Annotated in this window: 36 protein-coding genes and 1 pseudogene; 27 read left to right on the top strand and 10 right to left on the bottom strand. The window is 66.8% G+C overall.

Annotated elements, in window-relative coordinates; translation table 11 throughout:
• The 13 genes and pseudogenes from AC1HIY_RS04340 to AC1HIY_RS04400 form a co-directional block, all read left to right on the top strand.
• Positions 1–637 (top strand): annotated as a pseudogene (locus AC1HIY_RS04340) (hypothetical protein); the annotation flags it as partial.
• Positions 637–1,392, top strand: coding sequence for an SIR2 family NAD-dependent protein deacylase (locus AC1HIY_RS04345; RefSeq protein WP_479575484.1), 756 nt, complete (start codon positions 637–639; stop codon positions 1,390–1,392). The pseudogene AC1HIY_RS04340 and the gene AC1HIY_RS04345, both read left to right, overlap by 1 nt.
• Before the next feature lie 160 nt (positions 1,393–1,552).
• Positions 1,553–2,536 carry a vWA domain-containing protein gene (locus tag AC1HIY_RS04350; RefSeq protein ID WP_479575485.1) on the top strand — a complete coding sequence of 328 codons (984 nt, stop codon included), beginning with the start codon at positions 1,553–1,555 and terminating at the stop codon, positions 2,534–2,536.
• A gap of 36 nt (positions 2,537–2,572) precedes the next feature.
• Positions 2,573–3,601: a VWA domain-containing protein gene (locus AC1HIY_RS04355; RefSeq protein WP_479575486.1), complete on the top strand. Its 1,029-nt coding sequence runs from the start codon at positions 2,573–2,575 to the stop codon at positions 3,599–3,601.
• A gap of 41 nt (positions 3,602–3,642) precedes the next feature.
• Complete coding sequence (locus AC1HIY_RS04360; RefSeq protein ID WP_479575487.1) at positions 3,643–4,377, top strand: tetratricopeptide repeat protein; 735 nt, start codon at positions 3,643–3,645, stop codon at positions 4,375–4,377.
• A 31-nt stretch (positions 4,378–4,408) separates the two neighbouring features.
• The gene (locus AC1HIY_RS04365) at positions 4,409–6,295 is read left to right on the top strand and encodes a BatD family protein (protein WP_479575488.1); all 1,887 of its coding nucleotides are present in this window, start codon (positions 4,409–4,411) and stop codon (positions 6,293–6,295) included.
• 2 nt (positions 6,296–6,297) lie between these two features.
• On the top strand, positions 6,298–7,053 hold the full coding sequence (locus AC1HIY_RS04370) for an SH3 domain-containing protein (RefSeq protein WP_479575489.1): 756 nt from the start codon (positions 6,298–6,300) through the stop codon (positions 7,051–7,053).
• 240 nt (positions 7,054–7,293) lie between these two features.
• The gene (locus AC1HIY_RS04375) at positions 7,294–7,938 is read left to right on the top strand and encodes a thymidine kinase (protein WP_479575490.1); all 645 of its coding nucleotides are present in this window, start codon (positions 7,294–7,296) and stop codon (positions 7,936–7,938) included.
• Positions 7,939–8,148: 210 nt separating this feature from the next.
• A complete protein-coding gene (locus AC1HIY_RS04380; protein ID WP_479575491.1) occupies positions 8,149–8,862 on the top strand; it encodes a succinate dehydrogenase cytochrome b subunit in 714 nt (237 codons plus the stop codon).
• Positions 8,862–10,796 (top strand): fumarate reductase/succinate dehydrogenase flavoprotein subunit, encoded by a 1,935-nt coding sequence (locus AC1HIY_RS04385; RefSeq protein ID WP_479575518.1) that lies wholly within the window; start codon positions 8,862–8,864, stop codon positions 10,794–10,796. The genes AC1HIY_RS04380 and AC1HIY_RS04385 overlap by 1 nt, the downstream gene beginning before the upstream one ends.
• 149 nt (positions 10,797–10,945) lie before the next feature.
• On the top strand, positions 10,946–11,689 hold the full coding sequence (locus AC1HIY_RS04390; RefSeq protein WP_479575519.1) for a succinate dehydrogenase/fumarate reductase iron-sulfur subunit: 744 nt from the start codon (positions 10,946–10,948) through the stop codon (positions 11,687–11,689).
• 70 nt (positions 11,690–11,759) lie between these two features.
• Positions 11,760–11,957, top strand: coding sequence for a hypothetical protein (locus tag AC1HIY_RS04395; protein ID WP_479575492.1), 198 nt, complete (start codon positions 11,760–11,762; stop codon positions 11,955–11,957).
• Positions 11,958–12,011: 54 nt separating this feature from the next.
• The gene (locus tag AC1HIY_RS04400; RefSeq protein ID WP_479575493.1) at positions 12,012–12,473 is read left to right on the top strand and encodes a thermonuclease family protein; all 462 of its coding nucleotides are present in this window, start codon (positions 12,012–12,014) and stop codon (positions 12,471–12,473) included.
• Between the two features lie 6 nt (positions 12,474–12,479).
• Here AC1HIY_RS04400 and AC1HIY_RS04405 read toward each other — a convergent pair whose 3' ends face one another.
• Entirely contained in the window at positions 12,480–13,451 is a 972-nt protein-coding gene (locus AC1HIY_RS04405; RefSeq protein ID WP_479575494.1) for an RsmB/NOP family class I SAM-dependent RNA methyltransferase, read from the bottom strand.
• 358 nt (positions 13,452–13,809) lie between these two features.
• Between AC1HIY_RS04405 and clpX the strand changes: the two genes are divergently transcribed.
• The 3 genes from clpX (at position 13,810) to AC1HIY_RS04420 (ending at position 18,463) form a co-directional block, all read left to right on the top strand.
• Entirely contained in the window at positions 13,810–15,087 is a 1,278-nt protein-coding gene (gene clpX, locus AC1HIY_RS04410) for an ATP-dependent Clp protease ATP-binding subunit ClpX (protein ID WP_479575495.1), read from the top strand.
• Positions 15,088–15,287: 200 nt separating this feature from the next.
• Positions 15,288–16,292 carry a YihY/virulence factor BrkB family protein gene (locus tag AC1HIY_RS04415; RefSeq protein WP_479575496.1) on the top strand — a complete coding sequence of 335 codons (1,005 nt, stop codon included), beginning with the start codon at positions 15,288–15,290 and terminating at the stop codon, positions 16,290–16,292.
• The gene (locus tag AC1HIY_RS04420; protein ID WP_479575497.1) at positions 16,289–18,463 is read left to right on the top strand and encodes a BamA/OMP85 family outer membrane protein; all 2,175 of its coding nucleotides are present in this window, start codon (positions 16,289–16,291) and stop codon (positions 18,461–18,463) included. The genes AC1HIY_RS04415 and AC1HIY_RS04420 overlap by 4 nt, the downstream gene beginning before the upstream one ends.
• 51 nt (positions 18,464–18,514) lie before the next feature.
• Here the strand turns inward: AC1HIY_RS04420 and AC1HIY_RS04425 are convergent, their stop codons facing one another.
• Positions 18,515–21,883, bottom strand: coding sequence for a hypothetical protein (locus AC1HIY_RS04425; protein ID WP_479575498.1), 3,369 nt, complete (start codon positions 21,881–21,883; stop codon positions 18,515–18,517).
• Entirely contained in the window at positions 21,880–23,085 is a 1,206-nt protein-coding gene (locus AC1HIY_RS04430) for a mechanosensitive ion channel family protein (protein ID WP_479575499.1), read from the bottom strand. The genes AC1HIY_RS04425 and AC1HIY_RS04430 overlap by 4 nt, the downstream gene beginning before the upstream one ends.
• 202 nt (positions 23,086–23,287) lie before the next feature.
• Between AC1HIY_RS04430 and AC1HIY_RS04435 the strand changes: the two genes are divergently transcribed.
• From AC1HIY_RS04435 to AC1HIY_RS04460, 6 genes are all read left to right on the top strand, one after another.
• Positions 23,288–28,489 carry a translocation/assembly module TamB domain-containing protein gene (locus AC1HIY_RS04435; RefSeq protein WP_479575500.1) on the top strand — a complete coding sequence of 1,734 codons (5,202 nt, stop codon included), beginning with the start codon at positions 23,288–23,290 and terminating at the stop codon, positions 28,487–28,489.
• 153 nt (positions 28,490–28,642) lie between these two features.
• A complete protein-coding gene (locus AC1HIY_RS04440) occupies positions 28,643–29,428 on the top strand; it encodes an MlaE family ABC transporter permease (protein WP_479575501.1) in 786 nt (261 codons plus the stop codon).
• 95 nt (positions 29,429–29,523) lie between these two features.
• Complete coding sequence (locus tag AC1HIY_RS04445) at positions 29,524–30,306, top strand: ABC transporter ATP-binding protein (RefSeq protein WP_479575502.1); 783 nt, start codon at positions 29,524–29,526, stop codon at positions 30,304–30,306.
• A 182-nt stretch (positions 30,307–30,488) separates the two neighbouring features.
• On the top strand, positions 30,489–31,568 hold the full coding sequence (locus AC1HIY_RS04450; protein ID WP_479575503.1) for an MlaD family protein: 1,080 nt from the start codon (positions 30,489–30,491) through the stop codon (positions 31,566–31,568).
• Positions 31,569–31,571: 3 nt separating this feature from the next.
• Complete coding sequence (locus tag AC1HIY_RS04455; RefSeq protein ID WP_479575504.1) at positions 31,572–32,945, top strand: AI-2E family transporter; 1,374 nt, start codon at positions 31,572–31,574, stop codon at positions 32,943–32,945.
• A gap of 116 nt (positions 32,946–33,061) precedes the next feature.
• A complete protein-coding gene (locus AC1HIY_RS04460) occupies positions 33,062–33,634 on the top strand; it encodes a hypothetical protein (protein WP_479575505.1) in 573 nt (190 codons plus the stop codon).
• A 15-nt stretch (positions 33,635–33,649) separates the two neighbouring features.
• On the opposite strand, the gene AC1HIY_RS04465 is transcribed toward AC1HIY_RS04460, so the two are convergent.
• Positions 33,650–35,263 (bottom strand): M1 family metallopeptidase, encoded by a 1,614-nt coding sequence (locus tag AC1HIY_RS04465; protein WP_479575506.1) that lies wholly within the window; start codon positions 35,261–35,263, stop codon positions 33,650–33,652.
• Positions 35,264–35,758: 495 nt separating this feature from the next.
• Between AC1HIY_RS04465 and AC1HIY_RS04470 the strand changes: the two genes are divergently transcribed.
• Together AC1HIY_RS04470 and AC1HIY_RS04475 are read left to right on the top strand one after the other, a co-directional pair.
• Complete coding sequence (locus AC1HIY_RS04470) at positions 35,759–36,319, top strand: N-acetyltransferase family protein (RefSeq protein ID WP_479575507.1); 561 nt, start codon at positions 35,759–35,761, stop codon at positions 36,317–36,319.
• 234 nt (positions 36,320–36,553) lie between these two features.
• Positions 36,554–37,804: a cation:proton antiporter gene (locus tag AC1HIY_RS04475; protein ID WP_479575508.1), complete on the top strand. Its 1,251-nt coding sequence runs from the start codon at positions 36,554–36,556 to the stop codon at positions 37,802–37,804.
• A 4-nt stretch (positions 37,805–37,808) separates the two neighbouring features.
• Here AC1HIY_RS04475 and AC1HIY_RS04480 read toward each other — a convergent pair whose 3' ends face one another.
• From AC1HIY_RS04480 to AC1HIY_RS04505, 6 genes are all read right to left on the bottom strand, one after another.
• The gene (locus AC1HIY_RS04480; protein WP_479575509.1) at positions 37,809–39,731 is read right to left on the bottom strand and encodes a S8 family serine peptidase; all 1,923 of its coding nucleotides are present in this window, start codon (positions 39,729–39,731) and stop codon (positions 37,809–37,811) included.
• The gene (locus AC1HIY_RS04485) at positions 39,728–40,030 is read right to left on the bottom strand and encodes a hypothetical protein (protein ID WP_479575510.1); all 303 of its coding nucleotides are present in this window, start codon (positions 40,028–40,030) and stop codon (positions 39,728–39,730) included. The genes AC1HIY_RS04480 and AC1HIY_RS04485 overlap by 4 nt, the downstream gene beginning before the upstream one ends.
• A 91-nt stretch (positions 40,031–40,121) precedes the next feature.
• Positions 40,122–42,932, bottom strand: a complete 2,811-nt coding sequence (locus AC1HIY_RS04490) for a protein kinase domain-containing protein (RefSeq protein ID WP_479575511.1) — start codon at positions 42,930–42,932, stop codon at positions 40,122–40,124.
• Between the two features lie 149 nt (positions 42,933–43,081).
• Positions 43,082–43,669 carry a sigma-70 family RNA polymerase sigma factor gene (locus tag AC1HIY_RS04495; RefSeq protein WP_479575512.1) on the bottom strand — a complete coding sequence of 196 codons (588 nt, stop codon included), beginning with the start codon at positions 43,667–43,669 and terminating at the stop codon, positions 43,082–43,084.
• 177 nt (positions 43,670–43,846) lie between these two features.
• On the bottom strand, positions 43,847–44,215 hold the full coding sequence (locus AC1HIY_RS04500) for an STAS domain-containing protein (protein ID WP_479575513.1): 369 nt from the start codon (positions 44,213–44,215) through the stop codon (positions 43,847–43,849).
• A gap of 109 nt (positions 44,216–44,324) precedes the next feature.
• Complete coding sequence (locus AC1HIY_RS04505; RefSeq protein ID WP_479575514.1) at positions 44,325–45,626, bottom strand: PP2C family protein-serine/threonine phosphatase; 1,302 nt, start codon at positions 45,624–45,626, stop codon at positions 44,325–44,327.
• A gap of 261 nt (positions 45,627–45,887) precedes the next feature.
• Between AC1HIY_RS04505 and AC1HIY_RS04510 the strand changes: the two genes are divergently transcribed.
• The 3 genes from AC1HIY_RS04510 to AC1HIY_RS04520 all read left to right on the top strand — a co-directional run bounded on the left by AC1HIY_RS04510 (position 45,888) and on the right by AC1HIY_RS04520 (position 47,092).
• A complete protein-coding gene (locus tag AC1HIY_RS04510; protein ID WP_479575515.1) occupies positions 45,888–46,343 on the top strand; it encodes an NUDIX domain-containing protein in 456 nt (151 codons plus the stop codon).
• 101 nt (positions 46,344–46,444) lie between these two features.
• Positions 46,445–46,795 carry a type II toxin-antitoxin system RelE/ParE family toxin gene (locus AC1HIY_RS04515; protein ID WP_479575516.1) on the top strand — a complete coding sequence of 117 codons (351 nt, stop codon included), beginning with the start codon at positions 46,445–46,447 and terminating at the stop codon, positions 46,793–46,795.
• Between the two features lie 18 nt (positions 46,796–46,813).
• Positions 46,814–47,092: a helix-turn-helix domain-containing protein gene (locus AC1HIY_RS04520; RefSeq protein ID WP_479575517.1), complete on the top strand. Its 279-nt coding sequence runs from the start codon at positions 46,814–46,816 to the stop codon at positions 47,090–47,092.
• Positions 47,093–47,141 lie beyond the last annotated feature (49 nt).

Genomic DNA, 47,141 nt, shown 5'->3' on the forward strand with positions numbered 1-47,141 from the left:
GACGCCGCCCGAGCGGATGACCGGAGCGAGCGAGCCGCCGGGCGCGATGCCGCCTGCGGGCGGGGATGCGATGCCGTCGCGCCCGACTCCGGCGCCTGTGCCTGAGCCGATGAAGCGCCGCCTGCGTCCGGTCGATCTCGTGCCGGCGCTCGTCGGCGCGGTGACGGCGGTTTACGGCGGCCTGGCCAACCTGCCGCCGCTGGCGCTGGCGCTCTTCTACGCGCTTCCGGCCCGTCGGCTCACCCCTCGCTCGCGCCGTCCGCTGGCGGACACGCTGGCGATACAGGCGGGGCTGTACACGTGGCTGCTCGCGGGCTACGTGCTCGCGCCCGAACGGGTGGCCGAGCCGTGGGTGGCGAGCGCCTTCGTGCTGGCCGTCGTGGCGGGGTTGGGCTGGCTGATGATTCGCCCGGGGTGGCTGCCGGCGCTCGCGCTCGGCCTCGTCCATGTGCTCGCGCTGGCGCTGGACGTCCCCGGCCTGTTCGAGGGGCCGTGGGGCAGCCCGGCGCACCGCGCCCTCACCGTCGAGGCCGTGCTTCGTCTCGCCGCGCTCGTGACGATGGCGCTCGGCGTACGGGCCGTACGTGCGAAAGACGACGCCTCCGTCCCTCCCGGTCCCCGAACCGCTCGAACATGATGCCGCACGCTCCATTCACCGACACCCTCGTCGAACGCCTGGCGCGCGCCCGCAGCGTCGCGGTGCTCACCGGCGCGGGCATCAGCGCCGAGAGCGGCATCGCCACGTTCCGCGAGCCCGGCGGGATCTGGGAGCGGTTCAGGCCGGAGGAGCTGGCAAACGTACGCGCGTTCCTCCGCAATCCTGAACTCGTGCAGGCATGGTACGCGCACCGCCGCGCCCTCGTCGAGGAGGCGGAGCCGAACGCCGGCCACCTGGCCCTCGCCGAACTCGAAACGATGATCCCGGATTTTACGCTCATCACGCAGAACGTGGACGACCTTCACCGCCGAGCCGGGAGCCGCAACGTCGTCGAACTGCACGGCAACCTGACCCGGAGCTTTTGCATCGACTGCCGCCGCCCCGCCGCGGAAGCCGACCTGAGGATGCTCGCTTCGGGCGAGCCCGCGCGGTGCCCGGACTGTGGCGGCTATCTCCGCCCGGACGTGGTGTGGTTCGGGGAAATGCTCCCGGTGGAGGCGCTCGAGACGGCGCATGAGGCCGCGCGAAGGGCCGACGTTTTTCTGAGCATCGGGACGAGCGCGGTCGTCTATCCGGCGGCGGAGATCCCGCTCCTCGCCCGTGAGCACGGCGCGTACGTGGCGGAGGTCAACGTTGCGCCGAGCGCCATCGCCGGAGACGTGGACGAGGTGGCGCTCGGACCGGCGGGGACGGTCTTGCCCCGGCTTGCGGCGGCCGTCCGGGCGCGGAGATAAAGAGTTGAACGATAAAAAGTTAGGGGTCGTATGGGACGAAGAACGTTCGGGAGACTCCGGCGTTTATGCGTGAGCGAACGGCGGGCGGAGGCCCGGAGGGATCGCGCCGAGGGCGCGCCTCGGAGCACCGGGAAGAACCTGAGATAAACGGTTGAGCGACATGGCGTTTGCAGAACCCGGATGGTTGTGGTTGATGATCCTCGTCCCCGTGGTGGGGGTTTGGACGTGGCGGCGTGCGCGCCGGGAGGACGGGCTCCGTTTCAGCAACGTGGCCTCGGCGCAGGCGGCTCCGAAGACGCTGTGGGCACGCATGGGCCTGCTCCCGCCGCTGCTGAGGATGGGCGTGCTCGCGCTCGGCATCCTCGCGCTGGCGCGCCCGCAGGAACGCAACGTCACGCGCGAGCGCTTCGCCGAGGGCGTCGACATCATGATGGTGCTCGACACCTCCACCTCGATGCGCGCGCAGGACTTCCGCCCGAACCGCTTCGAAGCCGCCCGGCAGGTGGGCGAGGAGTTCATACGGGGGCGCGTCTCGGACCGCGTCGGGCTCGTCGTCTTCGCCGCGAAAGCGTACACGCAGGCCCCGCTCACACTCGATTACGACTTCCTCCTCTCGATGCTTCGTGAAGTCGAGGTCGGCGTGATCGAGGACGGCACGGCCATCGGCACGGCCCTCGCGATGGCCGTCAACCGGCTGAAGGACACCGAGGCAAAGAGCAAGGTGGTCATCCTCCTCACCGACGGGCAGAACAACCGGGGCGAACTCAGCCCCGAGACCGCCGCCGAGGTGGCCGCCACCATGGGCGTGCGGGTCTATGCCATCGGCGTCGGCGCGGAGGGCGAGGCGCCCTTCGTCGTCGATCACCCCTTCGCCGGACGGCAGCGCCGCATGGTGCCCGTCGAGATCGACGAACAGATGCTTCAGGCCATAGCCGACAAAACCGGCGGGAAATATTTCCGCGCCACCAATAACGAAGCCCTGCGGGAGATTTACCGCGAGATCGGCGAGCTGGAGACGACGAAGATCGAAGAGCGGACGTACACCGACTATGACGAGCGTTATGCGTCCTTCCTCTGGCCCGCCTTCGGATTGCTCCTGCTCGAATTGCTCTTGACGAACACCCGGCTCCGGCGGCTTCCGTAAGCTTTTCCGCCGACCTCAAACTTTTGCGACGACCTCATGGACTGGCTTCATCCGACGTATTTATGGGCCCTTGCGGCGGCGCCGTTGGCGGCGGCGCTTTTCCTGTGGGCGGCGTGGCGGCGGCGCGAGGCGTTCCGGCGGCTCGGCGACTTCGACCTCGTGACGCGGCTGACCTCGGTGAGCGCGCGCCGGCGGCGCTGGAAGGGCGCCGTGGTCGTGCTCGGCGTGCTCTTCATGGCCGTGGCGCTGGCCGGACCCCGCTTCGGATCCCGGCTCCGCGAGGTCAAGCGAGAAGGCGTGGACCTCGTCATCGCCCTCGACGTGTCCCTCTCGATGCAGGCGCAAGACGTGGCCCCGAACCGGCTCGAGCGCGCCAGGAACGAGATCAAGAAAATGCTCGACGAGCTCCGGGGCGACCGTGTGGGGCTGGTCGTTTTCGCGGGCGATGCCTTCATCCAATGCCCGCTCACCACCGACTACGGTGCGGTCCGGCTTTTCCTCGACGTGGCCGACCCCTCGCTCATCCCCACCCCCGGCACCGACTTCGGCGCGGCGCTCCGCATGGCGCTCAAGGCGTTCAAGGCGCCGGCCGAGGACGCCGAAGAGAAGCGCACGCGCGCCCTCCTCTTCGTCTCCGACGGTGAGAACCACACGGCCGGGATCGAAGAGATCCTCGAGGAGGCTCGGAAGGAGAACGTCGTGATCTTCGCGGCGGGGGTGGGCGAGACCGAGGGCACGCTCATTCCCGTCTACCGGAACGGTCGCAGGGTCGATTACAAGAAAGACCGCGAGGGGCGCGTTGTGACGACGAAACTGGAGGAGGACGCCCTGCAAAAACTGGCCGAAGGCGGGGCGTACTTCCGCATTGCGCGTACGTCGAGTTCGCTCTCGAAACTATCCACTGCGCTCGAACGGATGGACAAGACGACGTTCGGAGAAGAGAAATTCGAGGAGTATGAGGAAGAGTATCAGTGGCCGCTGACGCTGGCGCTCCTGCTCCTTGCCGCCGAGCTCTTCGTCAGCGACCGGCGCAAACGCGCGCCACGATCCCCGGCGACGGCCTGACCGGTTTCGGACCCCTTTGAACCCTTTTTCCCTCGACCGAGATGATGCGATCCCTGGTGATCTTCTTCGTGCTTCAGATGGTGGCGACCCCTGCGGGCGGAGACGGCTCGAAGCAGGGCCGCGTGGGCAACGACCTGTACCGGCAGGAACGGTATGCCGAGGCCGCCGACGCCTATCGTGCGGGACTGGCGGCGGCGGAAGGCCGACCGACGGGCGCCGTGCGGACGGGCCTGTTCAACAACCTCGGCGCCGCCCTCTACCGGCAAGGCGACTTCGAGCACGCCGCGCAGGCGTTCACAGCCGCGACGGGGACCGCCTCCGACGATGCCGACTTCGCGCGAGCCGCCTATAACGCGGGCAACAACGCCGTTCGGCAAGAGGACCTGGAGGCGGCCGTCGAATGGTACAGGAAAGCCTTGCTGGCTCGCCCCGATGACGAGGACGCCAAGTTCAATTACGAGTTCGCCCGGCGCCGGCTGGACCAGCAACAGCAGCAGAATCAGGAGCAACAGCAGCAGAACCAGGACCAGCAACAACAGCAGAATCAGGAGCAACAGCAGCAGAACCAGGACCAGCAACAGGATCAGCAGAGCGAGGATCAGCAACAACAGCAACAGCAACAGCAGCAACAGCAACAACAGCCGACGAATCCCGACGAACTGAGTCCGGAGGAAGCCGAACGCATTTTGCAGGCCCTGGAGAACGAGGAGGAACAACTGCTCCGGCAGGTGCAAAAAATGAAGGCGCGCCCGCGTCGGGTGGAGAAGGACTGGTAGGGGGCGAAAGCGAACGGAAGAAGGGGGAACGATGAACAGAAGCGTCTATATCACCTCGGCGGTCTTTGCGCTTGCGGCGATGGTCCTTGCGGCCAGGCCCGTCGAGGCGCAGCCGAAAGTGACGGCGTCGGTGCGCGAGACCACCGTCGGTGTGGAGGAGCGGGTGGTATACACCATCGAGGTGCAGGGCAGCCGGCTCTCGCAGATCGAGACGCCGCAGGCGCCGGAGGCGGAGGGCCTCACGCTCGTGCAACGCTTCCCGAGCACCTCGCGCAACATCTCCATCGTCAACGGCAACATGCAGCAGAGCGTCGGCTATCAGTGGACGTACCAGCCCACCGGTGAGGGGACGGCGCGCATCGGCCCGGCGCGCGTGACGGTGGCCGGAGAGGTGTATACGACCGAGGCCATCACGCTCACCGTCGTGCCGCAGGCGCAGCGGCCCACGCGCGGTCGCCGCCGCGACCCCTTCGCCGGCTTGCTCGACCCCTTCGCGGACCGTGACCCCGAACCGCCGAAAGAGGAGACCCCCGCGCCCGAGGATCTGTTCATCCGCGTCGTCCCGGCCAAGCGCACCGCTTATCAGAACGAACAGCTCACGGTCGAATACCAGCTTTTCTTCCGCGACGGCATTCAGTTGCGCCAGAGTCGGCTGACCGACTCGTGGGACGCCGAGGGCTTCTGGCGCGAAGAGCTCGACGTCGACACGCGCCCCATCCCACGCGACGTGGTCGAGGGGGGGCTGCGGTACCATACCATCGTGCTCAAGCGGGCCGCCGTCTTTCCCACGCATGCCGGAGCGTTGCGCATCGACCCGCTCCGCATCGAGACCGAGGCGATCATCCCGCAGCGCACCCGCGATCCCTTCGAGAGCTTCTTTCTGCGCTCGCGCCGGTACCGGCCCATCGACGTAGCCTCGGCCCCGTTGACGATCCGCGTGAAACCCCTGCCGCCGAATCCGCCGCCGGGCTTCCGCGGGGCCGTAGGGCAGTTTAGCATGGTCACCCGGGTGGACCGCACCGCTCTGGAAGCGGGCGAGTCGCTCCAGCTCAAGGTCGTCCTCTCCGGTGACGGCAACTTCGCCACGCTGGAGGCGCCGCCCTTCACCGCGCCGAACGTGTTCGAGCAGTACGAGCCGGAGGTCGCCTCCTCCATCGATCGGAGCGGCCGGCGCATCCGGGGCACGAAGACCTTCACGTACGTGCTCGTCCCCCGCTCGCACGGGACGTATGAGTTGCCCCCGGTCACGTTCTCCTATTTCGACCCGCAGGCGGAGCGCTATCGCACGCTCACCTCGGAGCCGCGCGTGATCCACGTCACCGGCGCGGCGGAGACGACGCCCCCCGTCGGGGCCACCGCCGCCGGACTCCCGGTGGACGACATCGCCGGGCTGCTCATCGACGGCGCATCGTGGACGCGCACGGACCGCCGGCCCCTCCACCGCAACCCGTGGACGTACGCACTCTTGCTGCTGCCCGCCCTTGCGCTCGGCGGACTGGCGCTCTATCAGCGCCACACCCGGCGCCTCGCCACCGACGTCTCGTACGCCCGTAACCGTCGCGCGCATCCGATGGCCCGCAAGCACCTCCGGGAGGCCGAGACGCTCCTCCGGAAAAACGAACCGCGGGCGTTCTATGCCGAGCTGGAACGCGCCGTTCTCGGCTTCATCGGCAATCGGCTCAACATTGCCGAGACGGGTCTGACACGGCCTCAGCTCGACGAGCGCCTTGCCCGCGCCGGCATCCCCGACGACCTCCGGCAGGACCTCCGGCAATTGCTCGAAGAATGCGATCGGATCCGCTTCGCTCCCATCCTCCCGGACCGCGCCGCCATGGAAGCCGCCCGCGACCGCGCCGGACGACTCATCGCGGCTTTCGACGAGCGGTTCAAACAGGAATCAATGCCGGTGAACGTATAGTCATGCGCACGTTGCTTCTCATAGTGCTCTTCTCGACGACGCTCCTCTCGCCCGCGCACGCACAGGTGGAGCAGGCAGTGCAACAGTTCGACGAAGGCAACCGACAGTATCTCGAGGGAAACTACGCCGCCGCCGTGGACGCCTATCAAAAAGCCCTCGCGACCGGGTATGCGAGCGATCTGCTCTACTACAATCTGGGGAACGCCTACTATCGCCTCGACGCATTCGGGCAGGCGATCCGGTACTATGAGAAGGCGCGGCGGATGATGCCCGAGAATCGGCAACTGGCGCACAACCTGAGCATCGTCCGTGCTCGCCTCGTCGATCACTTTTCGGAGGCGCCTGCGCCGTTCTGGCGGGAATGGTGGCGAAAGGTGGTGGCCCGGACGGGCGCGTGGGGGCTTTTCCTCGGCGGGCTCTTCTGCTATCTGATCGCCGCCGGGCTGTGGGGCTATCGGATCCGGCGGGGCGTTCCGAATCCGTGGCGTCGTCGCGCCCTCGCGGTCTCGTCGACGCTCGCGATGCTCTTGCTGGCGGCGGCTTTCGCGGCGTCCTCCGGCGGAGAGGCCCGGCGGGGCGTGGTCGTGGCCGAGCGGGCGGATCTCCGTGCGGGGCCGAACGAGACGGCGGAGACCGAGCGCGTCATCCACGAGGGCGTCGTCGTCGACGTGACGGCGACGGAGGGCGCATGGGTGAAGGTGCGCCTGCCGAACGGCGTCGACGGCTGGCTCCGCGCCCGCGCGCTCGCCGACATCTGAGCCGGGGCGCCGCCGCCCTTCCGAGGCGCGCCGCCTGCATCAAAGGTCCGGAGCACGTATCTTGCCCCATCCGGGCCCGCCGTGCTCACACACTCCGGTTGCTCTCGTTCGGTAGACGGAGTCGAGAGGGGCACGGCGCAAGCTTGCTTCTCGTGCTCCGTGCGCCCTGCGAACGACGCCCGGAGCCATGTTCGAGCATGCCGGCGCTTTTGGCATCCCTCCCACCGTAGTATTCGTCTTATGGAACCCCACGTCTTTCACCGGGACAAGAAGCCGGGATGGATCGAGGTCATCTGCGGATCCATGTTCAGCGGGAAAACGGAGGAGTTGATCCGCCGGTTGAAACGGGCGCGCATCGCCCGTCAGCAGGTGGAGATCTTCAAGCCGGCGCTCGACAACCGGTTCGCCGAGTCGGAGGTCGTCTCCCACGATGAGAATGCCATTCCTTCCACGCCCGTCGACGCGGCGGCGCAGATCCTTCTGCTCGCCGGCGGGGCCGACGTCGTCGGCATCGACGAGGCGCAGTTCTTCGACGCGGCCCTCGTCGAGGTTTGCGAACAGCTCGCCCGCGACGGCAGGCGCGTCATCGTCACCGGGCTCGATCAAGACTACCTCGGCGCGCCGTTCGAGCCGATCCCGCAGCTCATGGCCGTGGCCGAGTACGTGACGAAGCTCCACGCCATCTGCGTGGTCTGCGGCGCGCCCGCCAACCACTCGCAACGCCTCGTCCGCGACGGGCATCGCCTGCTGCTCGGCGCGAAGGAGTCCTACGAGCCCCGGTGCCGCCGTTGCTTCGATCCGCACGGCGGCGTCTCGACCGAGGCGCAGAAGTCCGAGACGCCGGCGGCATCGGAGCCCGCTCCGCCCCCGAGCCGCCTCGTCTGAACGCGCGTGCGCGGGGCGGCATGGGGCCGCGCATGGGCGTAACTCCCGGTCCCGATGGCGCACCCACGGCTATCTTCTCGCCTTGCGAGAGGCCATTTTTTAGGAAGGGATGAAAGCCGAAAATCTTTGGGGGGAACAGGGGGAGGCGGTGTCATTCTTTGCCCGTTTGGTTTACCTTAGGGGCGGTTTGCAAACCTGAACCGGGATGCTATGAACACGACCAAACGCCAATCCTTTATTAAATCGCCGGTTGGGAAAAAAATCCTGACCGGCATAACCGGGCTGGGGCTCGTGATCTTCGTGATCGAGCACATGTCGGGGAACCTGATCCTGATGCTGGAGGGCTCCGATGCGTACAACGCGTACGCTCATTTTCTGGAGCGTCTCGGCCCGATTCTGTATCTGCTCGAACTGGGGCTGCTGGCTTTCTTCGTCTTTCACATCGTGCTCGGGATCAACATCTGGCTGGGCAAACGCCGGGCGCGCACGCATCGATACGTGAAGTACCGGAGCGCGGGCAAACCGAGCATGCAATCGCCGAGTTCGCGGAGCATGATCATCACGGGAGGGATCCTGCTGGTGTTTCTGGTCATCCATCTGGTCTCGTTCAAGTTCGGGCCGGGCGGACCGTTGCATGCCGATCCGGCCTACGTGACCACAGTCAAGGGGGAAGTGATGCGGGACCTCTCGAAGCTGGTGCTCGAGAAGTTTCACCACCCGGCGTATGCATTCGGCTATCCGATCGTGATGCTCTTGCTGGGGGTGCACCTGAGGCACGGCATCTGGAGCGCTTTTCAGTCGCTCGGCGCGACGAACCCGCGCCTGACGCCCATCCTCTACGCCCTCGGTGGATTGCTTGCTCTGCTGATCGCCCTCGGCTTTCTGGTTCTTCCCTTATGGATCTACTTCGGAGGCGCCGCGTGATGAATACCGAAACGACCACCAAGAAGCTTGACGCTAAAATCCCGGACGGGCCGTTGCGGGAGAAGTGGGAGCATTACAAGGAGATCTGCAAACTCGTCAGTCCGGCCAACAAGCGCAAGCACACGATCCTCGTGGTGGGCACCGGGCTCGCCGGCGGCTCGGCGGCGGCTTCGCTGGCCGAACTCGGCTATAACGTCGAGAGCTTCTGCATTCAGGATTCTCCGCGCCGGGCGCACTCGATCGCGGCGCAGGGCGGCATCAACGCGGCGAAAAACTACCCCAACGACGGCGACAACGTCTGGCGGCTGTTCTACGATACGATCAAGGGCGGCGACTACCGCTCGCGTGAGGGCAACGTCTATCGCCTGGCGCAGGTCTCGAACAACATCATCGACCAGTGCGTGGCGCAGGGGGTCCCGTTCGCCCGGGAGTACGGCGGTCTGCTGGCGAACCGCTCCTTCGGCGGCGCGCAGGTCTCCCGCACGTTCTATGCGCGGGGGCAGACGGGACAGCAACTCCTCCTCGGCGCGTATCAGGCCCTGAGCCGACAGATCGAACAGGGGCAGGTCCGGATGCACGAACGCCGGGAGATGCTCGACCTCGTCGTCATCGACGGGCGCGCGCGCGGCATCATCACACGCGACCTCGTCACCGGCCGGATCGAGCGCCACGTGGGCGATGCCGTGCTCCTGGCCACCGGCGGCTACGGCAACGTCTATTACCTCTCGACGAACGCCAAGAACTCGAACGTCACGGCTGCCTGGCGGTGCTACAAACGCGGCGCGTTTTTCGCCAACCCGTGCTTTACCCAGATCCACCCGACGTGCATCCCCGTCTCGGGCGACTATCAGTCGAAGCTCACGCTGATGAGCGAAAGCCTCCGCAACGACGGTCGCGTGTGGGTGCCGAAGAAAAAAGGCGACAAACGCCCGCCGAACGAAATCCCCGAAGACGAGCGCGACTATTACCTCGAACGCAAATACCCGAGCTTCGGCAACCTCGTCCCCCGAGACGTCGCCTCCCGCAACGCCAAACAGGTGTGCGACGAGGGCCGGGGCGTGGGCGAAACGGGACAGGCCGTCTACCTCGACTTCCGAGACGCCATCGAACGGCTGGGCCGGAAAACCATCGAGGAACGCTACGGGAACCTCTTCGAGATGTACGAGCGCATCACGGGCGAGAACCCGTACGAGGTGCCCATGCGCATCTATCCCGCCGTGCACTACACGATGGGGGGGCTCTGGGTCGATTATGAACTCATGAGCACCATCCCCGGCCTGTACGTGCTCGGCGAGGCCAACTTCTCCGACCACGGCGCGAACCGCCTCGGCGCCAGCGCCCTCATGCAGGGCCTGGCCGACGGCTACTTCGTCGTGCCCGCGACGCTCGGCAACTACATCGCACAGGGGGGCCTCGACGGCGTCGGGACCGACCACGAAGCCTTTGCCGAAGCGGAAGACAAAGCCCGCGCGCGCCTCGAAAAGCTCCTGAGCATCAACGGCGACAAGACCGTGATCGAGTTTCACCGCGAACTCGGCAAGATCATGTGGGATTACGTCGGGATGTCGCGGAACCGGGAAGGGCTCGAGTACGCCATCGGGGCCATCGCGAAGCTGCGAGAAGAATACTGGCAACGCGTGAAGGTGCCGGGCGAGGAGGCGATGTACAACAAATACCTCGAATTCGCCGGACGCGTGGCCGATTTCCTCGAACTCGGTCAGCTCATAGCGCAGGACGCCCTCCACCGCGAAGAGTCGTGCGGGGGGCACTTCCGCGAGGAATACCAGACGCCCGACGGCGAAGCGCTTCGTCGGGACGACAAGTTCGCCTACGTCGCGGCGTGGGAGTACACCGGAGACCCGGCGCATCCCCGGCTGCACAAAGAGGAACTCAAGTTCGAGAACGTGAAGCTGACGACGCGAAGCTATAAATAGTCGCTTCCGAACGAACAGGGAAAGTCTCATGTGTGAAACGGGACGGAGCATCGGATCGCGCGAGGGCGCATCGGATCACGGCAGCCGACGCGCGCTTCACGGCTCTTCCGTTTGACCAAAGAACGAATCTCGGTATGGCAAAGAAGACGATGACCATTCACCTGAAGATCTGGCGGCAGCCCGGTCCCGATGCGTCGGGGCGGCTGGTCGACTATACGGTCGAAGCGAATCCCCACATGTCGTTCCTCGAAATGCTCGACGTGCTCAACGAGGACCTCATCAAGAAGGGGGAGGAGCCGGTGGAGTTCGACTACGACTGTCGGGAGGGCATCTGCGGCTCGTGCGGGGTGGTCGTCGACGGCATTGCGCACGGCCCCCAGCAGCGCACGGCGGTGTGCCAGCTTCACATGCGCCACTACCGTGACGGCGACACCATCGTCGTCGAGCCCTGGCGCGCCGAGGCCTTCCCCGTCATCCGCGACCTCGTCGTCGATCGCGGCGCCTTCGACCGGATCATCTCCGCGGGCGGATATGTCTCCGTCAATACGGGCAGCGCCCAGGACGCGAACAACCTGCCGGTCCCGAAGCCGAATGCGGACCAGGCGTTCGACTATGCCGCCTGCATCGGGTGCGGCGCGTGTGTGGCGGCGTGTCCGAACGCTTCGGCGTCGCTCTTCACGGCGGCGAAGATCGCGCACCTGGCCCTTTTGCCGCAGGGTTCGCCCGAACGTCATCTCCGGGTGGAACGCATGGTCTCGCAGATGCAGGCCGAGGGCTTCGGGGACTGCTCGAACCACGCCGAGTGCGAAGCCGTCTGCCCCAAAGGGATCTCGATCTCGGCCATCGCCCGCATGCGGCGCGAGTACGTGAAAGCCTGCCTCGCGGGCGGATGAACCGCTCCCGAAACGTTTGCGTCGCGGCGGATTATCACCGGAGTGGTCTCATCGGTCCGATCTTTCCGGCATGTATTTCACTCCTGAACGTCTCTTGCTCATCGCCGTGGTGATCTCGCTCATCAGTGCCGACGGCGTGTACCGGGCCTGGCGTCAGCGCCGGGATGGGCGCATCAGCCCCCGGCTGTTCACCGGATATGTCGCCACACTCGCGCTCGGAAGCACCCTGGCGTGGGTGGGCTTCCTCGTCGAATGGCTTGACGCTTGATGCGTCCGGGCGTTTGAACGATTAACGGATGACCGAATCAAAGAGGCAACGCCCATGTCCCGCACCCCCCCTGAATTCGATGAGCACCCGGCCGGCTATGCAGACGCCAACGACCGGGGACTCAACCGCGCCGTGTGCCGCTACGTGGTCGATGGCGACACGGCGGATTTCTTCGTCGACCTCGGATGGATGCAATACGGATACGTGACCGTGCGTTTTTACGACGTGGACACGCCCGAACTGCGCGGCACGAGGGGCGCCGAACGGGAAGCGGCCTTCGCCGCCAAAGCCCGCGTCCAGGAGCTGTTGCTCGATAAGCCCGTGCTGCTCAAGACGTACAAAGACGCCACCACGTTCGGCCGCTTCGTGGCGACGATCTGGTTCGCCGCGCCGGACGACGGAACGTTCCCCGTATTCGATGCCACGTTCAAGCTCGACCCGGGCGACGACCATGCGTGGGTTTCCATCGCGGACGTGCTCAAGCACGAGGGACGCATCAAGGCCGCCTTTCACTGACGTCGGCTATCGGAGCGTGCTTTCGAGCTTCCGAATTTTGCACACGAAGAAGCCTTCCATGATCGGCGAGGGGAGCAGGCGTCGGGCGTGGGCGAGGCGGGCATCGAAGCGTCGGCCGCGCCAGGCTTCGAGGGGCGGCTGCGCGTCGTCGAGCGCGAGGCCGAGCGGCTCGGCGCGAAGGGCGTCGCCGAAGGTTCTGAAGAGGCGGTGGATCGCGGCTTCGTTCTCCTCCGGCGCCAGGGAGCACGTCGCGTAGACGAGCACGCCGCCGGGGCGGAGGCATTGCACGGCGGAGAAGAGCAGGCGGCGCTGCTTGCGCGCCATCTCCTTGATCTTGCGCGGGCTCCAGTAGGCGTACGATTCCGGGGCGCTCGTGTGGAAACGTCCTTCGCTCGAACACGGGGCGTCGAGCAGGACGCGGTCGAAGTGCTCGGGGCGATGCCGCCAGACCGTCGCGCCGTCGCGGAGGAAGGTGCGCACACGCGTGGCGCCCTGTGCCTCGAGGTTGGCGCGGAGGCGGAAGAAGCGGCTCTTGACGGCCTCCACCGCCGCCACCTCGCCCGTATTCCGCATCCGGCAGGCGATCTGCAGCGTCTTGCTTCCCGGCGCGGCAGCGAGGTCGAGTACGCGCTCGCCCGGTTCCGGCGCGAGGGCTTCCACCGGGATCATGCTCGCCAGGTTTTGCGGATAGATCCACCCGCGTGCGTAGGCGTCCGAGGCCAGAAGAGCCGCCCGTTCGTGCGCCGGAACGCGGAAGGCATCGGCTTTCCAGGGGACCTCGTGAAGCGTCAGCCCCGCCGCCGTCAGGTGTTCGACGACGACCTCCGGCTCGGCCCGGAGCGTATTGATGCGGAACCCGGCGTCGCGCGGCGTGAGGAACGCGTCGAGCACGGCGTCGAGTCGCTCCGGAGGAACGATGGCCGCGAGACGCTCGAGAAAAGGCTCGGGGAAGGGGAGGAGGCGCTCCGGAAGAGCCATGGAGGGATGCGGGCGTTTAGCTGCGTGCGAAGGGCGCCGGGTAGACGGAACCGAAAAATTTGCCCGGCCGAGACCGTATGAATCCCCCGGTCGGTGTCGGGTTTCCGGGAGAAAGGGAACCCGGCGCAGGGATCGGAGGCTGGCAAGGCGCGGCGGCGCGCGGGGTAGGCCCCGAAGGATCAGTAGTTTGCTCGAAGTATCGGGGAGAGCGGGCGGCTGCGCCGGGATTTCACATGGGTCAATCGCTCCTTCGGGTTTAAGTGGTTGCGGAAAACGAGCGATATATGTACCATGACCCCGCGCGAGGTGCATGAGGGTTGGGGCATTATCAGATTCCACTCAGGGCGATCAAGAGCATATGAGCAATCGACGCGGGGACGACGTGATTCGCTGTTCCTTTTGCGGGCGGACGGCCCATGAGGTGACCTCGATGGTGGCGGGTCCCGACGTGTACATCTGCGACCGGTGTATCAACGACGCGGCGGGCATCGTGCGGAGCGACCTGGCCGCCTACCATGGCGGCCCGAGTCCGGCGAACGCGCGCCGCGCCACGCCCCACCATCCCCGGCTGACGCCCTTCGAGATCAAACAGGCGCTCGACGAATACGTAATCGGTCAGGAACGCGCGAAAAAGGCCCTTTCGGTCGCTGTCTACAACCATTATAAACGCATCGACGCGCAGGACTACCTCCACGATTTCGACGACGTGGAGCTCGAAAAGTCGAACATCCTGCTCATTGGTCCGACGGGCACGGGCAAGACGCTTCTCGCCCGCACGCTCGCGCGCATCCTCGACGTGCCGTTCTCCATCTCCGACGCCACCGCGCTGACCGAAGCCGGATACGTGGGGGAAGACGTCGAGAGCATCCTCGCGCACCTGCTGCACGCCGCCGACTTCAACGTGGAGCGGGCCGAGCGAGGCATCATCTACATCGACGAGATCGACAAGGTGGCGCGCAAGAGCGACAACGCCTCCATCACGCGCGACGTCTCGGGAGAAGGGGTGCAACAGGCGCTGCTCAAGATCCTCGAAGGCACCATCGCCGGCGTGCCGCCCAAGGGCGGGCGCAAGCACCCCGAGCAAAGCCTCATCAACATCGACACGACCAACATCCTGTTCATCTGCGGCGGCGCCTTCGACGGCCTCGGCGATATCATCTCGCACCGGCTCTCGGCCGGCTCCATCGGCTTCATGGCCGACGACGCGAAGCGGATCAATAAGAACGATCCGGCCATCTTCCAGCACGTGGAGCCGGACGACCTGCTCCGCTTCGGCCTGATCCCCGAACTCATCGGCCGGATGCCCGTCATCGCCGCGCTCAACGAACTCTCGGATGAGGCCCTGAAAAACATCCTCACGCAGCCGAAAAACGCCCTTCTGAAGCAATACCAGAAGCTCTTCGCGATGGACGGCATCGACCTGTACGTCGACGAAGACGCGCTCGACGTGATCGTCGAACGGGCGCGGGCGCTCGGCACCGGCGCGCGCGGTCTCCGCGCCGTGATGGAGGATACGATGCTCGACATCATGTTCGACATCCATTCCCATCCCGACATCGCCGCCTGCCGGATCACCCGGGCCACGGTCCTCTTCGGCGACCAGCCGATCTACGAAAAGCGCAAGGCCAGCGCATGATCCGCCGCTGAGCGCGCACCGGTCCCTCCGGCTCGAAACGAGTCAATTTTTCGCAACGCCTTTTTTTTCGGGAAAAGGCGTTTTTTTATGTTGGGAGGAGCATAGAGAACGGAACTCGCCCGGCAGCGGAGGGGAGAGGGATCCGGGGAGGTGTGGATGCGCGTAGTACTTTTCCGCCGAGCATCGTATCGTGTGCGCCTATGGCCGGTTTCTCAGAGCGTTGGTCCCGTGCAAAGGATACCCTGAAGTATTATCTGGGGGGGCTGTTTCAGCTCTTGCATCAGAAAGACATTTTCCTGTGGGCGCAGGCCATCGCATTCAAGGTGCTGGTCACCACCGTCCCCATGGTGATCCTGATCACCGGACTCCTCGGGCAGATCCTCCGGGGGGAAGCCGCCTTTGCCGCCGTCTCTCGCTTCATCCGGGACTTCCTGCCGCCCACGCAAAGCCAGCAAGTCATCGCTTTTCTGGAACAGTATCAGAACGCCAGCGGCACGCTGACCTTCATTGGAGCCGTGACCCTCTTCTTCTCCGCGATGACCCTCTTTTCGACGCTGCGCGCCGTGCTCGCCAACGTCTTCAAAGAAGAATGGCACGACCAGCGCTCGATCCTGCGCGGGTATCTTTTCGACATGCGCATGGTGGTGCAGGTCGGGTTGTTCTTCTTCCTCTCGATGGCCCTGTCGTTCGCCCTTCAGGCGTTGAATGCGTCGGGGATCGAGTTTCTCCAGAGGATCGGACTCGACTACGTCTGGTTGCGCACGGGATGGCGGCACGTGTTCCAGTGGACGGGTCTGGTGCTGCCGTTTCTGCTCAGCACGGCGATGTTCTTTCAACTGCTCTATTTCAACCCGAAGCCGCGACCGCCGCGCCGGAGCGCGTTTCTCGGCGCGCTCGTGACGGCGGTGCTGTGGGAGGTGGCCAAGGTGGCCTTCGCCGTGTACGTCGCCAAGGTCGGTCGTTTCGGAGGCGTGGGGATTGCGGCGGGCACGTTCGGCTTCGTCATCGCGATGGTGTTCTGGGCGTATTATTCGGGGATCGTGCTCATCCTCGGCGCACTCGTGACGTTGCTCCACGAGACGCGGTACCGCGCCCGTCCGATGCAGCGCCCGGAGCCGGAAGAGGCCGAGACGGACGCATACGCGCTCACGCATGTGCCGGAGGCGGCGCAACGGAAGGGCGACGAAAAGACGACGCAACCATGACGGACCCGCGCACATCCCACCGCCGATTCCGCCTCGGCCTCGTGCGGGTGGCGAGCCTCACGGCGGCGTTCCTGTGGGCGCTTGCCGGAACGGCCCTCGGGCAGAAGACGACCGACCTCTTCCTCAGCAACGACTCGACGACCGTCAGCAAAATCTCCTTCAAGTTCTTCGACACCCGGACCTTCGATCCCGACCAGTTGAAAGCGCAGATCGTGACGCGCGCGCCCGGCTTCTGGGACAAGCTCCGACGCGCGCTTCCGTTGCTCTCGTACGACCGGGACAAGTACCGCCTCGACCCCGTCGAACTGCAGAAAGACGTTGTCCGGCTTCGCCTCTTTTACCGGAGGAACGGGTTCCTCGACCCTTTCATCGACTACCCCGCTTCCCAGCTCGACACCACTCGGAACACGATCCACGTCATCTTCAACGTGAAGGAAGGGCCGCCGCTCGTCATCGAGGATGTCCTCTATACCGGTCCCGACGGGCGGTTAGCGATCTACCAGTTTCCCGAGGACCTGAAGCCGCGTTGGCGCAAGCTTCGGGATCAGACGCGTCGGCGGATCGGGCAGCGTTTCACGGAGGCACAACTCGTGATCCTCCGGAACGAGGTGCTGAAATGGCTCCAGGATCGCGGCTATGCGTTCGCCCGCGTCGATGCGGAGGCTCAGACCGACTCGGCGGCGCACAAGGTCGATCTCCACTTCACCGTCGATGCCGGGCCGATGGCGTATTTCGACGAGGTGATCGTGGAGGGCAACCGGTCGGTGAGTGCGCAGGTGGTGCGTCGGGAATTGCCGTTCAAGAAAGGGATGCGCTTCTCCAACAGCCGGCTCGTGCGGGGTCAGCGGGAGCTCTTCGGGTTGAACCTGTTCCGCGTGGCGCTGGTGGAGGTCCCGCCCGCTCCGGAGGCGCAGCCCCGCGACAGCACCGTCACGGTGCGCGTGCGCGTGCGGGAGGCCCGGCCCCGCTACGTGACGGCGGAAACCGGATGGGCGCGCGAGGACGGTCTGCTCCTTCAGGCCGACGGGCAACACCGGAACTTCCTCGGGAGCGCCCGTCAATTCACCCTCTCGGCGCGATGGCGGACGGGATGGCTTTCCCTGCCCCAGACCGATCGCCAGGCCGTCCGGAGCTTCAATGTCTCGACCTCCCTGCGGCAACCGTATCTCTTCACCACGCGTCTCTCGGCCTTCTTCGCGCCGTTCCTCTCGTGGTACGACGACCAGAACCAGCTCGGCGCCCGGTTCTACGAGTTCGGTGTGAACACCACGTTCGTCTACGAACTGCTCTCGTTCCGGACGCTCACGCTCCAGCACACGTTCGCGCGCGCCGTTCCCCTCGGCGGAAGCCCCCTCGCCGACACGCTCAACGTGTACAACCGCAACGTCCTCTTTGCCGGAGCCACCATGGGCCGGGTGAACAATTTCCAGAACCCCCGGCGCGGTTTCCTGATTCGTCCGTCCGTCGAAGGCGCCGGCCTCCTGAACTCGGGGGTGGCGTATTTCAAGGCGGCGCTCGAAGCGGTCGGCTACCTGCCGCTGACCGACCGCGTCAGCATGAGCGCGCGGGTCTCGGTGGGACGGCTTCGGCCCTTCGGAAGCAGCCGCGCGCAAAACGACCAGCAGGTCGAGTTCCGCTTCGATCCGGTGCGGTTCTACGCGGGCGGCAGCGGGGACGTGCGGGGTTGGGCGCTGCAGTTGCTCGGAGAGAAGTACGCGCGTCCCGTCGGGCGGGACTCCACGCGCTTCATCTACGAAGCCGTCGGGGGTGAGGCGCGCATGGTCGGCAGCGTCGAGGTGCGGTGGCCGTTTCCGGGCCTCGGCTCGAGGTGGGGACTGGCTACGTTCCTCGATGCCGGACAGGTCTCGGGGACCTTGCTCCGCGACGAGCAGGGCCGCGTCCTCCGAGACGCGAACGGCAACCCCATCCTGGGAAAAGAGGACCTCTTCGATTTCCGGAAGATCAAGTATGGCCTCGGCGCGGGGGTGCGTTATCGGACGCCCATCGGGCCGGTGCGCTTCGACGTCGCGTTCAAGCTCAACCCCTCCGATGAAGACCTCCAGCGTCCCGAAGAGCGGTTTTTGTACGACATCGGGGCTCGCGCGGACCCGCCGCCCAAACGTTTCCTCAACCGATTCAACCTTCATCTGAGCATCGGCCAGACGTTCTGACGGTGCGCGTGTCGCCGGAGCGAGGCGCATGCGGCTGCCGGGCGCGTCGCCTCAGTACACGATGTGCCGGTTGCGGAGGAACTCGGTGAGGGGATGAAGGAGCAGGGGGTGGAGGCGATAGCGCGCCTCCGGGGGAACACCGCCGGGTGCGTCCGGGGCGCTTCGGAGCGGCTGGATGATGCGCTGGTTGAGGAGCGCTTCGAGGAGCTGCGCGCCTTCCTCCTCTGCGAGCCGGAAGATGCGGTTGTGTTCTTCGAGCGACAGCGTGCCATGGCGCAGGAAGGCGTTCAGGGTGAAGGCGCGCGCCAGATCAAAGGCATTGAAAAAGCTGAAATCGAGGGGTTTGATGGGGTGGATGACGAGCGCGTCGTCGTCGGCCCCGAAGTCGGCGGACCGGAGCCAGTAGAAAAGCGCGAGCCGGATGTTTTGTCCGCTGAGCCTGAAGAGCCGATTGAAGTAATGCTGTCGATAGGTTGCCTGGAGTTCCTCTTCCGTTTTCCCGCGTCGGAGGCGGGGGCGTTGGAGCGTGGGCAGCGCCGGCGGGGCTTCGAAGCGGAGGGGCATCCCGCTGCGCCGGTGACGACTGAGGATGAGCGTTTCGAGCGCGGAGGCGTCGATGGGGGTGAGCGCCTGCACCGAGGTCAGGTCCGCGGCTGCGGGGAGGGTTTGCTGGAGCAGGCGCCAGGCGTATGCATTGATGCCGGCCAGCCAGTAGACGTGCGCGTCCGTGCGGGAGAAGGTGAGGAGCAACCGTTCGATGAGCGCCAGGCCGTTGGGCGTGCGGAGCATCAGCTCTTCGAGATTGTCGAGCAGGCAGGCGCGCGCGGGGTCGGGTCGGGGCGTCTGCGCCAGGGCGGCTTCGAGGGCGTCGAGCGAGGGCGGCGCATCGAGGGCGACGTCGAGGGTGCGGGCGAGGAGGCCGGCCAGCGCGGTCTCGTCCATGAGGCGTTCGTGCAGCGACAGGAAGCGCGCGTCGACGTTCTCGAGGGCCGCGGCGCGTACGGCGTTCAAAAAGCTCGTGCGGCCCGCGCCCGGGAGGGCCGTGAAGATCAAGGCGTTGCTCTGGCGTCCTTCCCGCCAGCGCTCGAAGTGGCGGCGCACCCGGACGAGGTCGCGCGTGCGGTTCTCCAGCAGTGAGGGTTCCGTGAGCGGCTCGAAGGAGAACAGGCGGCGGTAGATGAGGGGGAGGCGTTGCTGCAGGGCCTCGACGCTGTTCAGGGCGTCGAGCGTCTGAAGCGCGGCGTCGGCGTCTTCGTCGGAGACGCCGACCGCCGACTGGCCCTGACGGATGAGTTCTTGCGCCCGTCGCCGACCGAGGCGGAAGAGACGCCGGAGCCGATCCCCGACCCGTTCGAGCCCGGCGTCGAGCATGCGGCGGAGCGACGCCGTACGGCGCTTGAGTTGCGCCCGGATGCCCATCCATTGCTCGGCCATCGCGCCCCGCGCGCGCACCTGACGGTGCAGCGCCGCCCAGTCTTCGGAAAAGACGCGGACGACGTTGCTTTCGAAGGTCTCCCACGGTTCCCGGAGCGAGCGGGCCAGCCCGGTGAGCAATTGGGCGGCGCGGGTCAGGCCGCCGGTGGTCAGCTCACAGGCGGCGGCCTCCGGATCGTGCGGTCTCTCCTGCTCGCCGGACGTCTCGGCCCGGTCCGTGTGCGGCTCCGCCAGCTCTTCGAGGGCAGCGTTGAGGTTGTATTGCACGATGTGGAGCGCCTGTTCCGTCTCGGCCCACACGTGGACGACCTTCCGGCGGAAAGGGTCGGCCGCCGGCCGGAGACGCTCCGGAAGAGGAACGGTGAGCGTGTTCAACGCGAGGTCGCGAAGTTTCAGGTCGAAAGCGCGTCTCTCCGGGTCGATGCGGGTCTGTCCGTCGGGCTGAGGCGGGTGGATCGTCAGCGTGGCGGGGAGCGCCGAGAGGAGCCGGAGGATCTCCGCCCAGGTCTCCTGCCCGGGCCGGGCCAGCGCCTGATCGGAGGAGACGAGGCCGGGGAGGTTGCGCAGGGCCTCGTCGAGGCGGGCGGTGATGATGGCGTGGAGGTCGCCGAGCCTCTCGGCGAGGCGGTCGGGCTCGCCGGACGCGGCGGTGCAGGCCTCGTCGGCCCGTGCGCGCGTCTCATGGAGGTGTTCGAGCATCCGGCCGAACGTGCCGAAGACGGGTGCGAGCGTCGCGGCGGCGGTCTCCCGGAGGAACGTCGTTTCGAGGTCGAGCAACTCGGTGCGGAGGGTCAGCATGCGGCGGTCGAGCCGCAGCCGGTTGCGGGCCTGCGCATGCCAGGCGGCCCACACGCGTTGCCGTGCCTGCACCCGGGCGGCGGGCAGACGCTCGGGCGGAGGGAGCGCGCGCCGATCCAGGTCGAAAAGGGGCGGACCGGCATAGCGGATGTCGAGCGCGAGCAGTTGCGCGGCATAGCGGATCCGCTCCTCGTCGAAAGGCGCTTCGAGGGGCGGGAGGTCGGCCACGGCGTCGAGGGCGTCCTGAAGGGCGCCGGCGCCGTCGGCCAGGGGCGTATGCGCAGAAGCGTCGTCCGAAGCAGGCGTCTCCGCCGCATCTTCGGCCGCATCTTCCGGCCTTGCGAACGCGGGCCACCGGAGCGCCACCGGATGACGCAGGCGCGGGCGGTCGAGGACGAGCTCGGCGTCGAAGAGCGCGTCTTTCCATGCCGTGAAGGCGTCCTCGAGCCGCGCCACGGCCTGCGCCGCCGCCTGCTGTGCGGCCTCGTGCGCGGGGACGTATCGCAGCGGCAGTCGATAGCGCAGGTGATACGCGAAGAGCATGCGCAGGGGCAGGCTGTGACCGTGCGGGGGGAGCGGGCGGAGGGGCCGCCGGAAGAGTCGCCGGATGGTGTTGGCCACACGAAGACGCGTGTGGGAGAGACGGCGACGGAGGCGAAAAGAGGCTTTTTTGATGCGTGTCGCCGCCGTGTCGCCCGGTGCGGGCGCGAAGAGGTCGGGCGGCTCGGGCAGGGTGATCCACTCGGGCGCTTCGCCGGAGCGCGCGGCCAGCGCTTCGAGCATCTCCTGAAACGTCTCGCCGAGGGTCCGGCCGGGGGCGAGCGTGGTCAGCCGCTCGTATACCGGCGTGAGCACACGCTCCGTGACGGCCTGCCGGTACGTCTCCAGCCGCGCCCACGCTTCTTCCACATTGGCGGCGGGCTCCGTCTCGAAGGCCGCCGCTTCGACGAGCCGCCGGTGCTCTTCGGCCGCCGCACGCGCGGCTTTGCGCAGGGGCGTCAGCAATTCGCCCTCCACCCGGTCGAGCCACTGTCGCCGCAGTTCGGCCTCGGCCGCGTCGAGGCGCTCCACCAGCCGCGCGGTCGTCTCGGCGGCTTCGAGCCAGGGCCGGGGCGTCGGCGTGCGGGGCATCGTGGAGGGAGACGTCGCGACCGGCTCCGCCACGGGAGGTGTCGGGGTCGCGGTCATGTCGCTCCCTCCTCCGTGCGCGGCGCTTCGTCGGACGGACGGTCGGGAGGCGGCTCTTCGGCGATTTCGAAGGGCTCGGTGAAGACGTCGCGACCGGCGGGCCGGAGCATCCCCCGGCGGAGAAACTCGGCTTTGGCCGTCTCGGTCACCTCACTCGCGAAAACGGATTCGTACCGCGTGTCGAGGACGTACGCCTTCACCACGAGGTGCGTCAGAAACGTCTCTTTGAACTCGTCCTTGACCAGCACCACCACCGGCTTGTTGAGATAAACGTAGCGCGACATGGCGGCGGCCTGATAGGCGATGGCTTTGGCGGCCTTCACATCGATCCATCCCGGCAGATAGAGGTCCGTCACCACCTGACAGTCGAGCGCGCCCGCGTTGGCGTTGGCCACCTGCCCGTCGACGACCTGCGCGTTCGGCACCGAGACGAGGTTGTCGTCGAGCGTGACGATGCGGGTCGAGCGGAGACCGATGGAGACGACCTCGCCGTACGTGCCGCCCACGCGGATCTTGTCGCCCACCTGGAACGGCTGGTCGAGGATGATGAGCAGCCCGCCGAAGATGTTCTTGAGCACGTCCTGCGCGGCGAACCCAACCGCCACGCCGATCGCCGCCGAGGCGGCCAGCAACTGCCCCTGATTGACCCGGAAGACGCCTGCGATGACGTAATAGATCGCCGCGGTCCACGTGAGCAGGCGGACGATGGGAATGAGCTTTTTGAAGAAGAGCCGCCGCGTGGCGCTTTGCTCAGAGAGCGTTTCGAGAAGCCGCACGATTCCCTTGATGAAGAAGAACGTGAGGACGAGCACGAGCGCGGCCCAGAAGATGCGGAACCCGACGAACTGGAGACCCTGCGCCGTGTCGCGCAGGCGTTCGGTCACGGAGAGGGAGTCGGCGGAGGCGCGGGCCGTGTCCGAGGGGGCGGCGGGGGGGCGCGCCGTGACGAGCGCGCGCAACGCTTCGATCTCACGACGCAAACTGTCGAGCACGGCGTCTTCGGGCGGAGGGGCGAGCCTCGCGCCTCCGGCGGTCGTGTCGGCGGCGGGGGCGACGAGCGTGTCGGGCGCGACGGCGGGTGTGGGGAGCGGCGCTTCGGAGGCCGGCTCGTCCGTGCCGCAGGCCGCGAGGATCAGCGCCGACGCGACGGCGGCGAGGAGAAGCGTGCGTGAGGAAGGAAAGGACGGTGTGCCGGTCCGCATAAGCCGTTTGCTCCGAGGGTGCATCCACGTGGAAGAATAGTACGCACGCCGCGTCAGGATAACAACCGGAGCGGAAGAGGGGGGCAGATGCTATTTTCCACGCCGGGGCGCCTTTCGCCCGAACCCGCACGCCCGTTCGGGGATACAAGCGGGCGCGGGCGGAGTGGCCCGTCTTTCTCCCACCGATCTTTTCCGCGAGTCGATGAACCGCGCACCCACGCCCGAGTCGAGCGAGACCCCGCCCCCGCGCGTCGCCGGGAAGCGGCGGTGGGGGCTGCGCGCGCTTCTCGGGCTTGCGCTCATGCTCGCCGGGGCAGCCCTTGCGCTCCAGACCGAGTGGGGCGCGACGCACGCCGTACGTTTCGCGCTCGACCGTCTCGACCTCTTCGAAGGCGCGCGCCTCGAGGTCGGCCGGGCGGGGGGCAACGGGTTCACCCGTCTGGCGCTCTACGACGTTCGCCTCGTGCGCGAGGACGGGACGACGCTCGCCCACGTCGACACGGTGACGGCGCGATACCGGCTGTGGCCGCTCCTTCGGAAAGAACTCCGGCTCGACAGCGTGGCCGTCGTCCGGCCCGTCGTGACCATGCGCCAGGAGGCAGACGGGTCGTGGGATCTCGTGAATGCGCTCCCGCGCGACACCACGGCGGCGGACTCGGCGGCGAGCGGCTTCCGCATCCGCCTCGACGCGGCGGCGCTCCGTGCGGGGCGCGCCGAGGCCCGTTTCTTCGCCCCGGGCCGCGATTCTCTCTTCCGCCTCGACGACCTCGCGCTCCGGCTCCACGACGTCCGTCTTGCCGAGACGACGGCGTTCACGCTCGACACCCTCACGGCGCGCTTCACTCCGCCGGGGAGCCGCCGCGAGGCGCGCGTGCATCTCGGCGCGGAGGCCGGGGACGGTCGCCTCACGATTGCGGGCTTCGAGTTGCGTTCCGACGTCAGCCGCCTCGCGGCGCATGGCGCGTTGCCGTGGTCCGGAGCGTCGCTCCCCTCGGATTCGGTCGCCTTCGTCCTCACGGCCCATCCGCTCGCCTTCGGCGATCTCGCCCCGTTCGTCCCGGCGCTCGATCCGGGCGGCTCCGTCGAGGCCGAGGTGCGGGTGACCGGGACGAGGCGCCTGACCGACCTCGACCTCGACGCGCGCTTCTCGGACGGGGGGCGCGTCACCGTGCGCGGAGCGCTCACGCCGGACCTCGCCGAGGCGCCCGTCGTGCGGCTCGAAGCCACGGCGCGCCGCCTCGACCTCCGGAGCTTCGCCCGCGGAGACCCGGCCGGGCTCGTCAACGCCGACGTCTCGCTCGACCTCGCGGGTCCCGCACGCGACCGCCTCGGCGGCACGGTGCGCGCCGTGCTCTTCGACACCCGGCTTGCCGGAGCACTCCTCGCCCGCACCGCCCTCACCGCCGCCTTCGACGATGGGCGCGCCGCGCTCGAGGTCGCGAGCGGCGTGCGGGGGGCCGCCCTCACCGCCCGTGGCGTCGTTCGCCCCTTCGACGAGACGCCCGCCTACGACCTCACGGCCAATGTGCGCGGCCTCGACCTCGGGCGTTTCCTCGACGATCCCACGCAGACGAGCGACCTCGCCGCGACGCTCCACCTCGCCGGTTCCGGCTTCGATCCGGAGACGGCGGATCTGACGGCGCGCCTCACCATGTCCCCCTCGCCGATCAACGCCGCCCGTCTCGAATCGGGGCGCGTCGATGCGCGGCTTACGGGCGGAAAGCTCACGTTCGACGGACAGCTCCTCTTCCCCGGCGCGCGTCTCTCCGCCGCCGGAAGCGCCGCGCTTGCCGACGAACGCACGTACACGATCCGAGACGGGCGCATCGAGAACCTGCCCTACCTGGCGCTCCTCGGCGACACCACGCGCAGCGCGCTCTCGGGGACGTTCACCCTCACGGGCCGGGGCACGGATCCCGAATCGCTCACCCTCTCGGCGACGGCGCGGCTCTACGACAGCTTCTATGACGGATACGTCCTCGATGCGGCGGATCTCCGCGCCGCGCTCGAAGCCGGCGCGCTCACCTTCGGCGTCGACGCGCGCCTCGGCGGCGGCGATGTGCGGCTCGCCGGGCGGATGCGCCCGTTCGACGCGGCGCCCGCATTCACACTCACCGAAGGCGTTTTTCGCGGCCTCGACCTCGCCGCCGCCACGCCGTTCGAGGGGCTTGCCACCGACCTCAACGGCAGCCTCAAGCTCTCCGCGCGCGGCTCCGACCCCGCTGCCCTCGCCTTCTATGCCCGCCTCGATCTCGCGGCCTCCCGTGTGAACGAGCAGCCCCTGACCCACGGCTTCGTCACGATGAACGGGTCGGGCGGCGTGCTCGACTACCGGCTCGGCCTCTCGATGCCCGAAGGAGAGGTTCGTCTCGACGGCAGGCTGGACACTCGGCGTGAAAACCTCGGCTACTCGATAAAAAACGGAAGCTTCGCCGGTCTCGACGCGGGTGCGTGGCTCGGGCGTTCCGGCCTTCGGACGGCGCTCAACGGGGCGCTCGTCCTCGACGGAAACGGCACGGACCCGGCGACGATGGACCTGGCGGCCCGCCTCACGTTCGCCGCCGACCGGCCTTCGCGTCTCAACGACGGGGTCGTCACGGGCGGCGGCTTCGAGGCGGTGTTCGCTGCCGGGAGGGCGCATCTCGAAGCGGACCTGGCATTCGAGGAAGGGCGGGCTACGCTCGACACCGAGGGGCGCTTCTTCGATCACCGCCCCGCCTATACCCTGCGCGGCGTCGTCGACCGTGTGGATCTCGCCGCGCTCGCCGGCCTCGACTCGATCCGCGCCGCGCTTTCGTTCGACTTCGAGGTGACGGGCCAGGGAATCGACCCCGACGATATGCGTCTCGACGGGCGTTTCCACGCCGACGGCGCCCGGTACGACAGCCTCACGCTCGACCGCGCCGACGCCGTTTTTCATCTCGAAGACGGGCTTCTCCGCGTCGATTCGCTCGCCGTCCGCTCGAACGTGGGCCGGCTTTCCGGGAGGGGGCCGGTGGCGCTTTTCGACACGCGCGGCGTGCACGCCTCCGATTTCAACTTCGAGGCCGATCTGTTCGCCCTCGCGCCCGTGGCCGCCTTCTACGACGCCGACGGCCTGCGTCTCGGCGACGGGCAGCTGACGGGCGCTCTGAAGGGGCGTCCCGGCGCGCTCCGCTTCGACCTCGACGTGAACCTGAACAGCCTCGTGATGGGCGATCTGCGGGTGGCCCGCGTCCGGACGCGTCTCCTCGGCGCTTTCGCGAAAGACCGCACCGTGGCCGAAGCCGAGGCGCGGGTGGACCTTCGCTTCCTCTCCTTTCCGAACTTCACCGTCGAGCGCACGGACCTCCTCGCCGAATACCGCCCCGACTCGCTCGGCTTCGAACTCGACACCCGCCTCGACCGCCGCCGGGACGGCTATCTCGGCGGATGGGTCGCTCTCGCCCCTGAAGGCGAACGCCTTACGCTCGACTCGCTTCGCCTCCGTCTCGATGCCGACCGGTGGCATTTGCTTCAGCCCGCCCACGTCGAGCGGCGGGGCAGGCGGTACGAGGTCCGCAACCTGCTCCTTTTCAGCGAGAGTGGAGCCGCCGGGGATGGAGGAGGCGTCGACCAGCAGATCGCGCTCGACGGCGAGATCGACCTCGACGGCGAGCAGAGCCTCATCCTTACCATCGAGCAGTTCCGCCTCGACGCCGTGGCGGATCTCCTCGGCTACGACGGCCTCGGCGGCATGCTCGACGGGTGGCTCACGCTTGCCGGCGCGCCCGAGGCGCCCGTCGCCGAAGGCTCGCTCGAGTTCGACCTCTCGCTCTCCGGCCAGGCCGTCGGAGACATGGCGATGACCCTGGCGTACGAAGACCTCGCGCTCTCCGTCGACGCGCTCCTGACCGACGACCGGGGCAGTGAACTGCGGTTCGGCGGGACGCTCCCGCTCGACCTTCGCCTGACCGCGCGGGCGGATGAGACGGCGGGCTTCCGGGTCGATGCCGAGCGGGCCGCGCCCGAAAGCGCCGTCGATTTCAAGATCCGGACCGAAGACTTCTCTCTCGGATGGCTGATGCCCTTCATGGATCGCACGCTCGTCGACCGGCTCGAGGGTCGGCTCACCGCCGACGTGGACGTGCGCGGCACGGTCGATGCGCCTCTGCTCAGCGGAACGGCCATGCTCGACGAGGGGCGCATCGGGCTGCCGCAACTGGGACGACCCCGGCACAGCCTCGTCTTCTCGGGCGTCACCGTCGAGACCGAACTCGAAGACAACCGGGTGCTCGTCAACCACTTCCAGGTGCGCTCCGGCGGCGGGACGCTGATCGGCATGGGCACGGTGCGCCTCTCCGAACTGACGCTCGGCGCGTTCGACCTCACGATGAGCGCCGAAGACTTCCTCGCCATCGACTCCCGTGTGTACCGCGCCGTGACGGCCGCCGACCTGACGCTGCAAGGCACCACGCGGAGCCCCATCCTCAGCGGCGACGTCTCACTCATCAGCGCGGACGTCTTCCTCACCGAGGAACTGACGAGCGACGAGTTCGAGGCGGTCAAGCTCTCCGAGAACGATCAACAGATCCTCGAACAGCGCTTCGGCCTGCGCCTCTCCGAAGCCGACACCACAACCTTCGATTTCTACGAAGCGCTCACGATCACCGACCTGACCGTGCGCCTCGAACGCGACTCCTGGCTGCGCTCGAAAAAAAATCCCACGATGGACATCCAGTTTACCGGCGACCTCGACGTGCAGAAGCAGCCGTATGCGGACCCGCTCGTCTTCGGCGCCATCGAAGTGATTCCGGACCGGAGCCGGATCATCCAGTTCGGCAAACGTTTCCAGATCGAACGCGGCACGCTCACGTTCAACGGCCCGCCCACCGATCCTTTCATGGACATCAAGGCGGTGTACGTGGTGAAGGCGCGTCAGTCCACCGGCGACGAGGTGACGATCTCGCTCACGTTGAAGGGACCACCCGAAGCGCTCGACCTCTCCCTCGGCTCCGATCCCCAGATGGAGTTTGCCGACATCGTCTCGTACCTCGCTTTCGGGCGACCGGCGAGTGAAGCGCTTCAGATCGGGAGCGCGGGGGAAGGGAACGGCTCTCTCCTCGATCCGGCGGCCGGGGTGGCCATCGGACAGCTGGCCTCGCTCATCGAAACCCTCGCGGGAGCAAGCCTGGGCCTCGACGTGGTCGAGATCGAGCAAAACGGCCTCGAAGGCGCGACGCTGACGGCGGGTAAATACGTCTCGCCCCGGCTGTACGTCGCCGTCAGCCAGCCGATCACCTTCCGACGAACCGAGGCCGGGGTGGTGGAGGAGAACCCGACCGAGGTGGTGATCGAGTATGAGGTGATCGACCGACTTTTGCTCAGGCTGTTGCGTCGCGGCTCCATCATTCGTATTAACGTGAAGTGGGAATACGCGTTTTAGGGGGCATGACCCCGGTCGGGAACGACGTTGCAGGCAGTTTTCGAAAAGGGGATGGCCCGCCACGAGAGGCCCTCTCGCGCAACCCCTGATGAGCCGTTCCTCGCGGTCTGTCCGGAGCAGGTTGTTTTTTATTCTTAAAAAAATCAGTCGTTTATGGCATTTCGAGGGGTTCTTTCCGATGATCTCGGGCCGTTTCAGCGGGTGATGGAACGCACGGGCGAGCTGGCCCTGTTCACGGTCACGTTCTTCCGGCGTTTCTGGCGTCCGCCGTATGAAGGGCGGGAACTGGTCAACCAGATGGACGAGGTGGGGACGAAGAGCTTCGTCCTCACGGCGGTGACGGGCTTCGCCATCGGCATCGTGCTCTCGATGCAGACGCGGGGCACGCTGGTGCGCTTCGGCGCGGAGGCGATCTTGCCGAGCGCGCTGGCCCTTTCGGTGGTGAAAGAGATCGGGCCGGTGCTCACGTCCCTGGTGTTGGCGGGTCGCCTCGGGGCGGGCATGGGCGCCGAGATCGGTTCGATGCGCGTGACCGAGCAGATCGACGCGCTCGAAGTGGCGGCGCTCAAGCCGTACCATTACCTGGTCATCACCCGTGTGCTCGCGTGCATGCTCATGTTCCCCATCCTCACCATATGGACCGACAGCCTCGCCATGCTCGGCGGCTACCTCGAATCGGTGCTGGCTTCCGGCATGGACTACCGCGTCTTCTTCAACAATGCCATCTCGGCCCTCCGCTTTCACGACATCATCATCGATACGATGAAAACCGGTATCTTCGGCTTCATCGTCGCCATCGTGAGCTGTTATCTGGGCTACACCGTGCGCGGCGGGACGCGCGAGGTCGGGCAGGCGACGATGCAGGCCGTCGTCATCTCGTCGCTGCTCATCCTTCTGGCCGACGTCGTCCTCGTGCGGCTCTCGATCACCTTCTTTTAAGGGGCGCACCGCCCCGGCCGGTCTCCGGCCGGTCTCCGGCCGGTCGTTGGCCCGAACGTCTTCCGTCACCCCCGAACAACCAGCATACACCGCCCGTGCCCGAGCCGTCCACACCGAGCGCCCCGGCCCCCGCCGCAGGGCCCCCGCCGCCGGATACGATCATCGAACTGCGCGACCTCCACAAGTCGTTCGGAGCCAACCATGTGCTCAAGGGCGTTTCCCTCTCGATCAAGAAAGGAACGAACGCCGTCATCCTGGGCGGCTCGGGGTCGGGCAAGAGCGTGCTCCTGAAGCACCTCGTGCAACTGCTCCGGCCGGATCGGGGCGAGGTGTGGGTGTGCGGCAAGCGGATGGACCTGCTCGAAGGCGACGCGCTCGACGAGATGCGCCTCTCCATCGGATACCTCTTTCAGAGCGGCGCGCTCTTCGACTCGATGACGGTTTTTGAGAATATGGATTTCATCCTCGGCAGGCACACCAACCTCACGCCCGAGGAACGCCGCGCGCGCATCGAGGAGACGCTCGAATGGGTCGACCTGCGGGCGAAAGCGCCGAACTATCCCGCCGAGCTTTCGGGCGGGCAGAAGAAGCGCATCGGGCTGGCGCGAGCCATCATCCTCGAACCGCAGATCCTCCTTTATGACGAGCCGACGACCGGACTCGACCCCATCTCCGTGCGCCTCGTCTCGGACCTGATCGTGCGCCTCCGCGACGAGCGGGGCATCACCGGCGTGGCCATCACGCACGACCTTTTGTGCGCGGATATCATCACCGACGAGGCTTTCTTTCTGTATCATGGCCGCTTCATCGAACGGGGGACGCTGGAAGAGCTTCGGCGCTCGGAGCACCCGCTGTTGCGGGAGTTCTTCGGCGAATGAAGGGCGTCCCTCCGGGGGCGAAGACGAGGGGCGGCGCGTGTGTGGACGCGCCGGGACGGCGGTTCCGGGCGGGCAGAAGCGGGCACGCGCGGAACACGCCGCCGGTCCGGTTCATCACACCGGGTGCGTGGGGAAGCCTTCGGGCGGTTGCACGCAATTTATTCACGTATGAGGAATGACCTATGTCGCGTCAGGCTCGTGTGGGTTTGCTGGTGTTGGCCGGGGCGCTCTTGTTCATCGTTGCGCTTTTCGCACTGGCCAACCGCTCCTTTTTGTTCAGTGACACGTTCTACGTCCGGTCGGAGTTCAGCCGGGTGGCCGGTCTGGTGCCCGGCGCTTCGGTGCAATATCAGGGGGTGGACGTCGGGCGGGTCGAGAGCGTGAACCTGCCGGAAGAGCCGGGGCAAAAGATCGTCGTGACGATGGCGATCTCGGAGCAGGCGAAGCACCTCGTGCGCAAGAATACACAGGCGCAGATCAAGAGCGACGGGCTGGTGGGCAATCAGATCGTGGTGCTGGTGCCCTCGCCCGAGGTGGGAGAACCCGTGCGTGAGGGGGATTTCATCCCCGGGGTGGACCCGTTCGACCTGTTCGAGATCACGGACAAGGCGCTCGCTTCGGTGCAGCGCTTCGAACTGGCGGCGCAGGCTTTCGAGCAGATCATGCACGACGTGCAACGGGGACAGGGCACGCTGGGGCGTCTCATCTACGATCCGACCATGTATGAGGGCGTCGTCGCTACGACGGAAGAGACGCGCCGGGTGCTGAACAACCTGGCGGACAACGCCGAGGCACTCGTCGGGCTGGCGGGAGAGGCCACCACCGGCGTCAAGGACATCCTGGGCAAGGTGAACGAGGGCGAGGGCACGCTGGCGAAGATGCTCAACGATCCGGCGGTCTACAACACGTTGCTCGCCACGGCGGACACCCTGCAGAGCATCGCCGGGGACCTGCGGGCGGTCACGCAGAACGCGGAGAACATGACGAACTGGGGCTCGCTCGGGGCCTTTCGCTTTGCCGAGCTGATGGAGGCAGGGAAGCACAACTGGCTGTTCAAGCGGTATTTCGAGGAGCGCGGGCACATGGAACAGGCGCCCTTCGAGGTGCGGGAGCGCGCCCTCGCCGAGACGTACAGAGAGATCCAGGAAAAAGAGCGCCGGCTCTTCGAATGGGAACAGCGCCTGAAAGCGCTCGCCGAACGGTTGGAAACGGCGGCGGCGGCGGTTTCGGAAGGCGACGGTGCATCGTCGAACGAACAGTAGGCCATGACGGAAAGTCCTCCCCCGATCAGCCGCAGGACGGAGACTGCCTCGCCGTCTTCTCCGGGCGCCGCTGCGCTTTCCGCCTCCGAGGTCGCGCTTCTGGCGGGCGGGCTGACCCTCTTTCTGGTGTTGCTCTATCAGATGCGGGACATGCTGAACCCGCTTCTCGTCGCGGCGGCTTTTCTCATCCTGGTCTGGCCGATGCGGGCGCACCGGGCCGCGCGCGCCATAAAGTTGAGCGGCAGCTTCCTGCTCCTGGTCTGGCTGCTCAACAGGCTGAGCATCGTGCTGCTGCCCTTCGCGCTGGCCTACCTGCTTGCCTATCTCTGCGATCCCGTGGTGGCCTATCTGCGGCGGCGGCTCCGGGTGCCGCGCTGGCTCTCCGCACTCGCGGTCACGGCGCTCGTCGTGGGCCTCGTGGCGATGATTCTGCTGATGCTCGTGCCCACCATCGTCGACCAGCTCGAATCGCTGGCGGAACGGATCCTCGGCAGCATCGGCAATCTGCAAACATGGATGGGGAACCTCGACGCCCTCGATCAGCTTCAGGCGGCGGGCATCATCGACAAACAGGAACTCATCGGGCAGCTGTCCGGCGCGGTGCAGGATCAGGCCACCGCCCTGGCGAGCAGCGTCCCGAACGCGGCGAAAGCCGTCATGCAGTCGATCAGCTCTCTCTTCGGCATCCTCACCGTCGTGGCGCTCATCCCGGTGCTTTTTTTCTATACGCTGAAAGACTATGCGGCCATCCGGGATCGGCTCATCGAACTGTTTCCCACCTTCGACGGGCGACGGGATTATCTGAGGGAAGCCGGAGGGATCGTGGGCAAATACCTCCGGGGCCAACTGACCATCAGCGCCATCGTGGCGATCATCGTGTCGGTGGCGCTGCTGATTTTCGACGTTCCTTTTGCTTTGTTGATCGGTTTGATGGCGGGGCTATTGAACATGATTCCCAATCTCGGCATCATCATCACGTATGTGATCGGCGGCCTTCTCGCGCTCGCCTTCGGCGGCGTCGTCAAGCTGATCATCGTGATCGCCGTGCTGGTGGGAGAGTCGTTTCTCGAACAGAGCGTGCTCACGCCGAACATTCTGGGCCAGAAAGTAGGCCTGCATCCCGTGCTGATTTTGCTCTCGCTCTTTGTCTTCGGCTATTTTATGGGTATGTTCGGTCTAATAATCGCGGTGCCGGCCACCGCACTGCTGGTGACCACCTATCAGGCGACCCGAGAACACTGGACGTTTGATCTGGCGATGAGCGGAGAAGCATCGCGTCCCCCCACGCGGGAAGAGGCGGGCGAAACGTTTCCGCCCGCGCCGCGACCCATGGGGGATGCCGCCGTGCCGGGCGAGACGCCGGACCCCGTCGCCTGAAGATCGCGTGCGGATGCCCCGGACCGGTTTCCATGGGAGATGATCCACGCCCGGGCATGGACGCACGAGTTTGTATTGACGAACCCATGAAAGTCACATTGTCGCAACGATTTGTCATGCCGTCCCGCTTGCATCCGGGCTATTCGCTGGTGGGCCGCTGGGTGCGCCGCCGCGTGGGGGATGCGCGCCGTGCCGAAGCATACTTCATCCTCACGCTCGTGGGCGCGGTGGCGATGCTGGCGCTGGCCCAATACGTGGCGTGGGCGCTGGTGCAGGACGCCGTCACGGCAAACCCCGGCGGTCCTGCGGCAATGGCGTTCTGGGGCGGGCAGGTCGCCGCCGTCGCGCTCTATGCGCTCACGTGTGTGCTGGGTTTCCAGCCTTCGGTCGAGGTGGCGGTGACGCCGGACGGCGTTCGGATCCGGCAGGGGAAGGAGGCGCTCACGCTCGCCTCGGACGAGGTGCTTCGGGTGGAGACGATCCCGGCGCTGGTGTTTCACCGCCATCACCGCCGCTATGCCGGCACGCGCGTGTTCGTCAACCGGATGCCGCCGGAAGTATTGCTTCTCCACACGAGAGAGGGTCCGGTGGCGCTTGGTCTCGCGCCCGGCGACCGCGCGGCGCTCATCGCACATCTGCAGGCGCATGCGTCGTTCCCGTACGAGACGGCGCGCGCGCGCGTAGCCTGAACCGCCCCCCGCCGGTCACTCTTCTGAAAAGTCCGCCGTCATCAGCGCCCACGTGTTCGGGTCGAGGACGACGCGGGAAGGGGCGGCGTCGAGCGGGAGGGTGAAGGTCTCCTCGGATTCGTCCACGTCGAGCACCTCGATGCGGGGGAGGAGGGCGTCGCCGGTGTAGATGCCGACTTCGAGCGGCAGGCGGAATGGCGGCCCGGGCCGGGTCTGGCGCAACGTGATCGTGAGCGAGCCGTCGCGGTGCCGCCACGACCCCTCGAAGTGCGGCTGTCCGGGACGATGGATCCACTGCCGGAAGAACCACGCGAGGTCCCGTCCGGAAGCCTCCTCCATGACCCGCCGGAAATCCTCGGTTCGGGCATTCCCGTCGCGATAGCGCCGGTAATAGTCCCGGATGCCGTCCCAGAAGACGTCGTCGCCGACCTCGTGCCGGAGCATGTGGAGCACCCACGCTCCTTTTTGATAGGCGTTCGGGCTCAGAAGCGCCATGAGGTTGGTGATGGAGGGATCCACGACGGGGCTGTTCGGGGCGCGCCGGGCGTAGGCGACGACGCGGTCGCGGGCGGTCCGCATCCCGGCCACGAGGCGATCGTGCCCGTAGGTGAACTCCATGTAGAGCTGCGTGAAGTACGTCGCAAAGCCTTCGCTCAGCCAGATGTGCGGCCAGTCCTGCTCCGTCACCGAGTCGCCGAACCACTGGTGGGCGATCTCATGGGCAAGCAGCCCCTCGCTCTGCCGCGTGCCGGTCACGGAGCCCTCGGCGTAGAAGATGTTGCTCGCATTCTCCATGCCGCCGAAACGTGTCTTCGACTGCACGTTGGCGAGCTTGGCGTACGGGTACGGGCCGATGTGTCCGGAGAAAAAGCGGAGGATGCCTTCGGCAAGCGCGTAATCGTAAAAGCCGGGATCGCGGTCCTGCGGATAGACCCACGTCTCGACGGGCACGCCGTCGACCTCGTCCACACGGCCGACGGCGAAGCGGGCCGCGCCGATGACCATCACCTTCGTCGCCATCGGGACGGTCGAGCGCCAGTGGGTGCGGCGGAGCTCGCCCGGGAGATCGGTCTCTTCCAGCCGCTCGCCGCATCCGACGACCTGATAGTGGACGGGCGCGGTGACGATGAACTCGCAGATCGCTTTGTCCGAAGGATGATCGACGGTCGGGAGCCAGTGTCGGGCGCGGTCGGGCCAGTTGTCGCCGAAGAAGGTGCGGTCGCCGAACTTGTTCTCGGAGATGATGAGGCCGTCGTCGGGGACGCCCTCGTAGGCGATGGTGAAGGTGCGCCGCTCATCGGGCGCAGGGGGCGGTTCGAGCCGGATGGTGAGGCGGTCGTTCTCGTGCGTGAAGGGCGCGTCGGCGCCGTCGCTGCGCACCGCCGTGACGGTCATGCCCGCGCCGCCCCGCGCAGGCCCCGCCAGGTCGAGGTGCAGCGCGTCGACGCCGGCGAGGAAACGCACGTCGAGGGTAGCCTCGCCCCGGATGGCGTCGGTGTCGTCGCTGAGCGTGAGGCGGAACGTATACCGGCGCACGTCCACGTCCGGGTCGGGGAGCGCGGTCGGGGAAGGAGAGGACGCGGGCGCGACGAGGAACAGGCTGAGGAGCAGGACGCGGACGCTGAGCATGAGCACGCACGAAAGGTGATACGGGAGAGACCGGCATGTGGAGACGGCGCGGGCCGCCCGCCCCGACCATGCCCCCAATATAGCGGGAGTCGGCCTTTGTTTCCGGAGAGAAATCGCCGCGGGGGCCGCGCGAGCTTTTCGATTTCACAGGATTGTCAAACAGGCGAGATCTCGGGGGCGGGGGAGACCGCGCCCTGCCGCGAACGGCCCCTCCGGCGCGGTCACACGCCCCGAGCGAAGCATCGACGACGTGCCGGATTCCGCGATGGACCGCGAAGTCGATGCGTTCGGCAAGCCGGGCAACGTGTGGACCTGCCCCGGGATGAAGCCGGCGTGCGAGCGTGAGCGCCTCGCACCGTCGATCGCTGCGCGGAGGTGCGGCGTGGCGGCGCCGCAGAGGCGCGCGCGGAGGCTGAAACATGGATCGGGGAGCGGGGGTTGAAGCCGGTCTGTACGCACCCTCGTGCCCCGACTTTTCTCTCATTCCCCACCCTCATGGACATCGAAGTACGCGAAGCCCGTCCCGAAGACGCGACCTATGCGGAGGCCGTCACCCGTTTGATCGAAGACGCCGCGCGGGTGCGCGGCACGGGCATCGCCAAGCGTGATCCCGCGTACATCCGCGCCAAGATCGAAGAAGGCAAAGCCGTCATCGCCGTTCAGGGTGAGACGCTGGCCGGGTTCTGTTACATCGAAACGTGGAGCCACGGGCGGTACGTGGCGAACTCCGGCCTGATCGTCGCGCCCGAGTTTCGGCGTCGCGGGCTGGCGAAGCGGATCAAACGGTGCGCCTTCGAGCTGTCGCGGCGGAAGTACCCGGATGCGAAGCTCTTCGGGATCACGACGAGCTTGCCGGTGATGCGGATCAACTCGGAGCTGGGGTACCGGCCCGTCACGTTCTCGGAGCTGACGCAAGACGAAGTTTTCTGGCAGGGATGCCGGAGCTGTCCGAACTTCGACGTGCTCACGCGCACGGACCGCAAGCACTGCCTGTGCACCGGGATGCTCTTCGACCCGAAGGCCCCGCCGAACGCGGACGAAGACGCCGGGGCATAGGCTCGCGTTCGTTCGTCGCCGGCCGGCGACGCATTTCCCGAAGAAGGTCCTTCCCGCGAAGCCGACCCTCGCGAAGGCGGGGGCAAAAGACCGGCTCAGCGCGTGTCATCCCGGCCCCCGGACGGTCGCGCGCCTCTCGTTTCGGGGGGATGCGCCGGGCCGGCGGTTCTGCGCCGCATGGCGGAAATGAGTATACTGCGGAGACGAAGCGCTTCCCTTGTCCTCCTTCTGCTCATGGAACTGATCAACATCATTGCGGTGCTCATCTCGCTGGCCGCGATCTTCAGCTACGTCAACTACCGGTACATCGGCCTGCCGATCAGCATCGGCGTGACGCTCATCGCGTTGCTTTTCTCGATGGCCCTCATCGCCCTGGACGCGATGGGCTTCGGGTTGCGGGCGTACGCCGTCGCCGTGCTCGAGAAGGTCGATTTCAGCCAGACCCTCCTGCACGGGATGCTCAGCTTTCTCCTCTTCGCAGGCGCGCTCCACATCAACATCAACGACCTGGCGGAGCGGAAGTGGATCATCGGCACGCTCGCCACCGTGGGCGTGCTCGTCTCGACGTTCCTCGTCGGCGCGCTGGCGTGGCTGACGCTCGGCCGGCTCGGGGTCGAGATACCGTTCCTCTACGCGCTGCTCTTCGGCGCGCTCATCTCCCCGACGGACCCCATTGCGGTGCTGGGCATCATGAAGACGGCGCAGGCGCCGAAAAGTCTGGAGGTGAAGATCGCGGGCGAATCGCTCTTCAACGACGGCGTCGGCGTGGTGATCTTTCTGGTCATTCTTGAGGTCGCCACGGGTGTGGAGACGGTGACTGCCGGGCACGTGGCGCAGCTCTTTCTTCAGGAGGCCGTCGGGGGCGTGCTCTTCGGGCTGGGGGCGGGATACGTGGCCTTCCTCATGCTCCGGAGCGTAGACAACTATCAGGTCGAGATCCTCATCACGCTGGCGCTGGTGATGGGCGGCTATGCGCTGGCCACTTCGCTGCATCTCTCCGGCCCCATCGCCATCGTGGTGGCGGGGCTGCTCATCGGCAATCAGGGACGGCTCCTGGCCATGTCGAGCAAGACGCGCCACCACCTCGACATTTTCTGGGAGCTGGTGGACGAGGTGCTCAACGCGTTGCTCTTCCTGCTCATCGGGCTGGAGGTGCTCGTGCTGTCGTTCACGAAGGCGTACGTGCTGGCGAGCCTGCTGCTCATCCCCGGGGTGCTGCTCGCCCGACTGATCGCGGTGAGCCTCCCGGTGGCGATGTTGCGCAGGTTCTTCACGTTCACGCCCGGCATCATCCGCATCTTGACGTGGGGCGGGCTCCGGGGCGGCATCTCGGTGGCGCTGGCGCTCTCGCTTCCGCCCGGGCCGATGCGGGAGGTGATCCTGCCCATCACGTACGCCGTCGTCGTCTTCTCTATCCTCGTGCAGGGGCTGACCATCGGCAAGGTGGTGCGCCGCGTGGTGCACGGGGCTTCCGCCGAGCGCTGAGGCGTCACGGGCCCGGAAGCCGGGCGTGGGCGGACCAGTACACGGTCTGTGGACGCGAGGACGCACGGTCGGCGATGATGCGAAGGGTCCACGGACCGACGCCGGAGGCGCGCGCCCGTTCGAAGACGCTCGAAGGGTCGGCGCTGAGGGCGCGAACGGAGCCGTCGGGCGCGAGCAGGAGCAGGTCGAGGTTGGCGCGAGGATGGTTTGCGTCCCCGGGCCACCAGAGGGCGGCGTCGAGGAGGTGGGGTCGGCGGTCGCGGGGATCGAGGGGGAGGTCGAGGGTGTCGCCGGGGCAGAGGGCGGATTTGCCCCACCACGCGACGCCGTGGAGGGGGGGCAGGCGAAGGCGCCCGGCGCCGGACGAGTCGTTGAAGGGGAAGGGGTGGCGGCCCGCCAGGATCATCTGCGCGTAGACCTGTCCGGGATCGACGCCGTCGCGTCGGCTGGTGCGCAGGAGCCAGGAGCGCAGGAGCGCCGCCGCGCCGCCCGCGAAGGCCGTCGCGCCGCTCGTGCCGGCGAAGGCGCGGAGGTCCACCTTCGAGTAGCTGCCGGCCGTGAGCACGTCGGTCGGCGCCTGAACGTCCGGTTTGAGGCGTCCGTCGGGGGTTCGACGATGGCCCTGGCTGAGCTCCTGCCGTCCGGTGGTGACGGTGTACGACCCGATGCCGAGCGCTTTACGGGCGACGGCGGGCTGCCCCACCTGCCGCGGCGTGTTGCCGGTGGCGGCGATGACGGCCGCGCCGGCCTCGAAGGCATGATCGGCGGCGCGGATGAGGACGCCGTGGCGCTCGGGCGCATAGCGCAGGCGCGTGCACGTCGCGTCGAGGCATCGATAGGCCGCCCCCGCCAGCGGCGCCACGATGATTTTGCTGAGGCCGGCCACCGCCGCCTGAAAGCCTCGCACCGCCGCGCCATAGTCGAGATCGGGGAAAAAGACCTTGTCGTCGACCACGCGGCACCGGAAGACGCGGTACGTGTCGAGCAGGACCCGCGTCACGCCGCGGTGCGACTGGCCCTGGTTGGCGTTGGCCGTGAGAACGGCTCCGGTCTGGGTGCCGTGATCCTGCGCGCACACCTCGTACGGGTAAAAATATGGGGTGCGGGTGAGGCAGTCCTCGCCGCCGCGCACGCAGTCGCCCTGATATCCGAGGGGCGAGGGGAAGGCAAGTTGGATGTGGTTGACCTCGACGCCCTGGTCGAGGATGGCCACCCATCCGCCCGTCAGCCCCGCATCGAAATACGGGTCGCTGCCGAGGCTGTCGCGCCCGCGGGCCACCGGCGGCCCCTCCGGCGGGGGGATCGTGTCCTGATAGATATAGCCGGGAAGGATGAGCCGCCGGATCGTCGAGGAGTCGGGAGCGGGCGGCGGGACGAAGGGGGCCTCGACGAAGCGCACGTCCGCATGGCGGCGGAGGGCCGGGAGCGCAGCGCGGGGCAGGCGCACCTGCAGCGCGTCGATGAGCCAGAACGTGTCGAGCACGGCGACGCCGGAGAGGTCGCCCGTGACGTTGCTGAAGCGGCGGGCGAGCTTCCGTTTGAGCGTGCGGACGAGCGCGCGCGCCCGTTCCAGCGCCGCCCGGTTGCCGGGCGCGTCGCGCAGCTCATGGAGGCGCGGCTCGGGGAAGCGGGGGATCGCCTCGGTGTGCCGCAGCGTGATCAGGACCGTGGTGTCGCCCTCGGGGAAAGGTCCTTCGTCCGGCGAGAGGGCGTCGGGCGTCGCCGCCGCCGGGGCGGGTGCGCGGCAGCCACCGGCGGGCAGCCGGATCGTCTCGACGCTCGTGAGCGTGTCGCCGTTCATGACGACGCGGTGCATCCGGTCGAAAGGGTCCGCGCGGTCCGGCGCCTCGGGCGCGCAGGCGTGGAGGAGACACGCGCCGAAGAGCGCGAGGGCCGGGACGGCGTGAAGGAACGGGCGCCTCGTCAATTGACCTGCATCGCCGGACGATCCGAGCCGCCGCAATACGTCGCGCAGGGGATGTTCGTGACGCCGTAATAGTACGTTCCTGCCGAGTTCGGAGAAGTGTTCACGTTGAACGTTACCGAGCCGGTAGCGCCGATGGTTTGCGAACGACGGTTCACCGGAGCCTGGGGGTTCGCAAAGCCGACGGTGGCTCCGACCGGACCGTAGAATGTGACCGACCCGCCGGGGTTGACGTCCACGGGGTCGACGCTGACGCCGTAACAGGTGCTCGTGGGCGTGCACGTGATGGTTACGTCTGCCATGGGATGCCTCCGAAGAGAATGGTTGGGGGTTCAGGGATTGCAGGTTTGTGAAACGGGCTCCGGTGGGGGCGTACCGGCGGGGGGGCGCGGCTCAGGGTTGACGCGCTCTGGCGCGGGCCAGGATCGGCGCGAAGCCGGGGTCGGCCCGAAGTCGGTCGAAGCCCGGATAGCCCTCGATGTCGACGAGCGAATAGCCGCGCTCCAGCGCCCGGTCGATCCATGTCAGGGCCTGCCGGCGGTTTCCGAGGCGTTCGTAGGTCTCTGCGATGCGCGAGAGGTCCGAGGGGGCGGTAGGCCGCAGGGCAAGCAGGCGCGCGAGCGTCTCCCGGGCCTGCCCGTCCTCGTCGAGATAGGCATAATAGGCGGCGAGGTGGCTCAGCACCTCGGCGTCGCGCGGGTTGAAGCGGAGTCGGGCCTCGGCCAGTTCGGCGGCCCGAGCGTGTGCCCGGCGGCTCTCCTCGACCTGTCCCGACCATTCATAGGCCGTCGCCAGGTAGCCCCAGGTCAGATAATTGTTGCCCTGCAGTTCGAGCGCCTTCTCGTACGCCTCGGCCGCCTCGGCATACCGACCCTCGTAATAATAGGTGGTCGCGAGGTTGGCGAAGATCGTATGGTCCGGCTTGATCTTTAGTGCCTGCTCGAACATCTCGATGGCCTCGTCGGAGCGTTCCAGGTAGAAATACATGGCTCCGAGGTTCGAATACGCACGCGCGTTCAGCGGGGTCAGGGCGATGACGTGGCGGTATTGGGCGATGGCGTCTTCGTAGCGGGCATGTTTGAAGTAGAACCGTCCGAGATCCCGGTATCCGACCCAGTAGTCGGGTTTCAGAGCGATGGCCCGTTGATAGGCGAGTTCTGCGTCGTCGAGGCGGCCCAGGGCGTCGTACGTCTGGGCAAGCCCTCCGATGGCGTCGGTGTACGACGAGTCGCGGGCGAGGGCGTTCTGGAAGTCGGCGATGGCCGAGCCATACTGACCGCGCGCCGTTCGGATGCGTCCGAGCGTCATGTAGACGGGAGCGAGCCGGTCGTTGAGTTCGATGGCGCGTTCACAAAACCGTTCCGCCTGCTCGATCCATTGCACGTCTTCGGTCTGCTCATACTTGCGCCAGTATGCTTCGCCGAGCCCCGCATAGGCGAGGGCATAGAGCGAGTCGCTTCGGATGGCCTGCTCGAAGAGCGTGATGGCCGCCTGGAGGTTGTCGCCCTCGCCGAAGCGCTGGAGGTATCCGCGTCCCTGGGTATAGAACTCATACGCGCCGGGCGTGGACGTGCCGCCCGCGATCAGGGAACGGGTCTGGTTCGGGATGAGGTCCACGTCGAGGAGGTCGGCCAGTTCGCGGACGAGGTCTTCCTGAATGGCGTCGAACGAGCCGGCGGGCCGGGCGATGCTAGCGGAGCGAAGGAGGCGGCCGGTCTCCGGCTCGATCAGTTCGAGCGCGATTCGTGTATGGGTGGCGTCGCGGACGGCATCGACGCTGAGGACGAGGTTGACGCCGAAGGCCTGGGCGGCTTCGGCCGGCGTGCGCACGGAGTCCCGGCGGACGAGGTCGGCGGGGATGACCCACAGGTTGCCGACGTCCTCCATGCGGCTCAGGTCATCGACCATGGTTGCGATGAGCCCGTCGACGAACGCCCGGGCCGTGGGCGAGCCGTCCGAGCCGCGTTCGGCCAGCACGGCGACGTGCTTCTCGCCCGGCAGCCCGCCGAAGCCGAGGAGGCGGAGCGCGCCTTCCCGCACCGGGGTGAAGGCGAGCGCCAGCGCCACCGCCGCGAACGCCACGAGGCCCGCGCCGATCAGCGGCCGCCGCGACCGCCGCGACGCGTACGGCGTCCGGATCTGCGAGGTGTCGCCGCCGGAGGTGAGCACGTCGAGGTCGGCGAGCAGGTCCGTCATCGAGGGGTAGCGGTGCTCCGGGTCCTTTTCCAGACAGAGCCCGATGATGTGCGCGAGCCCGGGCGGAAGGTCCGGACAGAGCTCCGAGAGCGCGGGCGGGTCCTCGTTCACCACCCTGTATTCGAGCGCCGCCTGGTAATCACTCCGAAACGGGGGGCTTCCGGCAATCATCTCGTAGACGAGCGCGCCGAAGGACCAGATGTCGGAGCGATGATCCACCGGCGCGCCGCGCATCTGCTCGGGGGACATGTACGCGGGCGTGCCCATCGTCACGCCCGGACGCGTCAGGTTGATGTCGGGCATCTTGGCCAGCCCGAAGTCGAGGATCTTGGCGCGCCCGTCCTCGGTGATCATCACGTTGGCGGGCTTGACGTCGCGGTGAACGATGCCCGAGGCGTGCGCTTTCGCCAGCCCGCTCGCGATCTGCCGGGCGTAATCGAGCGCCGTCTCGAGCGGCAGCGGCCCCCGGGCGATCGTTGCCTTGAGCGTTTCCCCTTCATAGCACGCCATGGCGATGAAGAGGCGGCCCCGCGCCGTCTCGTTGATCTCGTAGATGGTGCAGATGTTGGGATGATCGAGCGCCGAAGCGGCTTTGGCTTCCTGCCGGAAACGCGCCATCGCCCGTTCGTCTTCCGTCCACAGCGGCGGGAGGAACTTGAGCGCGACGGTGCGCTGAAGCCGGGTGTCCTCGGCGCGGTAGACGACGCCCATGCCGCCGCGCCCGAGACGCTCGTGGATGACGTAATGGGCCACATGCGTGCCCGTGAGGGGATCGGGCCCTTCACGCTCGTCGGAGACGGTGACGGGCAGGGGCATGCGGAGGGCCTCGGCCAGGTCGCCGAGGTAGGCGGTGGCCTCGTCGTAGGCCGCCAGCAACGAGGCCAGTTCGTCGCGAAGGGCGTCGTTGTCGCGACACACGTCGTCGAGGAAGGCCGGGCGCTTCTCGGGGGGCATCGAGAGGGCCTCGTCGAAGAGGAGTCCGATCTTATCCCAGGTTACGGTTTCCATAAGAGGACACGCGGATGGAGCGCGGAACCGCCGGTGCGGACGGGACGGGCGATTTCGGACAAAGGGCTTTCTTCTATATACACCAAAAGGACCGCAAACGGGTCACGGAAAAACCACAAAAGGATCGGGTCGAAACGCCCGGGCGGGCTTCAGTCTTCTTTCATGTGCCGGAACAGCCAGGCCTGGGCCAGCGCCCAGTCCCGTTTCACGGTCGCCGGAGAGACATCGAGCGCGGCGGCGGTCTGTTCGATGGTCATGTCGCCGAAAAAGCGGCATTCGACGATGCGGACCTGTCGCTCGCTCTTTTGCCCGAGCGCCGTGAGCGCCTCGTGAAGGGAGAGCAGGTCGTCGAGGCGTTCGTCGTCGATGAGGGCTTCCCGACCGCCCTCATCGTCGTCGAGTGTCACCTTTGTCTGATCGCCGCCACGTTTGAGCGTTTTGCGCTTCTGGGCATAATTGATAAGGATATGGCGCATGGCGCGCGCGGAGACGGCGAGGAAATGGGAGCGGCTTTTCCATTCCACCTTGCTCTGATCGACGAGCTTCAGGTAGGCTTCGTGGAGCAGCGCCGTGGTGTTGAGGGTATAGTCTCCGTGCCAGCGGCGGCGTTGCCCGTGCGCCAGTTCGTAGAGCGTCTCGTAGACGAGCGGAAAGAGGTCGTTCAGCGCGCCCGAATTGCCGTCGCGAGCCTGCAGCAGCAGGCGGGTAACGGTAGCCTTGGAGGAAGTGTTCGTCATGGGCCGGCCGCCGGGCGACGAAAAAATACGCGAGCATCAGGTCGGAGGCGCCGGTCGGGTGGGTGAGAGGCAACCGGCGCCGGGCACGCTTTCCGGAAAATACGAATCGAAAACGATCCCTGCTTCGAACGGGAGTACGACGCTGCTTTCGGAGGGTGGCGGAGAGGCGCCGGGAGGCTAGGCACCGGACGGGGCTTCCGGCTGCTCCGCAAAGCTGTCGACGGCCTCCTGGACGGTTTCGTAGTGGTCGAACACGGGACCGAGCAGCCGCGTCATTAAAAAGAGATTCTTGACGCGTTTTTGCATCCCGGCCAGGCGAACGTCCCCGCCCGCGCGGCGCATCGTCGTCAGGCTGCTGATGAGCAGGCCGATGGCGGTCGAGTCGAGGAGATCGGCCTTCGAGAGGTCAATGACCACGTGGATCTTGCCCGCTTCCTTGAGCTCCTCGATGGCCTGCTTGAAGGCCTCGCCCTCGACGGCGCCCAGAAATTTCCCGGTGATCTCGATGACGACGGCGTGGTATTCCTCTTTGACTTTGAACGGCATGGTTGATTCCTGTGCGTGAGTGGGTGGGGATGGTGCAAGTAAGAATGACGGTAGGAGGTTCCCGGCAAAGAGTCAAGTCTTTCCGGGGAGAGGCGCCGGGTCGGGGGGCTCACGCCGTGCGCCGGAGGGCGAGCATCGTCATGTCGTCGTTCGGAGGAATCTCGCCGGTGTGTCGGCGGACGGCGGCGATGATGCGCTCGATGAGCGTGTCGGCGGATGTGCCGGCGTGGGCGCGAAGCATCTCGCCGAGGCGCATGGTGTCGAACTGTTCGCGGTCTGCGTTCATGGCCTCGGTGATGCCGTCGGAATAGATGAGCAGGGTGTCGCCGGGGGCGAGGGCGACGGCGCCCTCCCGGTAGGGGAAGTCCGGCTGGAAACCGAGCACGAGACCGCTGGTGGGGAGTTCGCGGATCTGGCCGTCGGCGGCGTGGAGGAGGGGACGGTTGTGGCCTGCGTTGACGTACCGGAGCGTGTGCGTGCGCGTGTCGAGCAGCCCGAAGAAGAGCGTGACGAAAGAGCCTCGCCCGATGCTCCGGCACAGCATCCCGTTCGAATGGGCGATGCAGTCACGGACGGAATCGGGCTGGGCAAGGGCCTGCCCGCGAAGCGTCGCCTGCACGTTGGCCATGAGCATGGCCGCCGGAAGCCCCTTGCCGGAGACGTCGCCGACGCACAGGCCGAGACGGTCCCGGTCGACCCGGATGAAGTCGAAGTAGTCGCCGCCGACGGTCTGGGCAGGCAGGCTGAGGCCGGCGATGTCGTAGCCGTCGCACACCGGCGGTTCTTTGGGCAGGAGGTTGGTCTGGATCTCGAAGGCGAGCCGGTATTCCTCGCGCAACCGGATGAGCTTCTTTTCCTCCTCCTGCAGCCGGGCGTTCTCGATGGCCTGCGCCGATTGCCCGGCGAGGATGGCGAGCAGCCGCTGATCGTCGTGTGTGAAACCGCCCTCTTTCTTGTTGTACAGCGTCAGGATGCCGATCAGGCGGTTCTGCACGATCATCGGCACGCAGAGCACGGAGTGGATGCCGCGTTGCCACCGTGTGCCCCGGAACCGCTCGTCGTGGGCCGGATCGTTGATCAGGAGCGGGCCCTTGTAGAGATGCATCCACCCGAGGAGGCTCTGTTCGGAGCGGTATGCCTCATGATCGCCGGAACTGGCGGAAGTGCGGATGAACGTTTGTGTGGGATCGGCGGCATCCTGCCCCACGAGGGTGATGACGGCCTGCTCCGCCCGGATTGCGCGCAGCGAACGCCGGATGATGGCGTGCATGATCTCCTGCACGTCGCGCGAGGCGCTGACGGCGAGGCTGAGGTCGTTCAGGATGGACAGCTCTTCGACGGCCCGGCGCAGGCGCTCGTTTTCATGCTGAAGAGCGTGCCGGGGGCCGTCAGGGGGTTCTCGGGTCGTCATGGGAGGAGACGTCAGGGGGATCGAAATACCGTGCGCGTAGGGTCTCGAATGTACTGTTTTTTCGTTAGATTGACCAGCGAGGCGCACGGCGTGAGGCGGGACACCAAAAGCTTTATCGAGAAATGCGTCCTATCACGCAGCACGATACGGAATGATTGATACAGTACGGAGGTCTACGCGCCGGGGTTGCCTGCACTGCCCGGTCGCGCCCCGCTTTTTCGCGGTCCACGCGCCGATGGTCTCCACGTTGTCTCCTGCGCCATGCCCGAAACCGTGATTCGCGTCGTCGATGTCTATCCGTACCGTCGCCCGAAGGAGGAGACGGTCGAGTTTCTGTTGATGCGCCGGGCGGCTTCGGCGGCGTATGCGGGGCAATGGCGCATGGTGGGCGGCAAGATCGAGGCGGGCGAGACGGCGTGGCAGGCGGCGCTCCGCGAACTGCGCGAGGAGACCGGCCTGGAGCCCGACCGGCTGTGGGCCTTGCCCTCCGTGAACGCTTTCTATGAGTGGACGCACGACCGCATCAACCTCATCCCCGCCTTCGCCGCCCGACTCACCGCCGACCCGACGCTCGACCGTGAGCACGACGCTTTCGTGTGGCTGTCGGCCGAAGCCGCCGCCGCCCGCCTCGCCTGGCCCGAACAACGACGTCTCCTCCGCCTCGCCGACCGCCTCCTCCTCGAAGGCTTCCCGCCCGAACTCCTCGTGACGGGATAAGGGGCGCGACCTGCCTACGGGAGGGGGAAGACCTGCCGGATCAGTCCGGCGATTGGAACTTCAGCTCTTGATGGCATGTACCTATTTTGGTACATTGCGATATGGAAAACACTCCTCGCTTGCGTGTCGCTTTCTATCGGAGCGGAACCGGACGAGAACCCGTACGTGAGTGGCTCAAAGCATTGCCCCGAGTCGCGCGCAAGGCCATAGGTGAAGAGATCAAAACCGTGCAGTTTGGCCGGCCGCTTGGCATGCCGCTCGTCCGGAAGATGGAACCGGAGTTGTGGGAAGTGCGCATTCGTCACGGAGACGGAATCGCGCGGATCTTTTTCACTGTGGAAGGAGACGTCATGGTGCTGCTTCACGCCTTCATCAAGAAAGGACGGAAGACCCCGAAGAAGGAACTGGCTCTGGCAAGGAAACGACTCGCGCAGGTGAAAAGAAGGAAGTAGAACGTGAAGGTGACAGGCATGAACGAGCACGTCGGAAGTGACTTCGACGACTTTCTCGCGGAAGAAGGTCTTCTGGCTGAGGTGGAAGCCGCCGCCCTGAAGCGCGTCATTGCGTATCAGGTCGAGGAATTGATGAAGCAGCAGCGCTTGACGAAGACCGAGATGGCCCGGCGGATGCAAACCAGTCGTGCTTCCCTGAACAGGCTCCTCGATCCCTCGAACCCCTCGATCACGCTCCAAACGTTGGAGCGAGCGGCGGCAGCTCTTGGGAAGCGGTTGCGCAGTGAATTGGTATAGCATGGAAGCAGGAGGGGGGGCTGCGCACGACCGCATCAACCTCATCCCC

The organism is Rhodocaloribacter sp., assembly GCF_056451265.1.

Bases quoted from the DNA above. Each gene is read 5' to 3' on its own strand.
- clpX (WP_479575495.1), top strand. From the start codon at position 13,810: ATGAGCAATCGACGCGGGGACGACGTGATTCGCTGTTCCTTTTGCGGG.
- AC1HIY_RS04435 (WP_479575500.1), top strand. From the start codon at position 23,288: ATGAACCGCGCACCCACGCCCGAGTCGAGCGAGACCCCGCCCCCGCGC.
- AC1HIY_RS04400 (WP_479575493.1), top strand. From the start codon at position 12,012: ATGTCCCGCACCCCCCCTGAATTCGATGAGCACCCGGCCGGCTATGCA.
- AC1HIY_RS04420 (WP_479575497.1), top strand. From the start codon at position 16,289: ATGACGGACCCGCGCACATCCCACCGCCGATTCCGCCTCGGCCTCGTG.
- AC1HIY_RS04385 (WP_479575518.1), top strand. From the start codon at position 8,862: ATGAATACCGAAACGACCACCAAGAAGCTTGACGCTAAAATCCCGGAC.
- AC1HIY_RS04440 (WP_479575501.1), top strand. From the start codon at position 28,643: ATGGCATTTCGAGGGGTTCTTTCCGATGATCTCGGGCCGTTTCAGCGG.
- AC1HIY_RS04345 (WP_479575484.1), top strand. From the start codon at position 637: ATGCCGCACGCTCCATTCACCGACACCCTCGTCGAACGCCTGGCGCGC.
- AC1HIY_RS04470 (WP_479575507.1), top strand. From the start codon at position 35,759: ATGGACATCGAAGTACGCGAAGCCCGTCCCGAAGACGCGACCTATGCG.
- AC1HIY_RS04490 (WP_479575511.1), bottom strand. From the start codon at position 42,932: ATGGAAACCGTAACCTGGGATAAGATCGGACTCCTCTTCGACGAGGCC.
- AC1HIY_RS04425 (WP_479575498.1), bottom strand. From the start codon at position 21,883: ATGACCGCGACCCCGACACCTCCCGTGGCGGAGCCGGTCGCGACGTCT.
- AC1HIY_RS04515 (WP_479575516.1), top strand. From the start codon at position 46,445: ATGGAAAACACTCCTCGCTTGCGTGTCGCTTTCTATCGGAGCGGAACC.
- AC1HIY_RS04505 (WP_479575514.1), bottom strand. From the start codon at position 45,626: ATGACGACCCGAGAACCCCCTGACGGCCCCCGGCACGCTCTTCAGCAT.
- AC1HIY_RS04495 (WP_479575512.1), bottom strand. From the start codon at position 43,669: ATGACGAACACTTCCTCCAAGGCTACCGTTACCCGCCTGCTGCTGCAG.
- AC1HIY_RS04455 (WP_479575504.1), top strand. From the start codon at position 31,572: ATGACGGAAAGTCCTCCCCCGATCAGCCGCAGGACGGAGACTGCCTCG.
- AC1HIY_RS04510 (WP_479575515.1), top strand. From the start codon at position 45,888: ATGCCCGAAACCGTGATTCGCGTCGTCGATGTCTATCCGTACCGTCGC.
- AC1HIY_RS04405 (WP_479575494.1), bottom strand. From the start codon at position 13,451: ATGGCTCTTCCGGAGCGCCTCCTCCCCTTCCCCGAGCCTTTTCTCGAG.
- AC1HIY_RS04415 (WP_479575496.1), top strand. From the start codon at position 15,288: ATGGCCGGTTTCTCAGAGCGTTGGTCCCGTGCAAAGGATACCCTGAAG.
- AC1HIY_RS04520 (WP_479575517.1), top strand. From the start codon at position 46,814: ATGAACGAGCACGTCGGAAGTGACTTCGACGACTTTCTCGCGGAAGAA.
- AC1HIY_RS04370 (WP_479575489.1), top strand. From the start codon at position 6,298: ATGCGCACGTTGCTTCTCATAGTGCTCTTCTCGACGACGCTCCTCTCG.
- AC1HIY_RS04355 (WP_479575486.1), top strand. From the start codon at position 2,573: ATGGACTGGCTTCATCCGACGTATTTATGGGCCCTTGCGGCGGCGCCG.
- AC1HIY_RS04500 (WP_479575513.1), bottom strand. From the start codon at position 44,215: ATGCCGTTCAAAGTCAAAGAGGAATACCACGCCGTCGTCATCGAGATC.
- AC1HIY_RS04460 (WP_479575505.1), top strand. From the start codon at position 33,062: ATGCCGTCCCGCTTGCATCCGGGCTATTCGCTGGTGGGCCGCTGGGTG.
- AC1HIY_RS04390 (WP_479575519.1), top strand. From the start codon at position 10,946: ATGACCATTCACCTGAAGATCTGGCGGCAGCCCGGTCCCGATGCGTCG.
- AC1HIY_RS04380 (WP_479575491.1), top strand. From the start codon at position 8,149: ATGAACACGACCAAACGCCAATCCTTTATTAAATCGCCGGTTGGGAAA.
- AC1HIY_RS04485 (WP_479575510.1), bottom strand. From the start codon at position 40,030: ATGGCAGACGTAACCATCACGTGCACGCCCACGAGCACCTGTTACGGC.
- AC1HIY_RS04360 (WP_479575487.1), top strand. From the start codon at position 3,643: ATGATGCGATCCCTGGTGATCTTCTTCGTGCTTCAGATGGTGGCGACC.
- AC1HIY_RS04365 (WP_479575488.1), top strand. From the start codon at position 4,409: ATGAACAGAAGCGTCTATATCACCTCGGCGGTCTTTGCGCTTGCGGCG.
- AC1HIY_RS04475 (WP_479575508.1), top strand. From the start codon at position 36,554: ATGGAACTGATCAACATCATTGCGGTGCTCATCTCGCTGGCCGCGATC.
- AC1HIY_RS04350 (WP_479575485.1), top strand. From the start codon at position 1,553: ATGGCGTTTGCAGAACCCGGATGGTTGTGGTTGATGATCCTCGTCCCC.
- AC1HIY_RS04375 (WP_479575490.1), top strand. From the start codon at position 7,294: ATGGAACCCCACGTCTTTCACCGGGACAAGAAGCCGGGATGGATCGAG.
- AC1HIY_RS04450 (WP_479575503.1), top strand. From the start codon at position 30,489: ATGTCGCGTCAGGCTCGTGTGGGTTTGCTGGTGTTGGCCGGGGCGCTC.
- AC1HIY_RS04465 (WP_479575506.1), bottom strand. From the start codon at position 35,263: ATGCTCAGCGTCCGCGTCCTGCTCCTCAGCCTGTTCCTCGTCGCGCCC.
- AC1HIY_RS04430 (WP_479575499.1), bottom strand. From the start codon at position 23,085: ATGCGGACCGGCACACCGTCCTTTCCTTCCTCACGCACGCTTCTCCTC.
- AC1HIY_RS04395 (WP_479575492.1), top strand. From the start codon at position 11,760: ATGTATTTCACTCCTGAACGTCTCTTGCTCATCGCCGTGGTGATCTCG.